We start from the raw sequence: 57,671 nt of genomic DNA on the forward strand, positions 1-57,671 counted from the left end.
CTGCCCCCTGCCCCCTGCTCCCTGCCTCTTACCTTCTGCCTTATTCAATTGTTTATTCCTCATCTAACGGTAAACCCGCTTTTACTTTCCCCCTAGCAAAATAACGGCCAAACTGGAGTTCGTAGACTTCATCTTCGTCTTGTGTCTCCACCTCCAAGTCAGAACGGGGGTAACTCACACATAACAAGGCATAACCTTGCCGACGTAAATCTGGCGACAATCCGATCGCCTCCGGTTGGTAAATTTCTCCCGATAAAACTCTCACCGCACAAGTGGTACAAGCCCCGTTACGGCAGGAAAACGGCAGTTCCACCCCTTGTTTTTCGCCGGAGTGTAAAATGTAGCGGTCTTCTGGGACTTGTAGTGTGTGTGTTTGGCCAGTGGCGCGATCGCGAACTCTAATTGTGTATGTACGGGGCATCTGGATTTGCGTTTTGGGATTAGGACTTTTAGATTCAATCTAAAATATCTTTCTTTATCTTTGCATTTTCTGGTATTCTATAGTATGATCGTAACTTGTGGCACCTGGAGAGGTGGCCGAGTGGTTTAAGGCGCAGACCTGGAAAGTCTGTTAGGTGGAAACGTCTACGAGAGTTCGAATCTCTCCCTCTCCGTTTTAAAAGCTAGTCTAAATATGTATCTGAGGGCTAAATTGGTTACACAATCTAGCGAGAAGTAAGCTGATACCCGCCTAAATTGTATAAACACTCTTTACGGCTGTTAACGGTTATCAGTCATCGGTCATCAGTCATCAGCTTTCATGTAAATGTTCAAGTTCAATGCGTAACAGCTTAACATTTGTTTCTTTTTAAATCATAATTGAGCCATTTTGTAAAGTCGCCAAACTCCTACTTCACTATGGCAACAGCCTGATGAACGGATCAGGTAAATTAAGATAAGTAAAGAAAACGCTTTGAACTAAATGGCAGCTCTAAGCTTACAAGAAATTTCTACTCAGTTAGAAAGTCCGAATTTACGCGATCGCATGGTAGCCCTTGCCAATCTGCGTCATGTCTCTGCTGAGGATGCAGTTCCTTTGATTAAAAAGGTACTAGATGACGAGTCTTTGCAACTCCGATCGATGGCAATATTTGCCCTTGGAATCAAGCCAACGCCAGAATGTTATTCAATTTTGGTAAGAATTCTCGAAAATGACCCCGATTATGGGATTCGTGCTGATGCCGCCGGTGCTTTAGGATATTTGGGTGATGCTAGAGCCTTTGAAGTACTTTCACGGGCGTTCTATGAAGATACTGATTGGCTAGTACGCTTTAGTGCAGCTGTTTCTCTAGGTAACATTAAAGACCCTCGTGCCCATCAAATACTGATTCAGGCATTGGATAGCAAAGAAGTTGTGTTGCAACAAGCTGCAATCTCTGCACTAGGAGAAATTCAAGACATTGAGTCTGTCGATAATATCTTGCGCTTCGCCCAATCAGATGATTGGTTAGTCAGGCAGCGTTTGGCAGAAGCCTTGGGGAATCTTCCTACTCCCAAGAGCGTCTCAGCTTTAAAATACTTAGAAAAAGACAATCATTTCAACGTTGCTGAGGCAGCTAGAATTGGCCTCAAGAAGCTTGAAGAAATAAATAATCAAGCTTAATATTACAGTCTCCTGCTACCTTTTAATAATTAAGTACGAATTTTAGCATTTTGATGCAGGGTAATTTCATTCATGAATATTGAAGAGTTTTTTCAGTTAAGCGCTGGTAAATGGTTTTCTCATCGGACTAGTCAACATTTGGCTTTTAACCAATCTGAACATAGTAAGTCAGACATCATCATTGAGACGCTAGCAGTAGATGATCCAGAAGTGATAAAACTGTGTCAACAGTACGAAATTAATCCTAGCTCCGCTTCTTGTGCTACCAAAATTACCTGGAACGGCACAATGGAAAAGGATCAAACAAAACACAGTGGTTCAACTGTGTTAGTTTCGGTACCTGATGCGAACAATCCAGGCGAAGGTAAGTTACTCCGGGAAATAGTTGATGCTAAGAAAACCCCAGTTGCTGGACACTATAAATTTGACAGTGATGGTGCTTTGATCTTAACTATAGAAGATGAAACCATGAGGTCAGAGGAGCGTCTGTGGTTTGCTAGCCCCAATTTGCGAATGCGGGCAAATGTCCTCAAGAGTTTTGGTGGATTTAGTATCGCTTCCTTCACTTCTGAGATTCGCATGGGTGGCTTTCCACCTGCTGCGAAGGCTTCCGAGGCGGCTAATTCAGTATCGAGTTAGTTGCAATAGAACATATTCTCCCGATTTAAACCTCACCCTCAACCCCTCTTTCGTTGCTAACAAGAGGGGAATATTTGTATAAGCAAGTACGGGATGAGGTTCAGATTGTATTGCACCGAAGTCCGCTATATTACAATACAGTTCAGTTAAGCATTGATTTCTTCTCTCTGTGTTCTCTGCGCCTCTGTGGTTAGTTAAAGAAACTAAAGAGTTTTAGCCTTAACTGAACTGTATTGCGCTATATTAATTCTTTCGCTCCCACCGCTATAGCATAAAACAGAGGAATTGTTTCCCCAGAAGCAATTTTTTGCTTTAAACAAAAAAATACCAAGATATCAACGGCGGGATAGCCCCTAAATTTGATTCAATCGTGGTAGTAAAAACATCTAGTTTTGTTACAGAAATACCGTTAAGAACAACGTCTAAAGATTTAGCTGTTCTTGCTGCTAGATTGGAATCAGCAAGGCAACTATATAATGCTGTATTGTCTGAAGGTAAAAATAGATTGCAGTTGGTCAGAGATTCTGAGCTTTACCAACAAGCTAGACTAATGAATAAAAACGATAAAAAAGCTAAATCTACAGCATTTCAAAAAGCTAGAGAAGCAAAACGATTTAGTGATTATGATCTACAAGCTTTTGCTAATAAAACAGCTATCGCAAGTGTTTGGATTAAATCTAATCTTGATGCTCAGACTATTCAAAAAGTCGCTACTAGGGCTTTTAAAGCAATAGAGCGAATGGCTTTTGGTAAGGCTAAAAAAGTAAGATTTAAACAGAAAGGTCAGTTTGCATCGCTAGAAGGTAAAACCAATAAACAAGGTATACGCTGGACTGGCAATGGTGTTGAATGGTCAAAGTTGAAATTGTCCGCCATTATCACCAATGACCCTGTAATCTTGCATGGGTTGTCATCGAAGGTTAAATATGTTCGCTTGGTGCGTCGTATTCTTAATCAAAAAACCTATTGGTTTGCTCAGTTGATTTGCGAAGGTGAACCATATCAAAAACCTAAAAATATTATCGGTGATTGCACTGTTGGTATTGACTTGGGTGTTTCGACCGTTGCAATTGTTGGGGATGAAAAGACTATCTGGACTACTTTTGCTGTTGAATTGGCGTCCCCGCAAAAAAAGATCAGAAAGTTACAACGTCAAATGGATAGGCAACGACGCGCTAATAATCCTGATAATTTCAATCCCAATGGCACGGTTAAGAAAGGTAGTAAACGATGGAACAAGTCTAACCATTATAAAAAGACTGCGGCTAAGAAAGGTGAAATAGAGCGTAAACAAGCGGCTCACCGTAAATCTTTGCATGGTAAATTAGTTAACCAAACTTTAGCCCTCGGCAAGCATATCAAAACTGAGAAAATATCTGTCAAGGCTTGGCAGAAAAATTGTGGTAAGTCTATTGGCTTTAAGTCTCCGTCAAGTTTTCAATCTGAAATAAAACGCAAAGCTGAAAACGCTGGCGGGACAGTTCTAATGTTTTCGACTCATAAAACTGCACTTTCTCAAACTTGTTTGTGTGGGAATAAACAGAAAAAATCATTATCTCAACGTGTTCATCATTGCTCTGTCTGTGGACTAAAGATGCAACGTGATATTTTATCTGCTTACCTGAGTCGTTACGTCGATCCAAAAACAGAAACTTTGTCAATCCAGTTAGCTAGAAATGGTTGGCTAGGGATGGAGAAATCCCTGCTGGACGGTTGGCAAAATGGGTCAAATCAACCTGCGAGAACTGCGACTTGTTCAAAGTCGCCTGTTAGTAATAATGGGTTAGAGCGGGTGTCCAGTAACCTAATAGCGCGTGAGGAGTCGGAACCTGTAAGGGTAAACGAAACTCGCTCCGTGAGTTAGAACCCCCTGCATTTATGCATGGGGTATCTCAGCAAGCTATGGTTAATTCCATAGTTGGGAAAATTTAGATATATTTTCTCGCTGCCTTGATACTTTTTAAATTTGTAAAAAGTTAGCGATCGCTTGTGGTAATGGCAAAATAATTACAATCAGCAAAGCCATTGCCAGTAATCCCAAAATGTCACGTTTGTTATCCAATTCAGTGACATCATTCAGCGCAGGTTCATCAATCAATGGCATAAATAATAAGATAATCGCCCACACCAAAAATTCTTCTCTGATTAAAGCCAGTAATAGCAACAACACACGAGCAATTTGACCAATGACAATCGCAGTTCGTTGTCCAAACATTGCATGGACAATGTGGCCTCCGTCTAGTTGTCCCACAGGCATTAAATTTAAGGCTGTGACAATTAGTCCCAAAAAACCAGCTACTGCAACTGGATGCAAATCAAGGGCTGATTGTGCTGTTAACTGACTACCCAAAGCTAACTTCGAGAGTAACGCTAATAAGATGGAATACTTGGGATTAAGAGCATCAGGATTTAAAAGTCGGGTTTTTTCACTGATAGAAACCACGTCAGAATGAGCCAAGCCCCATATTAGTAATGGCAAAGTCACGACAAAGCCTGCAATTGGTCCAGCGATACTAATGTCAAATAAAGCTTTGCGGTTGGGAATGGGACTACGCATCTGAATAAATGCACCAAAAGTTCCCAAGAAGAAAGGTATGGGAATAAAGTAAGGCAACGTCGAGCGAATCTTGTAGAATCTAGCCGTCAAATAATGCCCAAGTTCGTGAATGCCCAAAATAGTCATTAGTCCTAAAGCATAGGGCAATCCCTTGAATAGAACATCTGGGTTAGATAGAACTTTGAACAAAGAGCCAACTTCCCATAGAGGCGGAAGAGAAACACCAGCAATTTCCACACCCACCAAAGTAGTAGTTACCAAAGTAGCTACCAGTAGTAGAAGTGCTAATCCTGGTCGAGTTAATCGTTCCTGCTCGCGCTGTGGTGTATTTGCCTGTTTAGCAGCTTGAGTATTAGGAACCAGCACAAAGAAAGGTTTGCCATTAATACCTTCTTGAAAGATCAGCAGGAAGCGATCGCCAAATTGTGCTTCAATATTAGTCTTAATCTGCTGGTAGGCGTTGCTGGCTTTAGTTCGCAACTGGCCACGGCAAATTACGGCTTGTGGTCGATACTCAATATTTTGAACGTAGTATACAGACCAAGGAAAACAATTTCGCAGTTGAGTTTCTTCCGTTGGCTCAATGGGACGCACTATTGGTTCTGCAATAGGCTGGATAGTCGGCGGTGAGTCTGAGGCTTGGGTTTGGGTTTGGGCCTGTGTATCTCTTGGCGCTCGACGCCCCCATTGAAATAACGTCCAATACAAGAGTGTGGAGACAAATAACGACCAAATAATCAGCGCTGACGGCGGAGGTTGTTTCGCCCCGTACATCAGCGTCCATCCACTTAACAGAAATGCTGGTGTCATTAAAACCAGCCACAACAACCATACTGGTGTCCGGGTGATGTGAGCGACGCTGTGCTGCACCATTAGATAAGTAGCTAGCCCCAGTAGGAGAATAAACAGAAACCAAAATGCCATGTTATCGTTCAGTAATTTTGACAATACGCCCCACCTGTAGCCTCAGCACCATAGCATTAACTACAAGGTAGACCTCAAATCCCAATTTTTTAAGAGAAGGCAGGAGGAAAGAGTTATGAATGAAAACTTTAGTTCTGGATCAAAAACCCAGTTTAAAAAGAAACAAGAATTATCTCTAGCAAAAAGTGCCGCGAGATATAAAGCTTTTACAACCTAAGTCCCACGCTTTTAAACGTGGGTTACTCCTGCCTCCTGCCTCACTTCTCTTCTTAGGCTGCGCCCGAAGCGTAGCTATGCCGCAGACTTTACGGCTGCGCTCAAGTGACCTCCTGCCTCCTGCCTCATGAATCACAACGGTTAACAGTGCTAGTTAACGCTCAAGTTTCAGTTCTTTAGAATTTCCACACTGTAACCAGATTGTCCACAACTCCTCAGTTTCGGCTTTTTTATCATGTGTCCTTTACCTCAAGTGCCAAGTAATACAACTAAGCCACCACGGGCTGTCTTTCCTGACGAAGTTCCTAGCGGAGGTTCCCTGCAATCGGACTTCGCACAAGAGAGCATTTTTGCTTTTCCACCCAATCGGGACACTTTAGGGGGAACCTCTTATCTTATTGTAAGAAATGAAGGCAATATCCTCATCGACTGCCCTGCCCTAGACCAAACAAATCAAGATTTTTTAGGAGCGCATGGAGGCGTGCGTTGGTTATTCCTCACCCATCGAGGCGCTATTGGCAAAACTGCTGAAATTCAGCAAACCTTTGGCTGCGAAGTCTTGATTCAAGAGCAAGAAGCTTATTTATTACCAGGCTTAACCTTAACTACCTTTAAACAGGAATTTACGCTTGATGTATCAACACAAGTGATTTGGACACCAGGCCATTCTCCCGGCTCATCTTGCTTATACTACAGTGAACTTGGAGGTATATTGTTTTCTGGTCGCCATTTAGTCCCTAACCAGCAGGGTGAACCAGTACCATTACGGACAGCCAAAACCTTTCACTGGCCAAGACAAATTAACAGTCTTCAATTATTATTAGAACGTTTTACACCAGAAACTCTCAGATATATTTGTCCGGGAGGTAACACAGGTTTTCTCAGAGGCAAGCGTTTCATAGATCAGGCTTATCAACACCTCGCTTCTCTGGATTTATCAGCTTTGCTACGGATACAGCCTCTACTTTAGAGGCAAGGAACAGGGGGCAGGGAGAGTAATTATGCGTTTGCGAGTATTTAAAAACTCATTTATGAGTATTAAATACTCGTTAACGTGAGTTCAGATATTATTTTGGGAAGCGATTAAAAAGCGATCGCCATATCTACTAAAGTGCTTTCCTGGCTTCTGTCTTCTGTGCTATCCCTAATGCCCAATACAAGTTTTGTAACGTTTGTTAAGCAAGAGATTGTCCAGGGAATTCTAACCTTAATACACAGGAATTCTCGTAAAAATTTATGAGCGCAAAACTTGATGGAACTTTAAGGCTTGCTGGCTACCTAATTATAGAACAGCTTTATTCAGGTTCTCGCACCCAAGTGTATCGGGCAGTACGAGAATGCGATACCTTCGGTGGGCTTCGCCAACGCCTACCAGTTGTCATCAAGCTCTTAAAACGAGAATACCCAAGTTTTAGCGAATTAGTACAGTTTTGCAACCAATATGCGATCGCTAAAAACCTAGATATTCCCGGCATTATTAAACCCTACAGCCTGGAAGCCTATCACAATGGCTATGCCCTAGTCATAGAAGACTTTGGTGGCATTTCCTTGCGGGAATTTACCCAAGGAAAAAGACTGACATTAGAGCAATTCCTACCCATTGCTTTACAACTGCTTGACATTTTAAACCAGTTGCATCAACAGCGCGTCATTCACAAAGACATTAAGCCAGCCAACATCTTAATTCACCCTGAGACGAAACAAATCAAGCTGATTGACTTCAGTATTGCCTCGCTGCTACCACGAGAAACCCAGGAGATTCAAAATCCCAACGGACTGGAGGGAACGCTAGCGTATTTATCGCCAGAACAGACTGGACGGATGAACAGGGGCATTGACTACCGCAGCGACTTCTATTCATTAGGTGTGACTTTCTTTGAATTACTAAGCGGGCAATTGCCTTTTAAGTCCCATGAACCGATGGAGTTGGTGCATTGCCACATTGCAAAGCTTCCACCTTTCGTTTACGATTTCAACCCCGATTTGCCCTTGATGCTGGGCGAGATTATCTGTAAAATGATGGCGAAAAATGCCGAAGACCGCTATCAGAGTGCTATAGGGCTTAAACATGACTTAGTCACCTGCCTAGAGCAGTGGCAAAAAACAGGCAAGCACACTTGGTTTGATTTGGGACAGCGCGATATCAGCGATCGCTTTCTCATACCCGAAAAACTCTATGGACGGGAATCAGAAGTGCAAACGTTACTGGAGGCATTTGGTCATGTTGCCAATGGTGGCTCCGAACTGATGCTGGTGGCAGGTTCCTCTGGCATTGGCAAAACTGCAATCGTCAATGAAGTGCATAAGCCGATTGTCCGGTGGAATGGCTACTTTATCAAAGGGAAATATGACCAGTTCAACCGCAACATTCCTTTGTCTGCTTTTGTACAAGCCTTTCGTGACCTGATAGGACAGTTGCTTAGTGAAAGCGATATCCGACTGGAGCAATGGCAGAGGAAGATTTTAGCGGCAGTTGGAGAGAATGGGCAAGTTCTGATCGAGGTGATTCCTGAACTGGAGCAGATGATCGGCAAACAGCCAACGATTGCGGAACTATCGGGTGGTGCAGCACAAAACCGTTTCTATCTGCTGTTCCAAAAGTTTATTCAGGTGTTCACAACCAGAGAGCATCCGTTGGTGATGTTTCTTGATGATTTGCAGTGGGCAGATTCAGCATCCCTCAGTTTGCTGAACCTGTTGATGACTCAGAGCGATTGCGGCTATCTATTCATTATTGGTGCATACCGTGATAACGAGGTGTTTGCAAGTCATCCACTCATGTTGACGCTAGATGAAATTCAAAAGGCATCCTCCTGCATCAATACTCTGACTGTAGCTCCTTTAAGTCAAGCAGATATAAACCATTTGATCGCTGATTCCCTCAGTTGCACACTTGAACAAGCACTGCCGTTGACAGAGTTGGTTTATCAAAAAGCAAAAGGTAATCCCTTTTTCACGACTCAGTTTCTGAAAGCGCTGTATGAAGATGGGCTGATTATTTTTGATTGGGAGGCAGGTTTTTGGCAATGTGATGTAGAGCAAGTCAGAGCGATCGCTTTCACTGATGATGTGGTGGAATTTATGGCACAACAACTTCAAAAATTGCCACCCAACACTCAAGATATTTTGAAACTGGCAGCCTGTATTGGCAATCAGTTTGATTTGGCAACGTTGGCGATCATTTCTGAACAATCCCAAATCAAAGCGGCTGCAAGTTTATGGAAAGCTTTACAGGAAGGTTTTATTTTACCCCAAAGTGAAGTTTATAAGTTTTATATTGGGGCAGAACATCAACTAGTTGACCAAGAAAATTCTGAGCTTGTTGCATATAGATTTTTACATGACCGGGTACAACAAGCGGCATATTCCCTAATTCCCGCCGATGAAAAACAAGCCTTTCACCTAAAAATTGGACAGTTACTTCTGACTAACACCCCCGAAAGCAACCGGGAAGAACGCATTTTTGAAATTGTTAGTCAACTTAATGTTGCGACTGAATTAATCGCCCAATCCGCAGAACGTCAAACATTGGCGCAATTTAACCTGATGGCAAGTCGCAAGGCAAAAGCGGCAACTGCTTATACTGCCGCCTGCAAATATGCTCAGGTGGGCATTGGGTTGCTTGCCCAAAACAGTTGGCAGCATCAGTATGAATTGACCTTAGCACTCCACCAAGTCGCCACAGAAGCCGCCTATCTAAGCGGTGATTTAGAGCAGATGGCAGCCAATGCCCGCCTTGTCCTAAACCATGCCAAAACTCCATTAGATCAAATCAGCGTTTATCAGGTGAAGATTGAGGCATTCACCGCCCAAGGTCAATTTACCCAAGCGATCGCGGCGGCGCTTAAAATTTTAAAGCAATTGGGAGTGGAACTGCCCGCAACCCCTACTCAGGATGATGTGGTGGCTGCCTTTAGTACCGTTTCAGATGCGATCAACGAGCGGTTACCCGGCGAGTTACTTAACTTCAACGAAGCAAGGGATGTGAACATCCTAGCGGCGGCTCGAATTTTGACATCAGCAGCACCCTGCGCTTATCTATATCAGCCACTGCTGTATTTACTGATGATTTTAAAAAAGGTTTATCTGTCCGTTGTGTATGGTAATGAGTCAACCTCGACCTTTAGCTATGCTTCTTATGGAATATTGATGTGTGGTGTGTTCGGCAAGGTTGAATTAGGTTATGAATACGGTCAGTTAGCCCTCGATCTGCTATCACATTATCAAAATTCTGAATTGAAGGGGAAAACTTTATTATTAGTCTATGTATACACAAGGCATTGGAAAATGCACCTGCGTGAGACATTACACCCTTTACAAATTGCTTATTGTAGTTGTTTAGATGTGGGCGATTTGGCTTTCGCCGGCTACTCTGCGTATAACTACGGTTTTTACTCCTATTTTGCCGGACAGAATTTAACGCAACTAGAGTCGGAAGTTGCCGGATATTGTGAAGCACTCAAGCATCTCCAGCAAAATCTAACTCTGACTTATTCCCAGATGATTCGACAAATTCTGCTGAATTTAATCGAGGATGCAGATAACGTGGTGGTGTTGAGCGGTGCAGCCTACAATGAACTGCATCATCTGCCATTACATGAAACAGCAGGCGATCGCACCGGATTAGCATTACTGTGGATTAACAAACTGGTTGTGTCCTATTTGTTTTCAGAGTTTGAACAAGCCGCAGAACAGGCTAGGCAAGCAAGAAAGTATTTGGATGCTGTCCTGGCTTTTTTATATGTTCCAATCTTTCATTTCTATGAGTCTTTAGCCCAATTAGCATGGTTTGGGCAATTCTCAGCCCCAGAGCAGAAAAGGCAAATGAAAGAATGCATCGCTACCAACCAAGAAAAACTTAAATACTGGGCAACTCATGCGCCGATGAATTTCTTGCACAAGTTTCATTTAGTCGAGGCAGAACGAGAGCGAGTACAAGGTAATAAAGCCGAGGCAATAGATTTGTACGATCGCGCCATCATTGGAGCCAAAGAAAACGGCTACATCCAAGAAGAAGCACTTGCCAATGAACTAGCCGCTAAATTTTACCTCGACTGGGGTAAAAACCGAATTGCTCAAGAATACATGACCCAAGCCTACTACGGCTATGCTCGCTGGGGAGCTAAAGCCAAAGTTGCTGACTTGGAACGACGCTATCCTCAACTTCTCGCCCCCATTCTCCGGCAAACCACCTCTCCCCTCTCAACTAACGAAACTATCTTCACATTGGAGAGTATCACCTCCACCAGTTTTGCCACTTCTAGCACTAGCAACGTCTCTGTTGCTTTAGATTTAGCTACTATTCTCAAAGCTTCTCAAACCCTTTCTGGCGAAATCGAACTCGAAAAACTGCTCTCGGCATTGCTGCATATTGTCATTGAAAATGCGGGAGCCGATAAGTCTGTGTTCATACTTTTGGAGTCAGATCGTTTGCTAATTCAGGCGCTAGCACAGCTTTCCCTTGGTATGACGTCTCTACAGAACAAAGAAATTGGCCACGTCGATTTTTATCCAATGTTGCTTAACCCGCAGCCCATTGAAGACTCGGTTGATGTGCCAGTTGGCTTAATTAATACCGTCAAACGCAGCTTACAACCAGTAGTGATTATTGATGCCAGGCTGCATCCTCAATTAATTAATGACCCATATATTCAACAACAACAGCCCAAGAGTATCTTGTGCTGCCCGATTTTGCATCAGGGTAAGCTGCTGGGCATTTTGTATCTAGAAAACAATTTGGCAACCGGAGCCTTTAACAGCGATCGCGTTAAAATGCTGAATTTACTTTGCACTCAAGCTGCAATTTCTCTCGAAAACGCGCGACATTATCAAAATTCCCAGAAGTATGCTCAACAGTTAACACAATCTCTAGCAAAATTGCAGGCTAGTGAAATCCGCTTCCAAAATTTGGCGAATAATATTCCTGGTATGGTGTACCAATTCCGTCTAGCAGCCGACGGTTCAACTTCAACACCCTATGTTAGCTCTGGCTGTTTCGACTTGTATGGGCTAGCGCCAGAGTTGGTGATGGCAGGGACACATAGCCTTTACACCATGAATCATCCTGACGATCAAGCAGCTATTGCACAAGCGATCACCTACTCTGCCCAAACTTTGACCCCGTTTGAGCAAGAATGGCGTATTATCCTACCTTCTGGAACCGTCAAATGGATTCAATCTGCTGCTCGGCCAGAGCGACAAGCCGATGGGGCAATTCTATGGGATGGGGTGGTGATTGATATTAGCGAACGCAAACAGGCCGAAGCATCTCTAGCCAAAGAACGAGAGTTTTTGAATGCCATCATTCACAATATTACAGATGGGATTGTTGTTTGTGATGCAAGTGGCAAATTGATCCTATTCAACAAAGCAATTCGTGAGTTTTATGGCTTACCAGTAGAATCATTACCACCAGAACAATGGTCAGAATACTTCGATCTCTATCAACCTGATAGTCAAACACTCTTATCAAAAACCGAAATTCCTTTGTTTCGTGCCTTACAAGGGGAAATCGTTGAAAATGCCGAAATGCTAATTGTGCCGAAGCATGGTTCTAAAAGAATTTTATTAGCAAGCGGGCAAGCGATCATCGATTCTTCGGGCAACAAAATCGGTGCAGTCGTTGTGGTGCGAGATATTAGTGAACGCAAACAATCAGAACTTGCCTTAGAGCAAAAGTCGCTTGATTTGCAACAAGCGCTAATTGATTTACAAAATGCTCAATTACAAATAGTCCAAAGTGAAAAAATGTCGGCACTAGGCAATTTAGTTGCTGGCGTAGCTCATGAAATGAATAATCCTCTCGGTTTTATTGCTGCCAGTCTAAAACAAGCTAAACCCATTATTACTGATATTGTTGAACATCTCAGATTTTATCAAGAAAGTTTACCCAACAAAAGTAGAAAAATTCTTGACCATGCCGAAGAAATTGACTTGGATTATAGCTTAAGAGATTTGCCAAAAATGATTGATTCTATGTCTATGGCTTGTGACAGACTGAAAAACATTAGCACTAGTCTCCGCACTTTTTCACGTGCTGATAGAGATTACAAAGTGCCATTTCATATTCACCAAGGCATAGATAGCACAATTTTAATTTTGAAACATCGTCTGAAGGCGAACGAACAGCGTCCCGAAATTGAAGTAGTCACAAGCTATGAAAAGCTACCCCAAATTGAATGTTTTCCGGGTCAATTAAATCAGGTATTTATGAATATTTTAGCTAATGCTATTGATGCTTTAGAAGAATCGAATCATGGACGTACTTTTGAAGATATCCAGCTTAATTGCAATCGAATTACAATTACAACTTCTTTAGAAAATAACTGGATAAAAATTATCATTGCTGATAATGGTAAGGGAATGAGCGAAGAAGTCAAACAAAAGATATTTGATCATTTATTTACGACTAAAGCTGTCGGTAAAGGGACAGGATTAGGACTTGCGATCGCTCATCAAATTATCGAGGAAACCCACGGAGGCAAACTGATATGCACCTCCGTATTGGGACAAGGAACAGAGTTTGTCATCACATTACCAGTTAAAACGGTGACATCTGATTCTTAAACATCGCTTCAAAGCTTTAGAAACTCGCGCAAAAATTTACAGCAGTTTTTATTGTAACTTGAATAAAAATCTCATTTATCAAGTCAATGGCTGTATTTCCGTACCGAGCTAGCCATGCCAATTATAGTCAAAAACTTGGCATCGCGTGCATAAAGAATCAGAAAGGGTCTATTGGTTTGGTTTTTAGTGAGTGCTTTAGGGGAATTGTAATTATAAATTCTGTACCTTTATTAGGAGAGGAAATACATTCTAATGTTCCCTGATGCTTTTGAGTAATTATTTGGTAACTAATAGATAAGCCTAAACCTGTGCCTTTCCCGACTGGTTTTGTCGTAAAAAAGGGGTCAAACAGTTGCTGTTGAATATTTTCCGGGATACCACAACCATTATCAGCAATAGAAATAATTACTAACTGCTGGTCAGCAATGAAACTAGTACAAATGCAAATCTGGGGAATGTTAGTAGTTTTTTCATCAACTATCGATTCTTCTAAAGCATCGATTGCATTTGCAAGAATATTCATAAACACCTGATTGAGTTGTCCAGGGTAACATTCTACCAATGGCAAATTGCTGTATTTTTTAATGAGTTTAATCGCTGGGTAATTAGCTGTGGCTTTGAGGCGATGCTCTAGGAGCATCAAAGTACTATCAATACCCTCGTGAATGTTTACCGCCTTCATCTCTGCATGATCTAGGCGGGAAAAGTTACGTAAAGATCGTACAATTTCTGTAATTCTTTCAGCACCAATTCTCATAGAAGTTAGTAACTTTGGTAGGTCTTCTATTAAGAAATTAATATCTATGGCTTGTGCTTGCTTTTGGATTTGGGTTACTGGATTAGGATAGTATTGCTGGTATAGTTGCAGCAATTCAAGTAAATCTTGGGTGTACTGATTGGCAGGAGTTAAATTACCATAGATAAAATTGACGGGGTTATTGATTTCGTGAGCTACACCTGCCACTAACTGTCCCAAACTAGACATTTTTTCACTCTGCACCAGTTGAGATGCTAGCAGCTTTGCTTCTTGTTGTAATTGTGCTTGTGATTGTCGTAATCTTTCCTCTGCTTGTTTGCGTTTAGTAATATCGTGGAGAATAACGACATATTCTTGAAAATCTTGATGCGGTCGGTCGGAAATAGAAACTTCCAAAGTTCGCACACCAGCTTTGTGGAACAGGGTATGTTCACTTCGCTTTGTCCATTGCTGTGGATAGTTAGGAAATTCAAATATCCATTTGCTGAGGTGATTTCCTAGCAACTCAAATGGTTTGATATCAAAGATAAATTCGGTTGCTGGGTTTGCCTGCCTGATACTACCCTGCTCATCCAAGACCAAAATACCATCCTGGGCAACAGTAAACAGGTGTTCGGCAGCTTCTCGTGCCTCTGCAATGGCGACTACTTGGGGTAAGGTTGTCCAACAGGCTATAGCTACTCCTATAAATGCCACTGTCATCAGCAACACAACAAATAAATTTTCATCTGTAGCTTTTGTCGCCGTGTTCAGGTTAGCACCAAATAACCAGCCCGTTGCCACTGCACTGCATATTAAAATAATTAGGATGCTTACCTGGAGTATGACAGAATCCTTAATAATTATCGAAGAGCGGGCGCGGTAATGCCGCCTCCACCAACTTAAATGAAAAGGCGGGAAGTTAACGTGGCGGATTAACGCATCAATTCCGATAATCCCAATTGGAAATACTAGACCAATCAGGAAATTTATCCAACCCCAGGCAATCCCCCCTACCAATAAAACCACAATTTCTAACAGCAAAATGCCCAAAGATATTCGAGGAAACAAAACTTCTGGATGATTGCGCCCCAACCAAAGCCCTAAATGCAATAACATAAAGGAGGCAAACCAACCGATATTTCCCACTGCGACAATTTGGGTTACATTTGCCCAAATCAGATAAAGACAGCAAAGCAGCAAAGTTAAGCTCAGAGCAGGCACAAATACGCCCCGACGCGACACAGCAGAAAAGACTGGTGAAATATGGTTATCTAAGGCAAGCTGATACAAAATTCTAGGGCAATTAGAAACTACTGTTGCAGAACCTAACAGAGAAGCAGACACTAATAGAAAGGTGATGTTAATTTGGGCCCAGTTTCCCCAAAAGGGTTTAGCAGCCGCCACAAGATTCAAAAAAGCATTATCATCCAAACCTGGCGCTGTTGCTAACCGCATCATTACCCAAGACCCGCCGATAAAAATAGGCGGCATCATCCAAGTAGCAATATCCAGAAAGCGCAGCGTTTGCTTGGGATGACGGCTATCTGCGACAAAAGAAGAAGCCGTTTCACAACTATAAGTAGCGTAGGAAACGAAAAAGAACCACTTTGCCCAATCCACGAAGCTCAAAGATGACCAACTGTTAGGAAAAAACCCAGGGCTAGCACTAGAGAAAGTTAACCAGCCAAGACCTTGTACACAAAAGGTAGTTAATAGCCCAAAAGCTGGAATCGCAAAAAATAAATGCAAAATACTCAGCGCACGAGTACCACTAAACGCCACTACAAACGGCAGCAGCGTAAAGCCAATGTCCAAAAATAATTTAGGACAGGCAATGCCTAGCGATTCTAAATTCACTTTAATTAAATCAGTGAGTACGAGAGTATTAACTGATAAGTAAGACACCCAGTTAAGAAGGTATCCAATTGCAGCATAGCGAGCTAGTCCAGAGTAGCGTTTGAGCAGATGGCTGATATAGTTGGGCGTTCCTCCTGCTACATCAATAAAATACATTCCTAAACGCTTGACCTGATAGTTTATCAGCATCCCGACAATTACAGCAGGTATCCAAACAAAAATAGCTTGTGAACCTAGAGCAGCATGAATTGCAGGAACCAATGCTACCCACGAAATATGAGCTGTCAAACCAAAGCCCCAGCTTTCAACAGTACTTAGACTTCTAGTTAAGTGAGGGTATGAAGATTGGCTTACAGCTGTATAGTCTTGTTTGAGCATGATCGGTAATGCGAAGCTTTTTGGTTAACCTTGTTAACTAGAGTTTCCATCTCATAATTGTTCTGAAGGCAGACTTTTATTGAAGATAAATTATTTGAAGATTTATTTGATAAATAACTTTTTAGGTTTAGCCTATCTCGGCTTTCCAGATTTTCGCAAAAAAAGTCAACTTCGCCAACAGCATGGTCTGCTATCTACACTTCGGCTACTGGCGAATTACTTTATTCTTTACCTATTTTTGCCAAATTAAACTGTTCTGTAACAAGTTCTTCAACAAAGTGATTAAGAAATTCAATGTAGTGATTTTGCATGATAATTGCGTGTGCATAATTTCCCCTGACTGCAAGTTGATACTTTTTCACAAGATTATCAGAGGGTTTATTGAAAACAACTGTATTTGAATAAGGGTTGAGAAATGGATTGAAGTCTCTTAATTTCAGTTGTTTACACAAATGCTCTGCTTTGGCTACACAACCAGCTACTTCTAATCCAAAGTTAGAACGCCTTTTGGAGATTTCATGCCATAAACAAAGTGAAGTATGTCCGTTGCGGCTACCTCCAATAGTCATATCCCGAGCGCCGATATACTCGATATCAGATGTGAGAGCTTCAACCAAATGTTTTTTCGTAATAACAATGCCACAAGGGAAAGGGCTACCAATAAACTTATGTCCTGAGATTGACAGCGAACTGATAGGTCTGTTGAAATCAATCCAGTGTGAACGTAAGTAGGGAAGAAGCATTCCACCTAAAGCGCCATCAACATGAATATAGAATTGGCTGAGCTTTTTCATCTCTAGAACATTGAGAATCTGCTCAATATCGTCTATTGCCCCTGTAAAAGTAGTACCCAGGTTAAGGCAAATAATCGCAGGCAGATTAGGTACAAGTTGCTCATATAAATCACTATAATCCATTTCTTCCGAAGGTATTTGTACACCAATCTTGTTATACGGAATTTTAAAAAACCTAGCTGCTTTGCTTACAGAGTAATGTGAAGCAGCTGAGGCGTACAAAATAGCGTTAGGATAGTTTTCTCTCCCTAAGAGTATTCCGTACAAGTTACCTTCGGTTCCACTGGTAGTTACGTATCCCCACCAATCCTTAAGATGATATAAATTTGCAAAGAATTGCAACACTTCTTTTTCAAAATTCCGTGAATCAATTCGATAATGTGATTTAGTAAAGCAATCTCCCCCAAGGTTATTAATTGAGTATTTCAGAAAAGGTAATAAGAATGTATGATCGTGTTTTAAGTTGTAGGGATACCCTAAATGAAACTCAGATGCTTCATTAAGAATCTGCTGATACTCAGAAAGAAAGTCAACATCCATTTTTTTATTCCAAATCTTGTTGTTAAGTAATTCTTTTAAATGCGTTTAAATAATCTCAATTAGGTGTATGACCACCAAGCGTATTTCTATAACCAGTTGCTTTCTGTAGTTCACTGATTTGCTTTTTTAAGCTTAATATTTACTTATACATTTAATTACTAAGCAACTACGCTCTAAAACCATACTTTCAATTTGCGTTTGGTGTTTCTTCAACAATTAAAAAGCAAATCAACTCTCGAATTATATCCGTTGCTGGTCGTCCTGTTATTGAGCAGTATTTCTCTGCTTGCTTGATGTAAGATTGATTGTCAGGCGTTTAATAGCCCATTTCTTATTCACTGATTCAATTAACTCTACTTGAAACTACTTCTCTAATATCAATCATTCGATCTATTATCACAATGATAAAATTAATGATATTACCCTCAAGAAGGTGTGAAGAAAATGCTGTTAACTTTGAAGCCGTAGTGAAGAATTTAAATCCAGTTTAAATGATGAAGCTTAAGTAATTTAAAGGCAACAATTATGAGTAAAACATAAGCTAAAAATTTTTCTGTAATTAAGCATTCAGTAGAAATACGTGGTAACTACAGCCTCCACCCTAAAAAATTGATTGTAAATCTGCACAATCTATCGGATTTTTAAATTCAAAAGCCTCCATTAATTGATAAGCATAGTTATCAAAGTCAGCTTGTCTACAATGTATAATCTTGCAGGCTCCGATGATTGCGCCACGTTTAATACTGCCTGGATGAATACCCAGGGCCACCGCATCATGCCAACAAGTAAAGCTTATTATCAATAGGGTTAAAACTAATGTCATTAAGCCTTAATTATTACTAAACCTGAGTTCGGGTTAAGCCAGAAGCTAAAAAGCTTATTCTGTTAGAATTGAATAAAACTGGAATTGATCAAAGCAGGGATAAAAGTGGAATCATTTTGTCAATAAGGTTCATAAATGAAACTAATCTCAGCAATATGTCCTATTGACAATAGATGAAAACAGAGCTTTAGACCGAACAACGATAATTCAAGGCTTTTGAGTATTTCTTATCCCGAACTCAGGTTACTAAGGTTTTAGGCGGTTGCTTGAGGTTTAAAAAATAAATAATCAAACGCGAAAGGAAAGATTTTTTTGTTGGTTTTTAACCTTCGTTGTGATCAAGAGTAATTTAGATGCGTTTGCCCTGAGAGGGTCACTAAGCAGAGCTGTAAAGCCTACGGCATAGCTACGCTTCGGACCCAGCCTAAGAAGAGAAGTGGGGCAGGAGGTTGCAACACAGTTTAGGCCGTTTTTGGATACTCTACACGAACAGACTTAACACTGGTAGCGGAAGTCCTAACTCCTGACTTCTAACTCCTAACTTTTTAAACCTTTCCCGCCACCACTGAGTTTTTCTTCAACAGTTCCACTGCTGTTTGATATTGCAAATCCGCTTCAGTGCCAACCTGTTCCCGGTTAATTGGGTCTTGGGAAATCACTTTATCTGGTTTAATGCCTAATTTGTTAATATCCCGGTGTTGAGGAGTTTCATACTTAGCAATTGTGACTGCCAAGCCCGAGCCATCGGATAATTCGAATAAGGATTGAATTAGACCCTTTCCAAAAGTGGTTTCACCTACTAACTGGGCACGACCATTATCTTGGAGTGCGCCGGCGAGAATTTCACTAGCACTGGCAGTTCCTTGATTCACCAAAATCACCAGAGGATCGTCTGTCAGGGCTGGTCCAAAGGCTTCAAAACTTCCTTGAATGCCTTGTCGGTTAACAGTGTAAACAATAGTGCCAGAGTCTAACCACAGCCGGGCGATTTCAATTCCTGATTGCAATAGTCCCCCAGGATTATTTCGTAAATCTAGAATATAGGCAGCAGCGCCTTTTTTTTCTAGACTAGAAATAGCGTGTGCCAATTCTGTTGAAGCGTTGGCATTAAATTGGCTGAGGCGAAGGTAGCCAATGGGCGTACCATCAGTGGAAACACGCAATTCTGAAACCACAGGATTAAGAGCAATGCGATCACGCGTTAGTCTAACTTCTGTTTCTGGCTCTCCGTCGCGTTCGATGAGGAGAGTTACAAGGCTGCCACTCGGCCCACGCATTCTGGTTGCAGCTTCATCAAGGGTCAGGTTTTCTGTGGAAATGCCTTCAATTTTGATAATGCGATCGCGTGGTCTAATTCCCGCTTTATCTGCTGGTGAACCTGCAATAGGAGCCACTACTTCCAACTTTCCAGTCTCAGGATTTAGGGCAATTTGCAATCCTACCCCAGTCAGTTCTCCAGAAGTATTGACCTGTAAGCTGCGGTACTGTTCTGGATCTAAAAAGCGCGTAAAAGGATCATCGAGGCTCTTGAGCATCTTCGCAATTGCTGCATAACTGGCATTTGAGTCCGACAGTGGCTTCTCTAAAACCTTCTGCCGCACAGCCGCCCAGTTTTGATGATTAAACGTCTCATCTAGATAAGTGCGATTAACAATTCGCCAAACTTCCGAAACCAGCTTTTGTTCCGACGTTAAAGCCATCGCTGGCTGTGTGAGCGTACCAAACGCCAACCAAAACGCCATTAGCAATGAAAATCCAACCCGAAAGACTTGTTTGTTCATGAAACCCATTATCAATTCCACCTCAACCCAAATTGCCTATAAATGCCCACTTCCCCTGTTGTTGATGAAATCTATCTCTCGATTATGTTACTTTTTTTATAGAAGTGGTGCATTTCTCTCATCAAGTTGTTCAGTCAACTGATGCGTTGTATTCACTCACGAAAGGATAAAATCTACTTTGTGTCCACAATTTTCTGTGCAGGGGCGTAAAGAGATCGCAATATATTCTATCTTTACAGAGTGTAAAGTTTCTGAAGACTCTTAGCACCCTGAAAGCTGACAAGCAAAAAAAACTCGCCTTTACTAAAATCCCAAAATTGCTAATTGGGAGAGAAGTCTGAGCGGCGGCTTATGAGAACCCTAGCCTGTGGCAACCCCTTTGTCGAACGGGAAAACCTGAAGGTAAACCCGCAGGATGCCGAGGCTTGAGACCATCAGAATTTTGGTCGCCGATTTAGAACTTCGGAATTTATCAACCGCAACCGACTTTTAGGAATTTGAGATTGTATGGCCAACGTTTCCGACTGGTTTGAGGAACGCCTGGAGATTCAGGCACTCGCTGAAGACGTTACTAGCAAGTACGTCCCTCCTCACGTCAACATTTTCTACTGCCTGGGTGGAATTACCCTGGTTTGCTTTCTCATCCAGTTTGCCACTGGATTCGCGATGACATTCTACTACAGGCCAACAGTCACTGAAGCTTTCTCCTCAGTGGAGTACATCATGAATGAAGTCAACTTCGGTTGGCTAATTCGCTCCATCCATCGCTGGTCTGCCAGCATGATGGTATTGATGATGATTTTGCACACCTTCCGGGTTTATCTGACTGGTGGTTTCAAAAAGCCCCGCGAATTGACCTGGATAAGTGGCGTAATCCTGGCTGTGATCACAGTTTCCTTTGGAGTTACCGGCTATTCCCTACCTTGGGATCAAGTTGGCTACTGGGCTGTGAAAATCGTTAGCGGTGTACCAGAAGCAATTCCTGTGGTTGGCGTTCTGATCTCCGACCTGCTGCGCGGCGGTTCGAGTGTTGGTCAAGCAACACTAACTCGTTACTACAGCGCACACACCTTTGTGCTGCCTTGGTTGATTGCAGTCTTCATGCTGTTTCACTTCTTGATGATTCGCAAACAAGGCATTTCCGGTCCTTTGTAATCTTAGTTATTAGCCCTCGGCAACACTTATCAGTTTTCAGATGAAGTTGTTTGTTCTAAACTTATGAAACACGAGAAATTAATTGTAAGTTCCAAAAAACAAACACTTGTATCTGAAGCCTAAAGCTGTAGAGACTCTCCAGGCGGCTGACCGGAAATAGACAAGCACTGTTTGCCGCCTGCTAGGGTTGCCTAGTAGCTGATAGCTTTCACAAATGCTTTAATTTAACTTAAGCAGGAGAGCACATTTCAAAATGTCAACACAAAAAAAACCTGACCTGAGCGATCCTCAGTTAAGAGCTAAACTCGCTAAAGGCATGGGTCACAACTACTATGGTGAACCCGCTTGGCCTAATGACCTACTTTACGTGTTTCCAATCGTGATCATGGGTTCGTTCGCTGCGATTGTAGCTCTAGCTGTACTAGATCCCGCTATGACCGGTGAACCAGCAAATCCTTTTGCCACACCATTGGAAATTTTACCAGAGTGGTACTTATATCCAGTTTTCCAAATTTTGCGATCGCTTCCTAACAAACTTTTAGGAGTCTTAGCAATGGGTTCGGTACCAGTGGGGCTAATCCTCGTTCCCTTTATTGAGAACGTTAATAAGTTCCAAAATCCCTTCCGTCGTCCAGTTGCAACCACAGTTTTCCTTTTTGGTACCCTTGTCACCATATGGCTGGGTATTGGTGCTGCCTTGCCATTGGATAAATCTTTGACCTTGGGACTATTCTAAACTAGTCACCACAAAGTGTTTTGACGCCTGTGAGTTTCAAAAGTAGATGCAAATGTGCTTTTGAAATAAATTTACAGGCGTCAATTTTAATAATTCAGATTGCATCTAGGATCTGAAGTTTTGGATGGAAAAGCTATTCCAAAATTTTAAATCACCAAAAGTCATCAAATACAAAGAATTTTCATTGACTTAACGTAAGTTGCTAGTTACAACCCTCGAAATGCCAAAATCCTTCATATTTTGTCTTTTGGAACATAGAATATCTCAATTTAAATTTTTCTATATCATCAGAGAAATTCTCCGAATAGTGCAAAATTTAATAACTAGCAACTTGAGTTTACTTATATTTAATTCACAGTTAAGGTTTAGCATAGTGCAGCAAGACCATCTGACGGTTAAGAGCGAACTGAGTCTCCTAAACCACGTGCAAGAATGGTTTGAGCAATTTTGTCTGCAACATTTGTCTCAACTTGGCTGGTCAAAAACCCAACTTGATCGCCTAAATTTAGCACTAGCAGAAGGTTTTACCAACGCTGTTCGTCACGCTCATCATGCTTTACCCCCAGAAACTACCATTGAAATCAATATTTATCTCTGGATTGACCGACTAGAGATTAGAATTTGGGATTATGGAAAACCTTTCGATCCTGATGCGATCGCAGAGCCAGTCCCAGGTACTCTACAAGTAGGCGGGTATGGATGGTTTCTTCTGCGGCGGTTAGCTGATCGTGTTGTATACGAACGTGGTGCAGATGGTAGAAATTGCCTTCTTATCGTCAAATACTCAGTAGAAGCACAAAAATAAAAGTGAAGCAGTCAAAGGTAAAGGAAGTTAAAAATACTTCTGATACCAATTTTGGGTTTTAAATAGGCAAGGAGTACCAGCAGCCTATAAGGGCTAGTACAACACGGCAGAAATCAACCTACTATCTCAATTAACATAACAATTTACTTTGAGCAAATCCTTAAAGTTAGGTAAAACTTCGCCATAGTGTACTAGTCTTCTGTACGAAATGCTGCACGTAATTTGATTATATTTAAGAGTAAGACAAACAAAATTTCTCTTATAGTCGCCGCTACGCTAAGGGAAACTTTACCCAAAGTTGAGCCACTCACTTCAAAACAAAAGCACTACTGGTAGGAGTATTTGATCAAATTTATTTGATTGATAAGAGTATACTCGTTTTTCAAAAATATTATGTGGATTAGGGTAATATATTTTTTAAGTTAAATTCCTGAGTTATTATAATTTGTTTGTAAAGCCTCAAAAAATATTATTGTATAAAAAAAATTAATGAATACAGTAAAGATAGCATTCGAGTTATACTTGCTCCCTTGTTAGGATCTGTCAGCAGTATTGAGAGCTTTATCTTTTGCTCTCTAATAAGTGCCATTTTGTGCTTAAAGAGATAGAAGGAATAAGGGACAAAGTATGTATTATGTATGACTAAAACAGCCCTAGTTACAGGAATAACTGGGTAAGATGGCTACTATCTCAGCCATTTGCTCCTCAACCGCGGTTACCGAGTTTTAGGATTAGTACCCCCGCAGCGACAACCTAATTTGACACTAGTAGCTGACCCCAGTAAAGCTAAAAGAAACCTTGGTTGGGAAGCCCAAGTGAGTTTTGAAGAACTTTTAGAAAAAATGGGAAAAACAGATTTAGAGCGGTTACAAAACGGTGCGATCGCCTTTACAGCCTCGAAGTAGCCTTCCTGAAGAAAGGCTGGGAATAAGACGGACTACGTGATCGCGCCCTTACCGCGAGTGTAAATAACCTAAATATGCATATCATTAAAGTGACAGAAAGCCTCAGAGTAGGTGATAAAGTTAACAAAAAAACTAACCATGTCTTCGTGTTTTTAGAAATTTTTGCCCACGAAGGTGGTATTCAATCATATATAAAAGATATTTTTCGCGCTTATCTAGGATTGAGCCAAGCCTATAAGGCGGAAGTCTTTTTGTTGCGAGATAGTTCTGATAGTTTAAATCCGTTTGAAGAGGAGAACTTAAAATTTCATTACTTTAAAAATCAGTCTCCTCATGTGGGGAGACTACAAATGGCAGCAGCTTTACTTAAATGTTTGTTGCAAAGCCGTCCGCAGAAAGTTTTCTGTGGTCATATTAACTTAGCAATGTTAGTACAAACTCTTTGCCAGCCTTTGGGAATTCCTTACACCGTGCTAACTTACGGCAAAGAAGTTTGGGAACCCCTCAAAAATCAAGAACGTCGCGCCCTAGCATCAGCAGCTGGAATTTGGACAATTAGCCGCTACAGCCGCGATCGCGCTTGTGCTGCTAATAATCTAAACCCCAAAATGGTACAGATGATGCCTTGTGCAATTGATGGGGATAAATTTACTCCTGGTTCCAAGCAGCCAGAATTAGTCCAGAAGTATAGTTTAACTGATGCTAAGGTGTTAATGACAGTAGCGCGGTTATGGTCAGGGGATATTTACAAGGGTGTAGATGTCACGATTCGAGCATTACCACAAATCGCTCAGGTTTTCCCAGAAGTGAAATATTTAGTAATTGGTCGCGGTGATGACCAACCGCGATTAGCTAAACTTGCTGCATATTTAGGTGTGAGCGATCGCGTCGTATTTGCTGGTTTCGTTGCCACAGAAGAATTAATGGAACATTACCGTCTTGCTGATGCATATATTATGCCTTCGCAAGAAGGCTTTGGCATAGTTTATCTGGAAGCAATGGCTTGTGGAGTGCCTGTATTATCTGGTGACGACGATGGTTCAGCGGATCCTTTGCAAGATGGTAAACTGGGGTGGCGAGTACCACACCGCAGTCCTGATGCGGTAGCAACGGCTTGTATAGAAATGCTTCAAGGGAATGACCAGCGATGTAATGGAGAGTGGCTACGAGAACAAGCGATCGCTCTGTTTGGCATAGATGCCTTTCAACAGCACTTACAAAAACTGCTTCTGTCCTCAGTTTTGAATCCCAATGATAAATGACTCATGACCAATGACTAAAATCGCTATCCTAGAAGGAGAGCAGGACGACATTTAAAAAATGAGCTTTAAATCATTTCAATTGAACCTTTTAAATCTCCGCCCTTGGCTCACCTTGCTAGCAGTTATTTGGTTGCTCGCATCACTGGGCTTGGGTTGGTTGGTTAAGTCGTTGGTAATTATTGTCGGGTTGCTGTTTTTGGCACCCATTGTGGCTTTTTTTGGCTTTCGTTGGTGGCTGCAACGCAACTTGGTTGCTGACCAGTGTCCCGTCTGTAGATATGAATTTACAGGTTTAAATAACAGTCAGTTGCAGTGTCCTAACTGTGGGGAGTCACTGTTAGTACAAGATAGTCATTTTCAGCGCTTCACACCAGAAGGCACAATTGATGTCAAAGCCGTCGAAGTCCCAGCTAAATCACTGGAAGATTAGTCATTAGTCATTGGTCATTAGCAAAGGACAAATGACTATTTCTTTGTTTCTTGGGAGATTGAGAGGGTGTAGTTAAAGTTTGGCTTTCCTTGGGATTGTTCGCCCACAAACAGCGAGTATGTTCCTGCTTGCCAAAAACCAGAGAGTTCTGGCTTGCCTCCAGAGTATTTATCTACCATTACACAAAAGCGTCCCCCAGGGCCATCGATCAATAGCGTTGGCTTGCCTTCACTCTCTACTGTTAATCGTAAATAAGGTAGTGACTCTGTAACCTGGATAACTTGATTGGGTTCAGTGGTAATATTGCCACAATTACTTTTAACAGTTCCCCCAGACTTTCCGTTCAAAATCAGTGGATCTGGTTGGAGATTCCGATTAATTTTGATTGTTGGTGTCTGTGCCAAATTAGCCTCAGTCAACACTAAACTCATCGCCAAAGCTGTGGGAACAATTGCAAGTAGCCTAAGCGTTTTCATTTTAATTAATGCTCGAAATTTTTTTAGAGCAATATTGTTATACAGTCTAATTTAATAGACGATAGTAAGCCGTCTTGGTTCCCAAAGTTGCTGTATAAAGTAATACTATTTATTTAAGGGTTATTTGTGAAGATTTGATGGGCATAAAGACCATTAATCGTGTAAAATATCTATGCTTGGTGACGCTTTTACACCAAAATATTCTATTTGAAATTCTACACTTCAATCCGTAACACGCTAGGATTCCCAAAATCATCATAATTTTTACTACCCAAAAAGGTATTGCACACACAGACATTAGCTAAAATCACTAAGGCAACCACCAAAAATAGAATTTGGTTGGTCTGTTGTGGAATAAGTAACCTAGCTGAGGTAGAAAAGATTGATGAATCCTCAAAGAGAAGAAGACTTACAGCGTCGCCTCAATAAGCTAGAGGCAGATATTAATTCTTCGCCGGAAGTGGTTCCCCAACCACAAGAGCAAAAACAGACTGAGGCATCTGTTTTTGCCAAGTTTAACTTGCAAGTGCAGCGATTTCAGATTTGGTTCAACAGCTTATCTGGGACAAAAAAGCTGGTAGTTTCAGCTGTGACGGTGCTAGTAGGCTTGGCAATGCTGCAAGCAGTGTTTAAACTGGTTGCATCTGTAATTAGTCTGGCACTTTTGGCAGTGTTAGTGTATGTTGGATACAAAATTTTTGTGTCTAGTAGCTTTCAACGTAAGTAATAAGCTGATATGCATTTACTTTGCATACCTGTAGTTATGAAAGTCAGGAGCCATGATACAAAAAGCTCCTGACTTCTGACTGCATTCTATTTCAATATGCTTTTCTTTTTGCCGATAAGCTTAGTCTATTTTAATTGTGCCGATCGCGGCGTAGAAATAATGTTAAAGGAAATTATACGATGACGACACCAATTGTCAGGAGAAGTAATCAATCTGGTCAGTCAAAACAACCGGAAAGAGCCAGTTCGCTGCTGCTAGCAAGTAGACGTTTTGCTGCTTGGGCGGCTGAAATCACACTAGTGGTTACCAGTGGCTTGATTCCCTTCGGCGTTGGTGTCTATGCCAATTCTAGAAGCGATTTTAATCGAGTGCCGCTTAACCCCGTGCTGGTAGTCACAGAAAGAGCGATCGCTAGACCCCTAGCTCTGCCTGTGAGCTATGGCATCCGTAACGTGGCATGGCCGACTAATATTTTGTGGACAATCGCCCTGTTAGCGCCTGTAACGCTTTCGTGGTGGCAATTGTATCTACTGGCTAAAACTGGTAGCACAATTCCTAAACGTTGGTTTAAAGTACGAGTTGTCAACGAGCAAGGGAAACCGCCCGGTTTGGGGGCAGTTGTAATTAGAGAAGGATTTGGGCGTTGGACTGTACCCATTTCTATCGCCTATTTGTTGTGGCGCTACAGCTTTGCTTTTCCGAATTTAGGATTATTCACACTTTTATCTTTGTTAATGATTGTGGGTGAAGGGATAGGCTTACCATCGCGCCGGGGGCGTCGCGCACTCCATGATCAACTCGCAGGCACTTATACAATAGATGCGACTCGCCCCTTGCCATCCTCAGTTTTAGCTAACAACAGACAAGCTCAGTCTACTGGCAGTAATGATGAAGCAGAAGAATCGCAGGAGGGAGAAGAATTAGCGGCAGCCCAAACCAACCAGTCGCCTAATCTGTGGCGGCGCATACAGCAAAATCCTAATCTGACTTTGTTTGGGGTAGGGCTTACGAGTATGACTGCTGTATTGGCAACTTTAATCGGCACTCAAGTTTATATCCAAATTCAACAATCCCAGCGAGCAACTAAGCAAATCAACAGCCAACAGTTCCTCGAACTTGTCAAACAATTAACTCCTAACTCTGGGGCGACTAATGAGCAACGCCAAAGCGCAATTTTAGCTATGGGTGGTCTAAATGACCCACAGTCCATTAAATTTCTGGCGGATCTTTTGGTTAGCGAAACCAACCCCAGCCTCCTGGATACGATTCAACAAGCTTTGACAACTGTCGGACCCCAAGCCATCCCGGAATTAAAAAATAAGAATCAGTTTCTGGTTAGCGAACTAGAGTCTGTGGGCAGTACTGCAACTCAAGAACGGGAATTGCGGCAAGGGCGGCTACAAAGAAACCAGCGGACAATCAACAAGATTCTCTCTGTTTATAGCGGTAAAATCGAGGGCGTTGACCTTAGTAGCACCCAATTAGGTCAAAGCGGTACTCCAGGAAGTTCCTTCTTCAACTTGGTACTAGATAACCTTGATTTATCAGGAGTTAAGTTTAGATCTGCAAATCTCAACCAAGCCAGCTTTAAGGGTAGCCGCTTTCGGGGCATGGGTGAAGATGGGCGCTGGGATACCTACGACGATGTTATGGCTGATTTAAGCCAAGCTCAGTTGCAGCAAGCCAATCTTACTGATGCTAATCTCAGCCGCGTCTTGATGAACCGTACTGATTTGAGCCGCGCTACTCTCAACAGAGCTAACTTATCCAACGCACGTCTTATTGACGCTAAACTCAACAGCACCCAACTAGTAGGAGCCGATCTGCGAAACGCAGTTTTGGAAAAAGCCAGCTTGACTGGAGCAGATTTAGGTGACGCTAAATTGAACGAAGCCAATCTGTACGCTGCCCGTTTAGGTCGCGTTACTGCTATCGGAACGCAATTATCCTTTGCCAATTTAATTAACACTGATTGGCAAGGGGCAGATTTATCAGGGGCCTATTTGGATCGTGCGAATCTCAGCAATTCTAACTTGAGCGCCACTCGTCTAGCTGGTGCAGTTTTGCGTTCTGCCCAGATGGAAAACGTTAACTTACAAAATGCCGACCTAAGTCTTGCAGATTTACGCGGGGCGAATGTCGCCGAAGCAGATTTTAAGGGGGCAATTCTCGCTCCTAGCAAACAAGACCCAGCAGATCAATTTGTCAAAACCCCAGATTTAGGCTCAGTATCTGCCGTAGTTCAAGGAGTTGATTTTACTAAAGCCAAAAATTTAGATGCCAAGCAATTAGCCTACATTTGTACTCAAGGAGGCATTCATCCCCGTTGCCCGTAGAATGAATGAGATGGAGAGCAGGGGGCAGGGGGCAAGAGGAGCAGAGGAAGATAAGGGAGACAAGGAAAGACAATAATGCTCAATGCCCAATAACAAAATGGTGTGAGGAATTCGGTTATGAAATATATTCCATATTTGGTTTCAGTTTTGGGGGCTAGCTTGGTCTTGAGTTTGGGGAGTATTAAACCAGCACAAGCTCAAGTAGCTTATGGTAGTTATATAGGTATAGGCCCTAGTGTTGGTTTTACCGATGGTATCCAACTTGGGGGAGTGATAGCTGGGCGCTACAAGCTTTTGGAAGCACCACTTTCGCTCCGTGCTCAAGTGTTAATTGGTAATAATACGGCAGTTGTACCAACGGTTTCCTACGATTTCCCCCTTAACTGGCAAGCGGATGCTTATCTAGGTGCTGGGTTGGTGTTGGCTGGTGGTGGTGGCTCCACTCCTGTGGGCGACAAAATTAGTTTTGCTTTACAACCAGGCATTGATTATGTGATCCCAAATAGCAATACAGTCCTTTTTGGCAACGCCATTATCGCTTTTGATGCCTACCGTGATAGCGGTGGTACAGCTATCTCTGTACAAGGTGGTGTTGGTTTGAGATTTTAATAGGCTATCCCTAAGAAGCGTTAAACTTCATTGCAAATTAAGAAGTTAGTCCAAACAACATGATAGTTTTTGGTCATGAAGAGAGACAGCACAGGATTAACACAGGAGAATACAGTGGCAATGGAATTAAATTTGTTAACAGATGCAGACGCAGATGAAATGAATCAAGATTTCAGTGAATATGTTGCCAACCTGCAACTTCATATGACTCTGCAAGCTCGCAATCTTGTTCCAACCTTGAAGCAAACAGTGGTAGATAGTCGCCAGCAGTTACTCCATCAAACCCAAGCCCACTTTGAAAAGCTAGTTTCTCGACAAGGCCTATAAATATATACAAATTTTAATCAAAATTCAAATAAAATAAAGGCAGATGTTGGGTTAATGCCAATGGTGTTCTCACAAGGTCTGCTTTTTCTGCTTTTTTTCAGTATTGAGTTACTAAAATCACCCTTTTGGCGCAATAGTAGAGAGCAGAAACTAGTTAAAATAATTATTGCAGCAGTTCCTTTGAAGAGCAGTTAGTTAAGGCTAAATAGCGGCTCGAATAAAAATGACTTCATTACTTCCCAGAAACCTCAGCGTTGTTATCCGACCAGTCCAATACCGGGATCTGGACGGGATTGAGCGCATAACTCAAGAGTCATTCGCAGCCCTTACCCCCAAGGGAGCAGGTTTTGCCATGAGTCAAATGCAAAGGCTGCGTCGCTGGTATGGATTACTCAAATTTTTGAGTTGGTTTCCTAACCCGCTACAGTATCGCCTCTGTGCCTACATAGCAGAGCAAGGGCGGTTACTTCTAGGGATGATTCAAGTGTCACCGTTTAACCGGACACGTAGTACTTGGCGGATTGATCAAGTGCTGTTAGAGCGTGGTGTCGATAAACAAGGAGTTGGTTCGCAACTTTTGCGTCATTGCTTTGAATCGATTCTAGAAGCTCGCACTTGGTTGCTGGAAGTTAATATCAACGATATAGAGGCGCTAGCACTATATCGACAAAATGGATTTCAACGTCTGGCAGAAATGACGTACTGGGAAATTGAGCCAGAATTACTGGCTGAATTGGCACAAGCAGAGCCAGACTTACCCAACCTCTTGCCAGTAAGTAATGCTGATGCCCAGTTGCTATATCAATTAGATACGGCATCTATGCCACCTTTGGTACGTCAGGTTTTTGACCGTAACACCCGCGACTTTAAGACCAGTTTGTTCGGTGCTTTAACTGATGCAGTAATGCAATGGGTGAGCAAAACAGAAGTAGTAAGTGGTTACGTATTTGAACCGCAACGCAAAGCTGCGATCGGCTATTTTCAGGTGCAACTTGATCGGAAGGGTGAAGTTCCCCACGTTGCAACGCTGACGGTTCATCCCGCTTATACCTGGCTGTATCCAGAATTATTATCTCAGCTGGCTCGGATTACCCAAGATTTTCCCCAACAAGGGTTACAATTAGCTTCCTCAGACTATCAAGCAGAGCGAGAAGAATATTTGGAACGAATTGGGGCAAAACGCATAGAACATACATTAGTTATGTCCCGCTCTGTGTGGCACAAGCTACGGGAGTCTAAATTTGTCTCCTTAGAAGGAATTCAGTGGACTGATATGCTGCAAGGTTTACAACCAGCACGTAAACCTATACCAGGTGGGATGTCATGGATACAATCAGGAAAGTTGCCATTGTCAGATAAAACACTGCAAAGCTTGTCAGAACCGATTAACTTTTCGGGGAAAAACCCTAGCATGGAAGCATCGCCGATTTCTGAATCAGCAGATGCACAGCAGGAGAATTAGCGTGATACCCCAACAGCAAGCAAAACCGTTTATTTCAGCTTTGGGACTAGATTTTGGTCGCAAGCGAATTGGAGTGGCAGGGTGCGATCGCACGGGTTTAATTGCGACGGGGATTACCACAATTGAACGCACATCTTTTGAGCAGGATGTCGAGCAAATCCGGCAAATAGTTAATGAACGTGAGGTGCAAATCCTGGTGATGGGCTTACCTTATTCAATGGATGGCTCAATAGGATTTCAGGCGCGTCAAGTTCAGAAATTTACTACAAGACTTGCTAAAGCACTGAAACTGCCTGTGGAATATGTGGATGAACGATTAACTTCATTTCAAGCAGAACAACTGCTGATAGGTGAGAACCGCTCCCCGTCACGCCATAAAGGCTTGATTGACCGTAAGGCAGCCGCATTGATTTTGCAACAATGGCTGGATGTTAAGCGTGCTAACTCCCACAGTTCAGTGGCGACTATTGAGTATTGATACCTTTTAACATGATATTCTGAAAACGATTAGCCAGCAGTTGTATCTACGTATAATGCTATTTAATTGGCATAATTATGCCGTTCAATAGTTAAGCGTGTTGTAAATTTGCTGGTATTTATTAAATTTCTACATTTCGGCTATGTTTTCCTCTCCATTTCCTGAAGAAAATGATAACGCTCATGCGGGTTCCATCACTTTAACCGATGATAAAGGGCGATCGCTCGAATGTTACATAGAGCATTCCCTCGAAGTCGATGAACAAGAATATGTTTTACTTCTTCCTGTAGACTCACCTGTAGAAATTTTTTCTTGGGAAGGTGACGGTGAAGAAGAAGAAGCGGTTCTGGTAGAAGATGACAACATCATTGAGCAAATTTTTGCCACTGCTCAAGCTGTACTATCTGAGCAAAACTTGGTATTAAAGAATACAGCTTATGCTCTGACTGTTGCAGGTGATTTACCGCCAGTTGAAGAATCAGAACTCTTCACCTTAGAAATCGAAGACGAAGAGGCAGATTTAGATCCAGAACAATTACAGCTACTCGCTAGCTTCTATGATGAAGATCAGGAGTATGCAATTTATACACCCCTCGATCCTCTGTTATTTTTTGCACGGATAGCTAAAACAGGTGAGCCTGAATTACTCTCTCCAGAAGAGTTTCGCAAAGTGCAACCTCTGTTAGAGGAACATCTTTTTAATGAAGTGGAATAAGATTAAAAATTCAAAATGGAAATGTTACATTTTGAATTTTTTAATTGAAAATTTTCATTGTAATCAAAATTTAGCTAAACCTTTTACCATGTCCCATTCAATGTGAAAGCGATGAAACATTGACATTAAATTGGGATAATTAGTGTTGTTTAAGATTTTGGAAAAAGCATTTTGATCGTGATTTTAAATTCAATTATCTAAAATCCAAAATTGGTATGAGGTGCTGAAAATGGCTTATAGTGACTTTACATTAAGTAAATTTAAAAAGTCATTCAGCATCCACATTGATGAAGAAACTGATTTATGTGCCGAGATAGAACCTTTAGAGCCAAGCGAGAAACTCATAAGTTCTTTAGAAGAAACTACAGAACTGGCTTTAGCAATTAATACTGAAAAAGCTCGTTCAGAAATGATTATCACTCCGATTTTGTTGGAGGTAAGACGCAGGGCTAATTATTCGATTAGTTTATTTTCGGGAACAGACTTTAATGTAGATGCTGAAAAAGGTTTGAATGGCTATTGTGACTTTATCATCAGTCGTGCTAAGGAGCAATTAACAATTAATGTGCCTGTGGTGGTTATTATTGAAGCGAAAAATGAAAATATTAAAGGTGGATTAGGTCAATGTGCGGCGACAATGTTGGCAGCACAAATGTTTAATCAACGAGAAGGAAATGATATTAGAAAAATTTACGGGGCGGTAACAACGGGAGATATTTGGAAGTTTTTGAAGTTAGAAGAAAACGATATATTTATTGATTTAAATAATTATTACATTAAAGAGATCGATAAGATTTTAGGGATTTTATCTCAAAGTGTTCAGGGAGATATACCAGGATCGAGTTCGACTAACTAAACTATATTGGGTTATGCTCATTTGTCTAGCGCTACTTAAATTTCACTGTTGACTATGGCCTGGAACAATCTTTTACAGCCTGACTTGATTTTAGAAGGTTCAGTGTTGAACCTAACACCAGATATTATCCAAAAATACGGGCTTAAAGGGCTTGTATTGGATGTAGATGAAACCTTAGTACCCTTTAAAGTAGGGCTGGCTTCCCCAGAACTACAAGATTGGGTAGAGCAAATTCGCTCCTGTACTGCATTGTGTTTGGTGAGTAACAACCTGAGTGAAGCGCGAATTGGTGGAATTGCGCGATCGCTCAATTTACCTTACTACTTAGGTGCAGCCAAACCATCCCGACGCAAAATTAGGGCAGCACTGAGGGGGATGGATCTACCAGTGCATCAAGTGGGGATGGTAGGCGATCGCTTATTTACGGATGTCATAGCAGGTAATCGCTTAGGGATGTTTACCATTCTAGTCGAACCGATTGTCCATGCAGACGCAGCCCTGCGTTCCCATCCTGTTCGCAACTTTGAAGTTTGGATATCTGAAATACTTGGAGCTTCTATTACCCCCAAGAAAAGCAAGATTCACAAACGCTAAAAAATCATCAGGAAAGTAAATCTAAAAAAATGGTTAAGGAATCTTACTGGAATCCAAAAATCGGGGATCATAAGTATTAATAACATGGGGTCAGCCAAAAAAGACCCTACAGCATACAAAATAAATATAAACCCGTAAAGCGTCAGCCTTCACTATAGAGGGATTGGCGCTTTACAAATTTAGTTAGGAGTTAGAAGTTATGAGTTATGAATTAAATTCAACTCCTAACTCCTCACTCTTAACTCCTCACTTTTTAGATGTCATTAACAATTGTTGTCAAGATCGGCACTTCGAGCCTAACCCAACCAGAAACGGGACAATTAGCACTTTCCACCATCGCTACCTTGGCGGAAACACTCTGTTATTTAAGACGCCAAGGACACCGGGTGATTTTGGTTTCTTCTGGGGCTGTGGGAGTGGGTTGTGCGCGGTTAGGCTTAACTGAACGTCCCAAGGCGATCGCACTAAAACAGGCTGTAGCAGCAGTTGGACAGGGCAGATTAATTCGCATATACGATGATTTATTTACTACTCTGCAACAGGTGATCGCTCAAGTATTACTGACTCGCAGCGACTTGGTACAGCGCAGCCGCTATCTCAATGCTTACAACACTTTTCAGGAACTATTGGGGCTGGGAGTGATCCCCATAGTTAATGAAAATGATACTGTAGCTATAGACGAACTAAAATTTGGTGATAATGACACCCTTTCGGCATTAGTTGCCAGCCTAGTAGAAGCAGATTGGCTATTTTTGCTTACCGATGTTGATAGACTATACTCAGCCGATCCGCGTTCCGTACCAAATGCGCGGCCGATCGCTTCAGTGAGTAGCATTAAAGAATTAGCTCAATTACAAATACAAACAGGTTCCCAAGGTTCTCAGTGGGGTACTGGCGGTATGGCGACAAAAATTTCGGCTGCGAGAATTGCGATCGCGGCTGGAGTTCGTACCGTAATTACTCAAGGGCGATTTCCCCAGAATATAGAAAAAATTATCCAGGGTGAACTGATTGGGACGCATTTTGAACCACAACCTGAACCAACTTCGGCGCGTAAACGTTGGATAGCTTACGGACTTTTACCTGCGGGTAAATTGTATTTAGATGAAGGTGCGATCGCGGCAATTTCTCTAGGCGGAAAATCGTTATTAGCAGCTGGAATTAAGCTAGTAGAAGGAGAGTTTCGTACACAGGATGCAGTGCAATTGTGTGACAGCAATGGTAACGAAATTGCTAGAGGACTTGTGAATTACAACAGCGATGAATTGCAAAAGATTCGTGGCTGTCATTCGCGGGAAATTTCTGCAATTTTAGGCTATGCGGGTGTGGAAACCGTGATTCACCGGGATAATTTGGTTTTGATTTAGGATAGAAATAAGATAAATTTCTTGAGTACTAACTGCGAGAGTAAAAAATATTATGACTCAAACGTTAGAAAATGCTGTTAACTTCCCAGAAGAACAACACTTCTTCAAACATGGATTAAGTTGGGAACAGTTTAAAGCGATTCAAGCTAGCTTTGAAAATGTAGCGGGAGTGCGGTTGTTTTATTGTGAGGGTATCTTAGAAATTGTCAGTATTGGCAACCCTCATAAGGCAATTAAGTGTTTAACTGGTTTGCCTTGGGGCAGTATTTCTTGGAACAGGGCATTGAATTTTTTCCCAGTGGGAGTTTTAACCAGGTTATTCTTGAGATAGTAGAATATCAAGCGGATCAATCTGTAGAATCCTTAGCATTGCAAAGCATTACGAGCAATGTACCTTACTTAACTGAAAAAGTACATGACCTTGATGAACTACTGTCACGAGTAACACTCGATAATTTACATCGTGAAATTATGCTTTTACCATAATAGAAGCGATCGCCACCGCCCCCCACAACGGCGCATCATCGCCCAAAATCGCTGGGACAATTTCAAAATCAACTTCTGGTAAAGCCGTCTCCCGCGCCACCTGACGCAGCACTTGCCAAAAATCTGCCCCCGCCTTCGTCACACCGCCCCCCAACACAAAGCGCTGCGGATTCATCAAATTCGCCACATTGCCAATACCCACACCCAGCGCCCAAGCAGCCTTGTGCAATACTTCCTTGGCCAAATCATCTCCAGCCGCCGCCGCCTCACTTACCAACTGCCCCGTCAGCAACGTTAAATTATCCCCCACCAAACCCCTCAAAACCTCTCCATTTCTGAGTCCTCCGCGCCTCTGCGGTACCCTTCGGGAAGCCGCTGGCGCGTCTACGTTCTCCAAAATTTCCCTAACATTTTGCGCCATATAAGGCCCCGACGCTAAACGTTCCACACATCCCCGCTTCCCACACAAACAAACTGGCCCAGCAGGATCTACAACGATATGTCCAATTTCGCCAGCCATCCCACCAGCACCGCGCCAAGGCTGGCCGTTGAGTATCCAACCACCACCCACGCCAGTGCTGACAGTTATGTAAAACAGGCTATCATACCCCTGTCCCGCACCAAAACGATGTTCACCCAAAGCAGCAACATTAGCATCATTGTCCACACCAACACTCACACCAAACTCCTCTTCTAACAACCCTTTTAGAGGAATATTTTCCCATCCAACCACATGATGAGATAGTCGCACTGTCCCCGTAGAAGCATCTACAGGGCCGCCAAAGCTGACACCGATCGCAGCAGGTTTTGCGTCTTGTAGCAATGAGTAAATAAGCGATCGCATAATTTCCAAGTCAGTACTAGCATTTGCATTTGCTGGCGAAAGACGACGTTCATAACGCAACCACTTTCTAGAACCGATATTTACCAATGCTGCCGCCAGCTTAGTTCCGCCAAAATCGAGAGCTAGTATTAATGTCATAATTTTTTATGCCTCTTTTGAATTATGACAATACATGGTTTATTTCTCAAGAAAGATGTTTGCAAGCAAAATAAATTTAATATTAAAGAAAATAGCATAATAATTTAGTAACTCATGAATCCCGATCAACCCAATCCACTCATCGATTTTTCTCAGGCCAAAGAACCTCCTATTTCTCTTGATATCGATAAAGCTGAAGAGGCAGATCCCATTGAACCAGAAGAAGTTAGTGGACAGAGTAAGCTAAACCCCACTCCAGATAATTTGAATCGCGAAGATGAAGATCCAAGAATCGGGGGTAGTCAAATAATTAGTGGGAATATTTCAGCTGGGTAAATAATTATTATAAGCTGTTACGCATTTAAATTGAACATTTACATGAAGGCTGATGACTGATAACTGACAACCGTCAACAGTTAACAATTAACGACTGTAAAGAGTGTTTATACAATTTACGCGTATCAGCTTAACTAAGTCACTTACCTTTTTGTGAGTTGAGTACTCCATCAACAAACTGTTGCAATCGTTCATAGTGTGAACCTTTCCAATAAATGCGATCGCAGTCCTGGCAACGCTGGAATTGATCAATCTGCGTAGCTTGCCGTGGTAGGCATCGTACACTTTCTGGTAGTTCGTCAATAATAGATTGTTTATCTACAGGTTCTAATAATCCATTGCAGCGCAAACACCGTTTAAATGGTGAGATTAATTTAAACAAGTCAAAGCGTTGCAGTACTTCCAAGATTTGTTCTTGAGGGTTAGTATTTCTAACGTAATACCCATGCGTTACCAAACTACGCATTAATAGACCTTTATCACGAGTCAGCAGAATCCGCGCTTGGCTGTAGGATATTTCCGCCAATTTCTCATCCTCATAGTCATTGCGGTATAAAGTATCAAAACCTAAAAGTCGTAAAGATGTCGCCAGCTTCCCCAAATGGATATCTAAAACAAAGCGGAGAATAGTGAGCGGTTTTGGCAGAACAGAAATGCTTGGTATGATAGTATCCCTAGCTGAAATTGGATAAACATTGATAGTATCTCCATCTGAAACTATGTAAGAAAAACTTACATATTCACCATTAACGTTTATAAAATCAACTTCAGGATGAGGGACACCTAAGGACTCAATCATGTCCTTAATGGAGCTTCTCTCCTCAAAAAAATGAGAGATTTTTACCTGCTTATGGTGCCGTGGTAAAAAATAATTCAATTCCGCATGAAAATAGAAATATGCGATCGCCATAATTAAAAATCTTTGGATTACTAGGGGGTAGAGCCGCTTACCCTTACTGGCAACAATTTGTTACAATTGCAAATCTTTATCTATTGTATTGAAAGAATCAATGGTTGCTCAAGTGAGCTATCTCCACTATAAAATGCCCGTTAACTTTGATATAAGCAACCTTCTAGAGGCAAAAAACGGTAAAGAAACTATAAAAATTCTCAAATACTTGCATTTATTATTGAGTTCAGTTACAGTCAAAATAGATGCATATAATCAAACCCTGACATAAGCTTCAGGGAGTTAGATTAGCTAAAAGGGTAAATAGCAGGTTAGTTAATGTTGATTTCAGTGGCGCTGCTAAAAATTGGTCACTATTTTTAATCATTAACTTATCGCGTATTAAATATAGGGCAATAAAGCACTTACCCGTAATTTAACTGTTTTTATTTTTTCTAATTTAATTGAGAATTATTTGCAATAATGTACGGATAAATACATTAACAGCAGATAAAATTTTTTAAAACAGTATTGGCTTACGAAGCGATTATCTGCTTGTCAGGTGTTTTTGCATCTATCTTTAGGAACATCTAACTCACAAAATCAACAGAAAACTATATCTTTATGTGTACAAACAACTGTAATTAGTAGCTATGAAAATAACTTCAGCAAAACTTTAAATAACTATGTTGTTGCGAGGAATATATTTGATTGTAATATCAGTTACATTGATATTATAAGCAAGTTAATCGCTTGGAGAGTAACAAGCGATCGCACAAGATTGAACATATTTGATTTTGGTCAAAAAACCAAATTCATAAAAGTCGGGCTTCAGCAAGTGAAAATTTATAAAATACCAAATAACAATAAAACTAGATACAAAATTAACGCCGCTCATACGGAAAAATCTATCTTGACACTGTTTATCTTTATTGTGGAGAGTTTATTAACCGGAAAGACCTCGATTAATAATGATGTTATAAATTGGCTACCTAGTTTTAACTAGGAATGAATATTGTTCTTTTTTATCTCCCTTAGCCAAGGATATTGTAGTTAAGAACACACTTGTATTTTGTAATACCTTTTGTCCTAAAATACGCTAATGAGTACAGCGAGATGAATAGTTTTTTTTGTTCTGACAATTCACAGCAAGCGGGAGAAGATGTTATTGGTAGCGCCACCAATTATCAAACTTATATTTTAGTTGAGTGCCCTTTACCTTGGACATCAGAAGCCTTTAATTCCAAATGGGTGCCCCAAAATTTAAGAATTTTGGTAGAGGAAGTGAAGCGTGCTAAAGTACCGATTAGATTCCTTTTAATTGCTAATGATGTATCACACAAAGTAAATCACACTACGCTTTTGATTTATCAAAAAAAAGAGGGGCTTAGTAATGGATACCATAAGCAAGAGTTTAAGCTAGAAAATATCGAGCAAGTAGCAGCAGTTGTCCAAAAATGGTTATGGGGTATCAGTTCTAATTCTGAGGTAGAAACCAGTGCGACTAAAGATATTTTAGTTTGTACCCACGGTAGCCACGATAAGTGTTGTGCTAGATATGGCGCTCCTTTTTACTTTAAAATTACGGAGAGCAATGCTGATTTTTGCTTAGACAAAGTGCGAATTTGGAAATCATCGCACTTTGGTGGACATCGGTTTGCACCAACAGTCATCGACTTGCCAGAAGCGAGATACTACGGTCGTCTTGATGTAGATTCATTTAGAGCGATTTTGACTCGGACTGGCGATATTCAATGCTTAAATAAAGTCTATCGAGGCTGGGGAATTCTGCCTGCTGCACTTCAGGTTTTGGAAAGAGAACTAATCCTCTGCAATGGATGGGATTGGTTTAAAAACAAAGTTACAGGCAAAATTTTGGAGCAAAGTCTAGACAATAAAACTATTCTGGGTGAGCTAAGTTTTGAACAGCCTTCTGGTTCTCTCTACACTTACCAGGCTAAACTTATCAAAGATGAAACTAAGACTCAACAACTGAAGAGTTCATGCAATGCTACACGAGAGTTGGTAGTTACTAAATATGCTATAGGTAGTCTTTGGCTTACTTCTAGTAAAGTGATGAGTTATAGTACTTAAAAGAGGAGAGTTTTTCAGCGCAGAGGGACGCAAAGGGAAGCGCAGAGGTACGCGGAGTATTGCTGTATTTAGTATAACGGTGCAAAAATTCGTAACAAAATCTCTGCGTACCTTTGCGTTTCCCTCTGCGTTCCTCTGCGTTTAAATTCCGAATTAAGATTAAGTCATATTTAAGACTTTTCGCAAAAGTACTTGGTCTTCTAATTTGGCTTTTAAACGACCATTTTCGATATCTCGAATCCAGCTTTGGCTTTTACCTGTGAGTTTTGCCAATTCTCTTTGGGAGAGATTCAAATTTTTTCGCGCTTGCAAAATCTGTTCACCCAGCAAATCGCTTGTAGCTTTGGGTTTCCTTTTGGCTTTAGCAGTTCTTGTTTTCTTCTTTTCTGATTCTGAGATTTGCTGTTCCCATTCTGGTGGGAGTTCAAAAGCCAAAATCCGCGCATTCATTAAGAGATTCCACTTACCACGGGGGCCTGTGTCTGTGAGGCGAGTTTCAGCGCCACCGTCGTTAGTCCAAAATTCCAATGCTTCATCTGGATCTTCAGGAAGATCAATTAACTTCGCCCATAAAGGCTGAATTTCTGGTGGATAGGTAACTGGATCGAAAAGTGGTTTCATTCCATAGTGATTGAGAATTTCCAAATCACTTTCAAAGGTTCGCAGCAGACGTTTGCGTTCTTCCCGTTGTCTGGATGCAAGGGCGACTTTTTCTTCACCGTAAGCAATACGCAGCAAGGTAGGAATCGTAATGCGTTGTTCCTTGCCCATTTTGGTTTTAAACAGCAACCACAGCATTAATCGGACTGCGCCTTCATGTTGCTGCCAAATGCTCATAACTGTGGTTAGCAGCGTTTTGGGAAGACTGCCGTATTGATAGAACGCGGTTCGCTCTTTACATGCTTGTTTGTTTAAGAAATATTGTGCCCAAATGCCTGCTTTTACTTTAAAAGTTAGCCCAATAAGATATTTGCATCCAAGATTGTCTTCTTGAAAGTGATGCTGAATATCTACTAAGTGCCATAAGCGGCTACCTGTAATAGAGAATCCGTTAATTCGGCCTTGTTGGGGCCAGTCAATGGAGATAATCAACGAGCAAGCTTGCTGAACGAGATTTTTCATTAAAGCTAGTTTGGCAGCTTTGCTTAAATCTTTGCGCTTCTCCATCCCCAAATATTTCTCAATTTGTCGCTCATCGATCGCAAATTCTTGCTCCCAAGGTTGCTCTAAAGCTGTAGCATAAGCTGCAAAAATTAGATGTATGCAAGCGGCTCTGATGTCAAGCCCCTCAATTGCTGCTATATCTGTGGCTTTATCGTTAACTTTAAATGGATCTTGGATGTGAAAAGCGATCGCACCTCGGCCTTGATTAATTTGTCGCCCATAACATAGGTAGCCTTCTTCATCGGTTTCCCAATGTAGAGATGTTCGCTGCGCTAGTACATTACAAGCTTCCCAAATAGCGATCGCTGAAGCAAATGGATTATTTTTGCCGTTAGAAAACAAGTCTAAACTGCTAGCATCTCTCGGTTCTATTTTGCATCTCCCCTTTTTAGATTGCCAAGGAATCGGAGAATTAGTTGGACAAGCTATTACACATTGGGGTTCTGAATAATAGCCCTCACAATTATTACAAAGACCAGGATCAATCCAGTATTCATTGTCTTCTATTCTGATTGCACCCGTAGGACACTGGGGGCGGCAGTTGTCACATCCAACGCAACTGTTGTTAGGAATTGTATAAGGCATTTGGCTCTTTTCCCACTCTAATCGTTGAGATGTCTGGCTCAGGTCTCCCCTGGATGAGTCCTGTTAATTCATGACTCGCTACCACATAATATTTCTGGCGAGAAAAGATTATTCTCACCACACTCACTCCCCACATCCATATTTCAACTTTGCATCCAATTGGAAGCTACTTAAGGCTTTTAAACTGAGCCGGATAAAACTTATTTATTAACTATAATTTTCATGAAAGAAATGATTATTTTGTTCGTGTCGAGCTTAGAAAAAATCTTAACATTTAGTTAATTACGCATTTAGTGAACATTTTAACTTTGGACATAAAGTGTTTTTAGGACATATTTAAGCTTGCTAAGATTGAACTCCGTCTGATTTATTAATAATTTTAATATTTAATGCATGATAAGATTCTGCCATCAAATTTACAGTTCCTTTATAAATCAATATATTTTCTTCATATTAGGAATGATATTCGTTGTGTCATCATTCCTCTAAATAATTTGATCAAAAATAAATTGAAAGTTGTTGCTTTATAAAATACATATTGCATATATCAAAATGTAATTAATGAACATCTAAAATTGTGTATATGTATACTGTTTATCGAGTTTGTTTGCTTAAGTCTAAATATATTTGAAAAAGAATCTCATCAATCTTATAGATATAGTTGCATCTGCTGTAAATAATAAAACTACATCTACATAAGATGAGGCTTTACCCGATAGGTTTTAAACTCCCAATTTTCCATTCTCTGGTTCCCATGCTCTGCATCAGAATGGCTGATTAGTGCCTGCTGCATCAAGCCAGATATTAATTCAGAGACTCGATGAATACGTTTCCATGCGGATCACAGGAATGAGAAAAACTTCTATAGATACTAAATATTGATAATAATTATTGGCAATAATCTACATCTACTATTTTAAATAAAAATAATGCTAAATTGTGTTCATAATCATCGAACTTTGATGAGATAAAAGTACTTTTTGAATACCAAAGCAAGAAAACATTAGGATAATATGATGATTAATGCACAAACAGATTGATAGGCAAAAATGCCGAGGATTTATTCATGGCGCAACTAACAGGTTTGACATTTGGCGGTAAGGCTTGGACACCAAAATTTGCTCAAGAAATTGACAAAGATAAATGTATCGGCTGTGGCAGATGCGTTAAAGTCTGCGGGTACAACGTGCTAGGTTTGAAAGCCCTCAATGAAGAAGGCGAATTTGTAGAAGATGAAGATGATGAAGAAATTGAACGGAAAGTAATGGCAGTTACTTCTCCAGAAAACTGTATTGGTTGTGAAGCGTGTTCACGGATTTGCCCCAAAAATTGCTACACGCATGTTGCATTAAACAATTAAGGTTTTTGAAGTTAGTCAAAATTGTTGTTAATTCAAGGAGGCACTGTTTAGAGAAAGCGCAAATGCGCTAGGCAAGGTAACTTGAGGGGAATACTAAATATTTACTTGAACTAATAAATAGTTCACCGTAAACAAATCCGTAAATCGCAAAATGTTAGCTATTAACAAATTTAAACTTGCTGCTAATATAGCCTAATCAATATTAGGTCTAACAGTGCCCTCTTGGAACAACTAGCTTTTCTGGGAGCAGGGGGCTAACTTTTTCATAGGAGTTAAAATATAATTTGTAAGTTTCTGGGGGAAAGATATGGAAAAAATCTGGAAGTTTCCCCCATTTTTTATGGCTGCACGTTAGAAAGTTAATAAGTGAAAAGGGAATAGGGAATAGGGAATGGGGAATGGGGAATAGATAATAATGCCCAGCACCTAATACCTAATACCAGAAAATCACACCTTTAAAGACTGTTTACACAGGTAGCATGTATGCAACAAGTTCCTGTTTCACTATGGACTCTGGTTGCTGGGATAGTAGTTACAGCAATCAGTATTTGGATTGGTCAGAATCACACTTTGATGCCAGTGCAAGCATCGTTACAAGCACCTTTGGTAGACGGTTTTTTCAACGTCATGTTTACCATTGCGATCGCACTCTTCTTAGTGGTAGAAGGAACAATTGTACTTTTTTTGATTCAGTTTCGTCGCCGTCGCGGTGATGATACCGATGGTGTGCGAGTAGAAGGCAACGTTCCCTTAGAAATCTTTTGGACAGCAATTCCAACAGTGATTGTCCTCGGCTTGGGCATCTACAGTGTAGATGTTTTTAACCGAATGGGCGGCTTTGAGCCTGCCGGTCATCCTCATTCAGCAGCTCATGTTGCTCATCAGCCGGGAAGTGCTATTGCAGCTACATTAAGCGATACTGAAGCAACAACTGCCCCGACAATTGCCCCAACAATCGGTATCGGCGCGTCTCCTCAAACTCTAAACAAACCAGCCGACTTAGTTGTTGATGTCAAAGGCATACAGTACGCCTGGATATTTAATTACCCCGATAGTGGCATTACTTCTGGGGAATTGCATATACCCGTCGGTGCTGATGTCCAACTCAACCTTTCAGCACAAGATGTAATTCATTCATTCTGGGTACCAAACTTCCGCTTGAAACAAGATGCACTTCCCGGTATCCCTACCGAACTACGATTTGTCGCCACCAAACCAGGTACATATCCTGTAGTTTGTGCTGAGTTGTGCGGTGGTTATCACGGTTCAATGCGGACAGAGGTAATTGTCCACACACCAGAAGAATATGAAAGCTGGCGGACAGAAAACCAGATTGCTCAACAGCAAAATTTAAATCAAGTCGTTGCAATTAATCCAGCCGACTTATCAACATCAGAGTTTCTCGCTCCTCACACCCATGATATGGGAATTAGTGCAGCAACTTTAGAGTCATTAGTCGTTGGTCATTAGTCATTAGTCATTGGTCATTGGTCATTAGTTATTGGTAACTGATGAATGACAAAGGATAAAAGACAAAGGACAAAAGACAAATGACAAACGACAAAGGATAAAAATATGACACAGGTAGAATTTCCACGGAATACTCCACCAGAAGAAAAAAAACCGGAAATGGTGGCTGGCCACACCTCCCATCCGAAGGCGTGGAAATGGCAGGACTATTTTACATTTAATGTTGATCACAAGGTTATTGGTATCCAATATCTAGTGACGGCGTTTGTGTTCTATCTCATCGGCGGACTGATGGCGATCGCTCTGCGTGTCGAATTAGCAACACCAGAATCAGACGTACTCGACCCCAATCTGTATAACGCTTTCATGACCAATCACGGGACGATCATGATCTTCCTGTGGATTGTCCCTAGCGCTATTGGCGGATTTGGTAACTATTTAGTGCCATTGATGGTTGGTGCTAGGGATATGGCTTTCCCGAAGCTGAACGCGATCGCTTTTTGGTTAAATCCACCAGCAGGATTACTAATATTAGGTAGTTTTATTTTTGGCGGTTCGCAATCTGGTTGGACAGCTTACCCACCTTTGAGTTTGGTGACAGCGCCAATCGCTCAAACTATGTGGATACTTGCGATCGTTTTAGTAGGAACTTCCTCAATTTTGGGTTCGCTGAACTTTGTGATCACCATTTTGATGATGAAGGTTCCCAGCATGAAATGGGATCAAGTACCCCTGTTTTGCTGGGCAATTTTAGCAACCTCCCTGCTAGCACTTCTCTCCACACCTGTATTAGCAGCCGGTTTAGTTCTGCTGTTGTTTGACCTCAACTTTGGCACCTCCTTCTTTAAACCAGATGCAGGCGGTAACGTTGTAATTTATCAACACTTATTCTGGTTTTATTCTCACCCAGCAGTATATTTAATGATTCTGCCCATCTTCGGCATCATGTCGGAGGTAATTCCAGTTCACGCCCGTAAGCCAATCTTTGGTTATAAAGCGATCGCTTATTCTAGTGTAGCCATCTGCGTTGTCGGTTTGTTCGTCTGGGTACACCATATGTTCACCAGTGGCACACCCGGCTGGATGCGGATGTTCTTCACTATCTCCACTCTTATAGTTGCAGTTCCCACTGGCGTGAAGATTTTTGCCTGGGTTGCTACCCTTTGGGGTGGTAAAATCCGCTTTACAGGTGCGATGCTTTTCGCCATTGGCTTGTTGTCCATGTTTGTCATGGGCGGCTTGAGTGGTGTGACGATGGGAACAGCCCCCTTTGATGTTCACGTCCACGACACATATTATGTAGTAGGACATTTCCATTACGTTCTGTTTGGCGGTTCCGTGTTTGGTATTTACGCAGGTATTTATCACTGGTTCCCCAAAATGACCGGACGAATGTTGAATGAAAGCTTGGCACGCATTCACTTTGCCCTTACCTTCATCGGTACTAATCTGACCTTTTTACCCATGCACGAGTTGGGTTTAAAAGGAATGCCGCGAAGAGTGGCAATGTATGACCCCCAATTTATCGACCTCAATCAAATTTGTACCTTTGGTTCAATTGTTTTGGGGATATCGGTAATTCCTTTCGCCATCAACATGATTTACAGTTGGTTGAAAGGGCCTTTGGCTGGTGATAATCCTTGGCAAGCTTTGACTTTAGAATGGACAACTAGCTCACCACCTGCAATTGAAAACTGGGAAGTGTTGCCGGTTGTGACTCATGGCCCTTATGACTACGGTCATGATAATACTCTTGAAATACAGCCATCTGCAACGCCGTCAGCTAATGCTTAGGTAGTAAAGTGAGTAATGCGATCGCTCTCAAGCTGACTACAATTTCTAGTTATTTGATTTCAGAACTCGAAGCTTCAAGCTTAGAACTCGAAGCTTCAGCCTCAGAACTCGGAACTTCAGCCTCAGAACTCGGAACTTCAGCCTCAGAACTCGAAGCTTCAGCCTCAGAACTCGAAGCTTCAGCCTCAGAACTCGGAACTTCAGCTTCAGAACTCGAAGCTTCAGCCTCAGAACTCGGAACTTCAGCTTCAGAACTCGGAACTTCAGCTTCAGAACTCGAAACTTCAGCTTCAAAACTCAAAACTCGGAATTTTGAGAATTCTTGAACAAGTGAAGAGTTAATACCATTTCACTTTAATAATGATACAAATACGCTGGTAAGGGCATGGCAATGCCATGCCCCTACGAGAAATCTATATGTATCAGGATTTTTGTGAATTGGGATAAGTTAAACAAGGATTTTGGATGAAGAATGAAAATTTTGCCGCTTCACACTTCATTCTTCATTCAAGCTTCCACAACAGACGCAGCGCATAATATTGTCAAAAAATCTATGACTATAGCTACAACCACAAGCGAAGATCACAGTGCAGGACACGAAGAACATCCAGATTTAAGAGTTTGGGGATTGTTGACGTTCCTCGCTTCTGAATCCCTTATGTTTGGGGGATTTTTTGCCACTTATTTGTTTTTCCGGGGTACTACAGCAGTTTGGCCTCCAGAAGGAAGCGAAGTAGAACTACTTGTACCGACGATTAACACTATTATTCTAGTGTCTAGTAGTTTCGTCATTCACTTCGGTGATACGGCGATTAAAAAGAATAATGTCAAGAGAATGCAACTATGGTACGCAATTACCGCAATCATGGGGGCAATTTTCTTAGGTGGTCAGGTTTATGAGTACTCAACATTAGGATACGGACTGACTACCAACGTCTTCGCCAACTGCTTTTATATCATGACTGGGTTCCACGGTTTGCACGTTTTTGTGGGACTGTTATTGATATTACGTGCATTGTGGCGATCGCGTCTTCCCGGTGAATATTCTGCAACCAATCATACTTTCATCGAAATGACAGAAATTTACTGGCACTTCGTAGACATTATTTGGATTGTTCTATTTACCTTGGTGTACGTTCTAACTTTGTTTTAAATAGAGCATGGGGCATTGGGCATTGGGCATTAATTATTTCCCTCATCTCCCCCACTCCCCATTCCCTACTCCCCACTCACCAATAAATTTGTGATGCAAGCTAATACAAACCAATTCTCATGGTTCCAGGTTCCAGATGACGTTAAAAATCTCTTAATTTTAGCGGCACAAAATTGGGATAACACATCAGAATCGGAAAAATATATTCAACAAGCTTTAGCCCAAACTGGTGAGAATACAGATGTCTTAGTAGCAGCATATAGATTTTTCTATTATAAAAATAATTATTCTCTTGCACTGCAAACAACAGTTAAATTATTAGATAAAATTAAAGAAGTAGAAAAATTGCCTGATGACTGGGAGCAACTTAAGCCTATATTAGTCAATCGCAAAGAAGATCCACAAATTCGATTGTACTTAAATGCTTATGCTGCTTCTGGATTAGTGCTAGCCAACTTAGGAGAAATTGAGCAGGCAAAAGAAATCAGCGCCAAAGTCAAAGAGATAGACGAAAAGCATGATTTTGGAGCCGGTATTCTCCTGGATATTTTGACACGTCCAGCAGAAGAAGATGATTAATTAGTCAATGCACTTCTGGACAAGAAAAAGTTGGAGATGAGGGAGACAAGGGGACAAGGAGAATAACTCATGTCTCATTCTCAATGCTCAATACTTCTCTACGAAAGGCTGCGCCAACGACTTACCTCGACTCCGCTCGGCACGAGTCGCTCAGTACATATGTCCAATTCCCAATTCCCAATGCCCTTTTGGTGAAAAATCATGAACAATTGGTTATCTACCACATCATATTCCTCTTACTCCCTATTAGGAGCAGCTACTGATAGCAACTCTATCTTTCCTCCTATCACCATACCCACTAAAGTTCCTGGAGATAATAAGGTTCCTAATGTCTCTCCGATTATTATCATCCAATCTTCTCAGCTATCAATTTAAAAGTTATGAAAGGTAGGGATTGGCTGCTAACGGGGGACGGTCAGTATCAAGGCTGTAAATCTGTAAGAGCATGGAATTTGTTGAGAGAAAATTACCGCCTTTATCGGTTTTTAACCGAGGTGGAAGATGTTCTCAATAGTGTGGATGACGAAAGCAGTCGTCTACCAGAAATCCGAATGCTCGTAAGGCGCTTGATAGTAAATTCCTACTGGGTGCGAAGTCAACGTTTAGAGCCTTCGCCCAAAACAGGAACCTCTGTTTTACTCCTATATGATGAATTGGGTTTTCCGTTGACTGTGCAAACAGTAACATTTGCACCTGGAACCCGATCAAACATTCATAATCATGGGACGTGGGGAATAGTGGCGGTGTTACAAGGGCAGGAGAAAAATAGTTTTTGGCGACGCACTCCTAGCCCAGAATTTCAGGACAAAATTGAGCAGACGGGAGAGATAACTCTATTTCCAGGGGATATTATTAGCTTCACTCCCGATGCAATTCACTGTGTAGAAGCAGTGGGCGATGAACCAACTGTGACTTTTAATATCTACGGTGAAACTGATCCAAATGAGAGATTTGAGTTTGACCCAGTTAAGTGTAGTGCTAAAAACTTTTAGCATCACGCGGTAGAGGCGCACATTTGTGCGCCCCTAAAAACGAATAGTATTCTACTAAGAGGTAGTTGAATGGCAAGGGTAATTTTTTATAGCAAACCAGGCTGTAAAGGTGGTACTAAGCAAAAAGTTTTGCTAACAGCTGCTGGTCATGAGGTAATACCATACAACCTGCTAACAGAACCTTGGACAGTTGAGCGTTTGCGTTCATTCTTTGGCGATCGCCCCGTAGCCGAATGGTTTAATCCTTCCGCTCCCAAGATAAAATCTGGTGAGGTGGTTCCTGAAAAAGTGGATGAACAAACCGCTTTGGCGCTGATGCTGAAAGAGCCATTGTTAATTCGCCGTCCTTTATTAGAAGTAGGCGAACAGCGCGAGGTAGGATTTGATGTACAAAAAATTGATGCTTGGATTGGCTTACAAGCTGTGGATGAATCCTTGCAAGAAATCAGCGACAAGCTTTTGAAGCAAGATTTGCAAAACTGTTCCCACGGTCATGGTCATCATCATCAACATGGTCACGAACACCAAAAGCAAGGCAACTGTAAACATTAGTACAGGATATGGCAGTTCTCTGTTGAGTAGGTACTAAACCCCACCCCCAACCCCCTCCCCGCTTGCGAGGAGGGGGTTAAGATGCAACAATGCTCTCAAATATCAATATAACTTAGAGTGATCTTTGTAACATCTTGTGAAAATATACTGTGTTTTGTCACAAATGTTACAACGCTAAACTTGCATGGGCATATTAAGAATGCTTATATTGCAAGAGAAAACAATGACAGCTACTTTATCTGGTTATCAACTCCTCGAAACTCTTCACTCCGGTAGTAAAACCGTCATTTATCGGGGACGGCGAGAAACCGATAACGTCTCTGTCATTGTCAAAACTCTCCTGTGCGAACATCCACTCTTAGAAGACATTGCGCGACTGCGCCACGAATATCAAATTATTGAGCCTCTGCAAATTCCTGGCATTGTTAAAGCCTACGAGTTAAAGAATTATCAGCATGGCCTGGCTTTGGTTTTGGAAGACATTCCAGGTTGCTTGCTCCAAGAACTGATTGCAACTCAAACAACCACCTTAATTACTTTCCTCAAGGTGGGGATTAACCTAGCACAAATTTTAGGAGAACTTCACGCCCAACAGATTATCCATAAAGATATTAAGCCGCACAATATTTTAATTGACCCCGATTCTGGGGAAGCCAAACTGATTGACTTCAGTATCTCCTCGCGCCTTGATAAAGAAAATCCCACCTTGAGCAATCCTAATTTGCTCGAAGGTACGCTTGCGTATATGTCACCTGAGCAGACCGGCAGAATGAATCGAGCGGTTGACTATCGCACCGACTTTTATTCACTGGGTGTCACTTTATATGAAATGCTGACGGGTGTTTTGCCCTTTCAAGCTGTTGACCCGATGGAGTTAATTCACTCTCACATTGCCAAAACACCAGCCGCACCATGTAGCGAAACCGTGTGTCGCGTTTTGGAAGATGTGCCAGAAGCGATTAGTGCAGTTATTTTTAAATTATTAGCGAAAACAGCAGAGGAGCGGTATCAAAGCGCCTGGGGACTGAAAGCAGATTTAGAGGAATGTTTGTTTCAACTTCAAACGACTGGAAAGATTGAAAACTTTGTACCGGGAAGACAGGATAAATCTGGGCATTTTTTGATTCCGCAAAAGCTATACGGACGCGAAGCAGAAGTAGCAACATTGATGGCTGCGTTTGGGCGTGTGGCAGGTGGTAGCAGCGAACTTATGCTCGTCTCTGGTTATTCGGGAATTGGAAAGACGAGTGTCGTCAATGAAGTTCATAAACCGATTGTGGGAGCAAGGGGTTATTTTATTGCAGGCAAGTTTGACCAGTTCAAGCGCAATATTCCTTATGCATCCTTAATTCAAGCATTCCAATCTTTGATTGGGCAATTACTTACCGAAAGCGAAGCCCAAATCCAAGTGTGGAAAGAAAAACTCTTAAGCGCGTTGGGAGAGAATGGGCAAGTCATTATCGATGTGATTCCCGAAGTTGAACTAATTATTGGAACTGTGCCACCCGTAACACAACTGGGTGCGGCTGAATCTCAAAATCGTTTCAATCGCGTTTTTGGGCAATTCATTGGCGTATTCACGACCCAAGATCATCCTCTGGTTGTGTTTCTTGACGATTTACAGTGGGCAGATTCGGCATCGCTGAACTTAATTGAGCTATTGATGACAGATAGCGATGCCTACGGCGGCGAGCCACGCAAATATTTATTGTTAGTCGGCGCGTATCGGGATAACGAAGTGTCGCCTACCCATCCGCTTATGATGAGTTTGGACAAGATTCAATCTTCTGGTGCGGTGGTAGATAACATCGTCTTGACACCATTGCAGTTAAGGGATGTGGAAGCGTTAGTTAGTGATACGTTGAATGACACACAACACATCAAGCCATTAGCAGAATTACTATTCCACAAAACTGGAGGAAACCCTTTCTTCTTAACGCAACTGCTGAAAACTCTACATCAAGAAGACTTGTTAACGTATGAGTTCCATTCAGGAGTATGGCAGTGGAATATCCAACATATTCAAGCGATCGGTCTTACTGACCTAAATGTGGTTGAACTGACGGCAAGAAATATTCGTAAACTGTCTCTAGAAACGCAAGAAGTACTTAAACTAGCTGCTTGTATTGGTAACACCTTCAATCTGGATGTATTAGCGATCGTTAACGAAGCATCTTCTTTAATAACTGCGGCGCAATTGTGGTCAGCCCTGCAAGCTGGGTTAATTCTGCCATTAAATCAGGATTACAAAATTCCCTTAGCGTTTAGTCAGGAAGAATCAGTTGGGATTGGTTTAACAGATGTCAAGGTTGATTACAAATTTTTACATGACCGAGTACAGCAAGCGGCGTATTCTCTAATTCCCGATGAGCAGAAGAAAGCAACGCATCTGAAAATTGGTCAATTACTGCTGCTAAATACTACATCAGAAGAACGCAAAGAAAATATATTTGCTTTAGTTAATCAGCTCAATTACGGTGCTGATTTACTGATATTTGAAACAGAAAAATATGAATTTGCTGAACTCAACCTAATTGCAGGTCAAAGAGCGAAAGCAGCTACAGCACATGATTCTGCCGTTAAATATTTGCAAGTCGGTTTAGGACTTTTAGCAGAAGATAGTTGGCAGAGCCAATATGACTTAACATTAGCACTGCATGAGGAAGCAGCAGAAGCAGCTTTTTTAAACGGTGATTTTGAAGGAATGCAGAGGTTCGTTAAGATAGTACAAAACTGCGCCAAAACGCTGCTGGACAAAGTGAATGTGTATGAAGTCCAGATCCAAGCTTACATAGGGCAAAACAGGCTGGTAGAAGCAGTTAATACGGGGCTACAAGTTTTAAAGCTCTTAGGGGTGGAGTTTCCCCAAGAGCCGAACGCGTCAGATATTGGGCAGGCACTAGGGGAAACTGCGGCAATTTTGAGTGGAAGGCGAATTGAGGATTTAACTGACCTGCCTCAAATGAGCGATCGCTATAAATTAGCAGCTATGAGGCTCATGTCAAGTATCTTTGCTCCTGCATACATGGCTGCGCCAGCACTAGTTCCATTGACGGTGTGCAAACAAGTAAATTTATCCGTTCAATATGGTAATGCTTCTGTCTCTCCCTTTGCTTATGCCAATTATGGTCTTCTTCTTTGCGGAGTTGTAGGAGATATTGATTCAGGTTATCAGTTTGGTCAATTGGCTTTAACTCTAGTGTCAAAGTTAAATGCTCAAGAAATCAAAGCCAAGACACTCCTGATAGTAAATACATTTATCCGACCTTGGAAAGATCATCTGAGAGAAACCTTAGAACCTTTTGTGTCAGTTTACTCTAGCGGACTGGAGACAGGTGATTTAGAATTTGCTGCTTATGGTCTACTAATGTACTCTTATCTCGCTTACTTTAGCGGCAAAGAACTGACTGTCCTTGAAAAAGAGATGGCAATCAATAGAGATGCTATTCATAAAATCAAGCAAGAAACACCGCTTCATTATCTAGAAACCTATAGGCAAGCTACATTAAATCTGCTCGGAAAAAGTGAAAATCTCTGTCTTCTAAAGGGTGAAGCCTGCGATGAACAGATTGCGTTTCTATTACACGAGCAAGCGAACGACAGATTGGGAGCTGCGTACATATATTGGAACAAACTTTTACTTAGTTACTGGTTTGAAAATTATTCAGAAGCGATTGAAAATACTGTCATAGCAGAGAAATATCTGGACGTAGTGATAGGATTGCCTCTTGTTCCTCTATTCCATTTTTACGATTCTTTAGTACAGCTAGCAGTGTATTTCGATCGCCAAGAGTTAGAGCAAAAGGCAATTCTTGATCGCGTCCGAGCTAATCAAGAAAAAATGCAGAAATGGGCGCATCATGCCCCAATGAATCAATTACACAAATTTTATCTAGTAGAAGCAGAACGGCATCGGATTTTAGGGGAAAAAATCGAAGCCATCGAGATGTACGACAAGGCGATCGCACTTGCCAAAGAAAACGAGTACATCAACGAAGAAGCCCTCGCCCACGAACTCGCTGCCAAATTCTATTTGTCATGGGGTAAAGAAGCGATCGCTCAAACATACATGACAAATGCTTACTACGCCTATGGCAATTGGGGTGCGATCGCTAAAGTCAAAGATTTAGAAGCACGCTATCCCCAATTGATTGTGCAATCAAATACAGAAAACCTACAAACGAATTACCTGCAAACTATTCAAACAAGCTCTACGACTACCGGAGGCAGTCAACTTCTCGACTTAATCACGGTGATGAAAGCTTCACAAGCCTTGTCAGAAGAAATGGTGCTGAGTCGCTTGCTCGAAAAATTGATGAAAAATGTCATTGAAAATGCTGGCGCTCAACAAGGTTACTTTATTGCTAAACACGAGAATAAATGGATGCTAGAAGCGACGGGAATAGTTGTAGGTAAGGAGGTTAGTGTTGTTGTTAACGCAGAGGATAAAACTAATTCATCCTTACTCCCGGTTGCCTTATTCAATTATGTCGAAAGAACTAGAAAGAATCTGGTTTTAGGGGATGCTGTTAAAGACTCTCGTTTTGCTGCTGATGCTTATGTTACCACTTACCAATCTAAGTCCATTTTGTGTTTACCATTGATTCACTCTGGCAAGTTTACTGGTCTTCTTTATCTAGAAAATAATCTCATTTCTGGTGCGTTTACCGCAGAACGGGTAAATGTGCTGAGTCTGTTGATAGCACAAATTTCGATTGCGATCGATAACGCTCGTCTCTACACCAACCTGCAAGCTTACTCGGAACAACTGGAAGCTAAATCACAAGAACTCGAAGCTAATAATGAAGCTTTGCAAGCATCCGAAACGCGAGAGCGAGAAAAAGCGGAACAACTCGAAAAATCTTTCCATAAATTGCAACAAACTCAGGCTCATCTTGTGCAGACTGAGAAAATGTCAAGCTTAGGGCAACTAGTAGCTGGCGTTGCCCATGAAATCAACAATCCAGTCAATTTTATCTTTGGCAACCTAACTCATGCCAATGCCTACACCCAAGATGTGCTGGGACTGCTGGAACTTTACCAGAAACATTACCCATCTCCCCACCCAGAGATTCAGGAAGAAGCGGAGGCGATCGATCTAGAATTTGTGCTGGAAGACTTGCCTAAGCTACTGTCTTCTATGCGGGTTGGGGCAGACCGAATTCGGCAAATTGTCGCTTCCTTGCGAACCTTCTCACGCATGGACGAAGCCGAGATTAAAGCTGTTAATATTCATGAGGGAATTGATAGTACTCTAATGATTCTGCAACATCGCCTCAAAGCAAAGTCAGATCGTGTCGGTATCGAGTTGATTAAACATTACGGCAATTTGCCACAAGTGGAATGCTATGCAGGACAGTTAAATCAAGTGTTTATGAATGTGTTGAGTAATGCGATCGATGCTTTAGAAGAGTCATTAGTCGACAATCAAGCACAAATAACAACTCCAACTATTACTATTTACACTGAGCAAATTGATACTCACCAAGTTGAAATTCGGATTGCAGATAATGGTCTAGGTATACCAGAGTCCGTTCGGCAACGTCTGTTTGATCCTTTCTTCACTACAAAACCTGTAGGTAAAGGAACAGGTATGGGCTTGTCGATTAGTTACCAAATCGTCACCGAAAAACATGGTGGTTCACTCTCTTGCACTTCAGAACCCGGTAAGGGAGCGGAGTTTCAAATCCGCATTCCAGTTTGCCAGGAAATTAGTAAGAACGTTGCTGCTGATGTCTAGAGGCTGAAATACTACTCTTTAAGTAGTTACAACAATTTTCATTTGCATGAAGTAGGGGCGTACAAATTTATGCCCCTACAGCTGTCTTTAACGTACCCCAGCAGTTTCTAAAGCTAAGTCTTGAAACATGGGTGTGCTGAGGTAACGTTCGCCAAAGGAAGGCTGAATCATTACAATTAAACGTCCGGCATTTTCTGGGCGTTTACCTACTTGAATTGCGGCACACAAAGCTGCACCAGAAGATATCCCAGACAATAAGCCTTCTTCTTTTGCCAAACGTCGCCCATAAGCGATCGCTTGTTCATCGCTGACTCTAATTACTTCATCAACCAATTCTAAGCGGAGAACATCGGGGACAAATCCAGCACCAATACCTTGAATTCTGTGTGGCCCGGCTTCACCGCCGGAAAGCACTGGGCTGTTGCTGGGTTCAACTGCGATCGCTTTAAATGTCTTCTTGCGCTGTTTGAGTACTTCTGCAACCCCAGTAATGGTTCCACCAGTACCTACCCCAGCAATGACGATATCCACTTCCCCGTCTGTATCTGTCCAAATTTCTTCTGCGGTGGTTTCCTGGTGAACTTTGGGATTAGCAGGGTTGCGGAACTGTTGCAGCATAAAAGCATCAGGAGTATTAGCCACAATTTCTTCGGCTTTGCGAATAGCTCCCCGCATTCCCTCAACGCCTGGTGTTAACTCCAAAGAAGCACCATAAGCTCTGAGCATGGCCCGTCGTTCTTGGCTCATTGTTTCTGGCATTGTCAAAATCAAACGATAGCCACGCGCTGCTGCTACCATCGCTAGAGCAATTCCTGTATTACCAGAGGTAGGCTCAACTAAAATGGTTTTTCCAGGGGAAATTGAGCCAGCAGCTTCTGCTGAGAGTACCATACTTAACCCAATGCGGTCTTTCACCGAAGCTGCTGGGTTCATCCCTTCTAATTTGACAACTATCCTTGCTACTACTCCCTCAGCTTGAGGAATCTTGTTCAGTTGAACTAAAGGAGTCCGTCCGATCAGTTCTGTTATGTCTTGAGCAATCCGCATTATTATTTAACTCCTAAAATCCTAAATCTTAGTACAAAGTATTTACTTGTAACAATAAGCTTTTGTGTATTTAATTTGCCGTTTAGTGTCAATGAGTGCATATACTAGGTATTCTAACTAAATCACAAAATATGAAAGTTTAGGAAGAACCTTTATCATATGTTCCCATTGATTCTCACTTCAGCGGAAGGCTAGCTTGCCATACTTATATTTTACCATTTAGAATTGCTGACTATTGCTTATTGGGCATAAATTCTGTATATATGCATAATTTTTACCATTATTTTCAATCTCCTCTATATGTTATGGAAATCTAATTTACTTTCATAACATTTAATTGTTTTTCCTAATTTATTAGTCTATCTTTATCAAAAGACATTGATATTTGCTTTTGAGTGCAGTTTTTGTTTATCGAAATTTGCATCAAAAACAGTCCTTAATCATTGCCTACCCTGCTTTAAGGTTGAGTACAGAAATACCAGAACCCCACCTCACAAACACTAGAACCCCGTCCTAAAAACACTAGCACCCATACCCCAATTAATTTTTGTAAGACTTATCAGGCAAGGATTACAAGCTTTGAGTACTATTCTAATGAATTTAATAATCTTAACAGGGCTAGGGTAAACTGTTTTGTGGAGAGCGGCTGATATAAATCGTATAGGATTTACGCAGAGATTCCCCTCTACCCCCCAACATTCCTGAGCGAAAGCTCAGTGAACTAGGGGGGACTTCTTAATCTCTCTTTTGAGAGGAAGATGAAATCAGGTTCTCTGAATCTGAGCGCGTTA

The 57,671-nt window shown here is 41.6% G+C and carries 45 protein-coding genes, 1 tRNA gene and 1 pseudogene; 35 read left to right on the forward strand and 12 right to left on the reverse strand.

Annotation, left to right across the window (positions count from 1 at the left end):
* Positions 1–52 precede the first annotated feature (52 nt).
* Positions 53–421, reverse strand: a complete 369-nt coding sequence (locus H6G96_RS07565) for a 2Fe-2S iron-sulfur cluster-binding protein (protein ID WP_190910877.1) — start codon at positions 419–421, stop codon at positions 53–55.
* A 106-nt stretch (positions 422–527) separates the two neighbouring features.
* Between H6G96_RS07565 and H6G96_RS07570 the strand changes: the two genes are divergently transcribed.
* The 4 genes from H6G96_RS07570 to H6G96_RS07585 all read left to right on the forward strand — a co-directional run bounded on the left by H6G96_RS07570 (position 528) and on the right by H6G96_RS07585 (position 4,106).
* Positions 528–614: transfer RNA gene (locus H6G96_RS07570), tRNA-Ser, on the forward strand.
* A gap of 308 nt (positions 615–922) precedes the next feature.
* A complete protein-coding gene (locus H6G96_RS07575) occupies positions 923–1,603 on the forward strand; it encodes a HEAT repeat domain-containing protein (RefSeq protein WP_190910878.1) in 681 nt (226 codons plus the stop codon).
* 72 nt (positions 1,604–1,675) lie between these two features.
* Positions 1,676–2,242: a phycobiliprotein lyase gene (locus H6G96_RS07580; protein ID WP_190910879.1), complete on the forward strand. Its 567-nt coding sequence runs from the start codon at positions 1,676–1,678 to the stop codon at positions 2,240–2,242.
* 370 nt (positions 2,243–2,612) lie between these two features.
* Positions 2,613–4,106, forward strand: a complete 1,494-nt coding sequence (locus tag H6G96_RS07585) for a transposase (protein ID WP_347242194.1) — start codon at positions 2,613–2,615, stop codon at positions 4,104–4,106.
* A gap of 96 nt (positions 4,107–4,202) precedes the next feature.
* On the opposite strand, the gene H6G96_RS07590 is transcribed toward H6G96_RS07585, so the two are convergent.
* Positions 4,203–5,723: a site-2 protease family protein gene (locus H6G96_RS07590; RefSeq protein ID WP_190910880.1), complete on the reverse strand. Its 1,521-nt coding sequence runs from the start codon at positions 5,721–5,723 to the stop codon at positions 4,203–4,205.
* A gap of 451 nt (positions 5,724–6,174) precedes the next feature.
* On the opposite strand from H6G96_RS07590, the gene H6G96_RS07595 reads away from it, so the two are divergent.
* Positions 6,175–6,909 (forward strand): MBL fold metallo-hydrolase, encoded by a 735-nt coding sequence (locus H6G96_RS07595; protein WP_190910881.1) that lies wholly within the window; start codon positions 6,175–6,177, stop codon positions 6,907–6,909.
* A gap of 266 nt (positions 6,910–7,175) precedes the next feature.
* Entirely contained in the window at positions 7,176–13,505 is a 6,330-nt protein-coding gene (locus tag H6G96_RS07600) for an ATP-binding sensor histidine kinase (RefSeq protein ID WP_190910882.1), read from the forward strand.
* 157 nt (positions 13,506–13,662) lie between these two features.
* Here the strand turns inward: H6G96_RS07600 and H6G96_RS07605 are convergent, their stop codons facing one another.
* The 5 genes and pseudogenes from H6G96_RS07605 to ctpA all read right to left on the reverse strand — a co-directional run bounded on the left by H6G96_RS07605 (position 13,663) and on the right by ctpA (position 20,426).
* Positions 13,663–16,479, reverse strand: coding sequence for an ATP-binding protein (locus H6G96_RS07605; RefSeq protein WP_190910883.1), 2,817 nt, complete (start codon positions 16,477–16,479; stop codon positions 13,663–13,665).
* Positions 16,480–16,700: 221 nt separating this feature from the next.
* Positions 16,701–17,813, reverse strand: coding sequence for a histidine decarboxylase (locus H6G96_RS07610; RefSeq protein ID WP_190910884.1), 1,113 nt, complete (start codon positions 17,811–17,813; stop codon positions 16,701–16,703).
* Between the two features lie 187 nt (positions 17,814–18,000).
* A pseudogene (locus H6G96_RS41180) lies at positions 18,001–18,152 on the reverse strand (CopG family transcriptional regulator).
* Between the two features lie 262 nt (positions 18,153–18,414).
* Positions 18,415–18,636 carry a hypothetical protein gene (locus H6G96_RS07615; protein WP_190910885.1) on the reverse strand — a complete coding sequence of 74 codons (222 nt, stop codon included), beginning with the start codon at positions 18,634–18,636 and terminating at the stop codon, positions 18,415–18,417.
* Between the two features lie 545 nt (positions 18,637–19,181).
* Positions 19,182–20,426: a carboxyl-terminal processing protease CtpA gene (gene ctpA, locus H6G96_RS07620; RefSeq protein ID WP_190910886.1), complete on the reverse strand. Its 1,245-nt coding sequence runs from the start codon at positions 20,424–20,426 to the stop codon at positions 19,182–19,184.
* A gap of 498 nt (positions 20,427–20,924) precedes the next feature.
* On the opposite strand from ctpA, the gene petB reads away from it, so the two are divergent.
* The 6 genes from petB to H6G96_RS07650 all read left to right on the forward strand — a co-directional run bounded on the left by petB (position 20,925) and on the right by H6G96_RS07650 (position 25,710).
* Complete coding sequence (gene petB, locus H6G96_RS07625; protein WP_094332660.1) at positions 20,925–21,572, forward strand: cytochrome b6; 648 nt, start codon at positions 20,925–20,927, stop codon at positions 21,570–21,572.
* 253 nt (positions 21,573–21,825) lie between these two features.
* Positions 21,826–22,308: a cytochrome b6-f complex subunit IV gene (gene petD / locus H6G96_RS07630; protein ID WP_190730883.1), complete on the forward strand. Its 483-nt coding sequence runs from the start codon at positions 21,826–21,828 to the stop codon at positions 22,306–22,308.
* Between the two features lie 370 nt (positions 22,309–22,678).
* Positions 22,679–23,113: an anti-sigma regulatory factor gene (locus tag H6G96_RS07635; protein ID WP_347242199.1), complete on the forward strand. Its 435-nt coding sequence runs from the start codon at positions 22,679–22,681 to the stop codon at positions 23,111–23,113.
* Positions 23,114–23,811: 698 nt separating this feature from the next.
* Positions 23,812–24,018 carry a GDP-mannose 4,6-dehydratase gene (locus tag H6G96_RS07640; protein ID WP_190910888.1) on the forward strand — a complete coding sequence of 69 codons (207 nt, stop codon included), beginning with the start codon at positions 23,812–23,814 and terminating at the stop codon, positions 24,016–24,018.
* A gap of 74 nt (positions 24,019–24,092) precedes the next feature.
* On the forward strand, positions 24,093–25,280 hold the full coding sequence (locus H6G96_RS07645) for a glycosyltransferase (RefSeq protein WP_190910889.1): 1,188 nt from the start codon (positions 24,093–24,095) through the stop codon (positions 25,278–25,280).
* A 58-nt stretch (positions 25,281–25,338) separates the two neighbouring features.
* Positions 25,339–25,710, forward strand: a complete 372-nt coding sequence (locus H6G96_RS07650) for a hypothetical protein (protein WP_190910890.1) — start codon at positions 25,339–25,341, stop codon at positions 25,708–25,710.
* 35 nt (positions 25,711–25,745) lie between these two features.
* Here H6G96_RS07650 and H6G96_RS07655 read toward each other — a convergent pair whose 3' ends face one another.
* Positions 25,746–26,186 (reverse strand): hypothetical protein, encoded by a 441-nt coding sequence (locus H6G96_RS07655; protein WP_190910891.1) that lies wholly within the window; start codon positions 26,184–26,186, stop codon positions 25,746–25,748.
* A 385-nt stretch (positions 26,187–26,571) separates the two neighbouring features.
* Here H6G96_RS07655 and H6G96_RS07660 point away from each other — a divergent pair, with 385 nt between their 5' ends.
* From H6G96_RS07660 to H6G96_RS07710, 11 genes are all read left to right on the forward strand, one after another.
* On the forward strand, positions 26,572–26,913 hold the full coding sequence (locus H6G96_RS07660) for a hypothetical protein (protein WP_190910892.1): 342 nt from the start codon (positions 26,572–26,574) through the stop codon (positions 26,911–26,913).
* A 179-nt stretch (positions 26,914–27,092) separates the two neighbouring features.
* On the forward strand, positions 27,093–29,249 hold the full coding sequence (locus H6G96_RS07665) for a pentapeptide repeat-containing protein (protein WP_190910893.1): 2,157 nt from the start codon (positions 27,093–27,095) through the stop codon (positions 29,247–29,249).
* Between the two features lie 117 nt (positions 29,250–29,366).
* Positions 29,367–29,858: a hypothetical protein gene (locus H6G96_RS07670; protein WP_190910894.1), complete on the forward strand. Its 492-nt coding sequence runs from the start codon at positions 29,367–29,369 to the stop codon at positions 29,856–29,858.
* A 120-nt stretch (positions 29,859–29,978) separates the two neighbouring features.
* Entirely contained in the window at positions 29,979–30,185 is a 207-nt protein-coding gene (locus H6G96_RS07675) for a hypothetical protein (RefSeq protein WP_190911044.1), read from the forward strand.
* Between the two features lie 223 nt (positions 30,186–30,408).
* Positions 30,409–31,647 carry a GNAT family N-acetyltransferase gene (locus H6G96_RS07680; protein ID WP_190910895.1) on the forward strand — a complete coding sequence of 413 codons (1,239 nt, stop codon included), beginning with the start codon at positions 30,409–30,411 and terminating at the stop codon, positions 31,645–31,647.
* A complete protein-coding gene (gene ruvX / locus H6G96_RS07685) occupies positions 31,628–32,125 on the forward strand; it encodes a Holliday junction resolvase RuvX (RefSeq protein ID WP_190910896.1) in 498 nt (165 codons plus the stop codon). Before H6G96_RS07680 ends, ruvX begins: the two co-directional genes overlap by 20 nt.
* 142 nt (positions 32,126–32,267) lie before the next feature.
* A complete protein-coding gene (locus H6G96_RS07690) occupies positions 32,268–32,840 on the forward strand; it encodes a DUF3727 domain-containing protein (protein WP_190730872.1) in 573 nt (190 codons plus the stop codon).
* A gap of 229 nt (positions 32,841–33,069) precedes the next feature.
* Complete coding sequence (locus H6G96_RS07695; protein WP_190910897.1) at positions 33,070–33,696, forward strand: hypothetical protein; 627 nt, start codon at positions 33,070–33,072, stop codon at positions 33,694–33,696.
* Positions 33,697–33,750: 54 nt separating this feature from the next.
* Complete coding sequence (locus H6G96_RS07700) at positions 33,751–34,290, forward strand: YqeG family HAD IIIA-type phosphatase (RefSeq protein ID WP_190910898.1); 540 nt, start codon at positions 33,751–33,753, stop codon at positions 34,288–34,290.
* Positions 34,291–34,547: 257 nt separating this feature from the next.
* Positions 34,548–35,657, forward strand: a complete 1,110-nt coding sequence (gene proB / locus H6G96_RS07705; RefSeq protein ID WP_190910899.1) for a glutamate 5-kinase — start codon at positions 34,548–34,550, stop codon at positions 35,655–35,657.
* A gap of 52 nt (positions 35,658–35,709) precedes the next feature.
* Positions 35,710–35,988 carry a hypothetical protein gene (locus H6G96_RS07710; RefSeq protein ID WP_190910900.1) on the forward strand — a complete coding sequence of 93 codons (279 nt, stop codon included), beginning with the start codon at positions 35,710–35,712 and terminating at the stop codon, positions 35,986–35,988.
* A gap of 138 nt (positions 35,989–36,126) precedes the next feature.
* Here H6G96_RS07710 and H6G96_RS07715 read toward each other — a convergent pair whose 3' ends face one another.
* Positions 36,127–37,125: an ROK family protein gene (locus H6G96_RS07715; protein ID WP_190910901.1), complete on the reverse strand. Its 999-nt coding sequence runs from the start codon at positions 37,123–37,125 to the stop codon at positions 36,127–36,129.
* Between the two features lie 114 nt (positions 37,126–37,239).
* Between H6G96_RS07715 and H6G96_RS07720 the strand changes: the two genes are divergently transcribed.
* Positions 37,240–37,461: a hypothetical protein gene (locus tag H6G96_RS07720; protein WP_190910902.1), complete on the forward strand. Its 222-nt coding sequence runs from the start codon at positions 37,240–37,242 to the stop codon at positions 37,459–37,461.
* A gap of 139 nt (positions 37,462–37,600) precedes the next feature.
* On the opposite strand, the gene H6G96_RS07725 is transcribed toward H6G96_RS07720, so the two are convergent.
* A complete protein-coding gene (locus tag H6G96_RS07725) occupies positions 37,601–38,371 on the reverse strand; it encodes a Mut7-C RNAse domain-containing protein (protein WP_190910903.1) in 771 nt (256 codons plus the stop codon).
* A 1,095-nt stretch (positions 38,372–39,466) separates the two neighbouring features.
* Here H6G96_RS07725 and H6G96_RS07730 point away from each other — a divergent pair.
* A complete protein-coding gene (locus H6G96_RS07730) occupies positions 39,467–40,444 on the forward strand; it encodes a sucrase ferredoxin (RefSeq protein WP_190910904.1) in 978 nt (325 codons plus the stop codon).
* A 159-nt stretch (positions 40,445–40,603) separates the two neighbouring features.
* Here the strand turns inward: H6G96_RS07730 and H6G96_RS07735 are convergent, their stop codons facing one another.
* Positions 40,604–42,193: a helix-turn-helix domain-containing protein gene (locus H6G96_RS07735; protein ID WP_190910905.1), complete on the reverse strand. Its 1,590-nt coding sequence runs from the start codon at positions 42,191–42,193 to the stop codon at positions 40,604–40,606.
* A 1,066-nt stretch (positions 42,194–43,259) separates the two neighbouring features.
* On the opposite strand from H6G96_RS07735, the gene fdxB reads away from it, so the two are divergent.
* From fdxB to H6G96_RS07785, 10 genes are all read left to right on the forward strand, one after another.
* On the forward strand, positions 43,260–43,553 hold the full coding sequence (gene fdxB, locus H6G96_RS07740; RefSeq protein WP_190730863.1) for a ferredoxin III, nif-specific: 294 nt from the start codon (positions 43,260–43,262) through the stop codon (positions 43,551–43,553).
* A gap of 483 nt (positions 43,554–44,036) precedes the next feature.
* Complete coding sequence (locus tag H6G96_RS07745) at positions 44,037–45,023, forward strand: cytochrome c oxidase subunit II (protein WP_190910906.1); 987 nt, start codon at positions 44,037–44,039, stop codon at positions 45,021–45,023.
* A gap of 105 nt (positions 45,024–45,128) precedes the next feature.
* Positions 45,129–46,817: a cytochrome c oxidase subunit I gene (gene ctaD, locus H6G96_RS07750; RefSeq protein WP_190910907.1), complete on the forward strand. Its 1,689-nt coding sequence runs from the start codon at positions 45,129–45,131 to the stop codon at positions 46,815–46,817.
* An 8-nt stretch (positions 46,818–46,825) separates the two neighbouring features.
* Positions 46,826–47,143 carry an internalin gene (locus H6G96_RS07755; protein ID WP_190910908.1) on the forward strand — a complete coding sequence of 106 codons (318 nt, stop codon included), beginning with the start codon at positions 46,826–46,828 and terminating at the stop codon, positions 47,141–47,143.
* A gap of 227 nt (positions 47,144–47,370) precedes the next feature.
* On the forward strand, positions 47,371–47,970 hold the full coding sequence (locus tag H6G96_RS07760; protein ID WP_190911045.1) for a heme-copper oxidase subunit III: 600 nt from the start codon (positions 47,371–47,373) through the stop codon (positions 47,968–47,970).
* 93 nt (positions 47,971–48,063) lie between these two features.
* Positions 48,064–48,549, forward strand: coding sequence for a hypothetical protein (locus H6G96_RS07765; protein WP_190910909.1), 486 nt, complete (start codon positions 48,064–48,066; stop codon positions 48,547–48,549).
* A gap of 201 nt (positions 48,550–48,750) precedes the next feature.
* Positions 48,751–48,924, forward strand: a complete 174-nt coding sequence (locus tag H6G96_RS07770; protein WP_190730857.1) for a hypothetical protein — start codon at positions 48,751–48,753, stop codon at positions 48,922–48,924.
* 5 nt (positions 48,925–48,929) lie between these two features.
* Positions 48,930–49,541 carry a cupin gene (locus H6G96_RS07775; protein WP_190910910.1) on the forward strand — a complete coding sequence of 204 codons (612 nt, stop codon included), beginning with the start codon at positions 48,930–48,932 and terminating at the stop codon, positions 49,539–49,541.
* A 69-nt stretch (positions 49,542–49,610) separates the two neighbouring features.
* A complete protein-coding gene (locus H6G96_RS07780) occupies positions 49,611–50,093 on the forward strand; it encodes an ArsC/Spx/MgsR family protein (RefSeq protein WP_190910911.1) in 483 nt (160 codons plus the stop codon).
* A 223-nt stretch (positions 50,094–50,316) separates the two neighbouring features.
* The gene (locus tag H6G96_RS07785; protein ID WP_190910912.1) at positions 50,317–55,833 is read left to right on the forward strand and encodes an ATP-binding sensor histidine kinase; all 5,517 of its coding nucleotides are present in this window, start codon (positions 50,317–50,319) and stop codon (positions 55,831–55,833) included.
* Positions 55,834–55,920: 87 nt separating this feature from the next.
* On the opposite strand, the gene cysK is transcribed toward H6G96_RS07785, so the two are convergent.
* A complete protein-coding gene (gene cysK, locus H6G96_RS07790) occupies positions 55,921–56,880 on the reverse strand; it encodes a cysteine synthase A (RefSeq protein ID WP_190910913.1) in 960 nt (319 codons plus the stop codon).
* Positions 56,881–57,671: the final 791 nt, after the last annotated feature.

This window comes from Nostoc sp. FACHB-892 (genome assembly GCF_014698795.1).
Classification (GTDB): domain Bacteria; phylum Cyanobacteriota; class Cyanobacteriia; order Cyanobacteriales; family Nostocaceae; genus Nostoc.

Coding starts and splice junctions, on each gene's coding strand:
- H6G96_RS07745 (WP_190910906.1), top strand. CDS start 44,037: ATGCAACAAGTTCCTGTTTCACTATGGACTCTGGTTGCTGGGATAGTA.
- H6G96_RS07765 (WP_190910909.1), top strand. CDS start 48,064: ATGCAAGCTAATACAAACCAATTCTCATGGTTCCAGGTTCCAGATGAC.
- fdxB (WP_190730863.1), top strand. CDS start 43,260: ATGGCGCAACTAACAGGTTTGACATTTGGCGGTAAGGCTTGGACACCA.
- cysK (WP_190910913.1), bottom strand. CDS start 56,880: ATGCGGATTGCTCAAGACATAACAGAACTGATCGGACGGACTCCTTTA.
- H6G96_RS07720 (WP_190910902.1), top strand. CDS start 37,240: ATGAATCCCGATCAACCCAATCCACTCATCGATTTTTCTCAGGCCAAA.
- H6G96_RS07675 (WP_190911044.1), top strand. CDS start 29,979: ATGGAATTAAATTTGTTAACAGATGCAGACGCAGATGAAATGAATCAA.
- H6G96_RS07575 (WP_190910878.1), top strand. CDS start 923: ATGGCAGCTCTAAGCTTACAAGAAATTTCTACTCAGTTAGAAAGTCCG.
- H6G96_RS07600 (WP_190910882.1), top strand. CDS start 7,176: ATGAGCGCAAAACTTGATGGAACTTTAAGGCTTGCTGGCTACCTAATT.
- H6G96_RS07590 (WP_190910880.1), bottom strand. CDS start 5,723: ATGGCATTTTGGTTTCTGTTTATTCTCCTACTGGGGCTAGCTACTTAT.
- H6G96_RS07690 (WP_190730872.1), top strand. CDS start 32,268: ATGTTTTCCTCTCCATTTCCTGAAGAAAATGATAACGCTCATGCGGGT.
- H6G96_RS07725 (WP_190910903.1), bottom strand. CDS start 38,371: ATGGCGATCGCATATTTCTATTTTCATGCGGAATTGAATTATTTTTTA.
- petD (WP_190730883.1), top strand. CDS start 21,826: ATGTCAACACAAAAAAAACCTGACCTGAGCGATCCTCAGTTAAGAGCT.
- H6G96_RS07735 (WP_190910905.1), bottom strand. CDS start 42,193: ATGCCTTATACAATTCCTAACAACAGTTGCGTTGGATGTGACAACTGC.
- H6G96_RS07760 (WP_190911045.1), top strand. CDS start 47,371: ATGACTATAGCTACAACCACAAGCGAAGATCACAGTGCAGGACACGAA.
- H6G96_RS07775 (WP_190910910.1), top strand. CDS start 48,930: ATGAAAGGTAGGGATTGGCTGCTAACGGGGGACGGTCAGTATCAAGGC.
- H6G96_RS07680 (WP_190910895.1), top strand. CDS start 30,409: ATGACTTCATTACTTCCCAGAAACCTCAGCGTTGTTATCCGACCAGTC.
- H6G96_RS07650 (WP_190910890.1), top strand. CDS start 25,339: ATGAGCTTTAAATCATTTCAATTGAACCTTTTAAATCTCCGCCCTTGG.
- proB (WP_190910899.1), top strand. CDS start 34,548: ATGTCATTAACAATTGTTGTCAAGATCGGCACTTCGAGCCTAACCCAA.
- H6G96_RS07710 (WP_190910900.1), top strand. CDS start 35,710: ATGACTCAAACGTTAGAAAATGCTGTTAACTTCCCAGAAGAACAACAC.
- H6G96_RS07660 (WP_190910892.1), top strand. CDS start 26,572: ATGAATCCTCAAAGAGAAGAAGACTTACAGCGTCGCCTCAATAAGCTA.
- H6G96_RS07715 (WP_190910901.1), bottom strand. CDS start 37,125: ATGACATTAATACTAGCTCTCGATTTTGGCGGAACTAAGCTGGCGGCA.
- H6G96_RS07645 (WP_190910889.1), top strand. CDS start 24,093: ATGCATATCATTAAAGTGACAGAAAGCCTCAGAGTAGGTGATAAAGTT.
- H6G96_RS07770 (WP_190730857.1), top strand. CDS start 48,751: ATGAACAATTGGTTATCTACCACATCATATTCCTCTTACTCCCTATTA.
- H6G96_RS07655 (WP_190910891.1), bottom strand. CDS start 26,186: ATGAAAACGCTTAGGCTACTTGCAATTGTTCCCACAGCTTTGGCGATG.
- petB (WP_094332660.1), top strand. CDS start 20,925: ATGGCCAACGTTTCCGACTGGTTTGAGGAACGCCTGGAGATTCAGGCA.
- H6G96_RS07780 (WP_190910911.1), top strand. CDS start 49,611: ATGGCAAGGGTAATTTTTTATAGCAAACCAGGCTGTAAAGGTGGTACT.
- H6G96_RS07580 (WP_190910879.1), top strand. CDS start 1,676: ATGAATATTGAAGAGTTTTTTCAGTTAAGCGCTGGTAAATGGTTTTCT.
- H6G96_RS07605 (WP_190910883.1), bottom strand. CDS start 16,479: ATGCTCAAACAAGACTATACAGCTGTAAGCCAATCTTCATACCCTCAC.
- H6G96_RS07665 (WP_190910893.1), top strand. CDS start 27,093: ATGACGACACCAATTGTCAGGAGAAGTAATCAATCTGGTCAGTCAAAA.
- H6G96_RS07615 (WP_190910885.1), bottom strand. CDS start 18,636: ATGACATTAGTTTTAACCCTATTGATAATAAGCTTTACTTGTTGGCAT.
- ruvX (WP_190910896.1), top strand. CDS start 31,628: ATGCACAGCAGGAGAATTAGCGTGATACCCCAACAGCAAGCAAAACCG.
- H6G96_RS07670 (WP_190910894.1), top strand. CDS start 29,367: ATGAAATATATTCCATATTTGGTTTCAGTTTTGGGGGCTAGCTTGGTC.
- H6G96_RS07700 (WP_190910898.1), top strand. CDS start 33,751: ATGGCCTGGAACAATCTTTTACAGCCTGACTTGATTTTAGAAGGTTCA.
- ctaD (WP_190910907.1), top strand. CDS start 45,129: ATGACACAGGTAGAATTTCCACGGAATACTCCACCAGAAGAAAAAAAA.
- H6G96_RS07785 (WP_190910912.1), top strand. CDS start 50,317: ATGACAGCTACTTTATCTGGTTATCAACTCCTCGAAACTCTTCACTCC.
- H6G96_RS07595 (WP_190910881.1), top strand. CDS start 6,175: ATGTGTCCTTTACCTCAAGTGCCAAGTAATACAACTAAGCCACCACGG.
- H6G96_RS07565 (WP_190910877.1), bottom strand. CDS start 421: ATGCCCCGTACATACACAATTAGAGTTCGCGATCGCGCCACTGGCCAA.
- H6G96_RS07610 (WP_190910884.1), bottom strand. CDS start 17,813: ATGGATGTTGACTTTCTTTCTGAGTATCAGCAGATTCTTAATGAAGCA.
- ctpA (WP_190910886.1), bottom strand. CDS start 20,426: ATGGGTTTCATGAACAAACAAGTCTTTCGGGTTGGATTTTCATTGCTA.
- H6G96_RS07695 (WP_190910897.1), top strand. CDS start 33,070: ATGGCTTATAGTGACTTTACATTAAGTAAATTTAAAAAGTCATTCAGC.
- H6G96_RS07730 (WP_190910904.1), top strand. CDS start 39,467: ATGAATAGTTTTTTTTGTTCTGACAATTCACAGCAAGCGGGAGAAGAT.